Source organism: Rhizobium sp. R635, assembly GCF_002211285.1.
Lineage (GTDB): Bacteria > Pseudomonadota > Alphaproteobacteria > Rhizobiales > Rhizobiaceae > Rhizobium.
In genome coordinates this window covers 112146-169816 of record NZ_LOKX01000004.1, presented here as the reverse complement: position 1 = coordinate 169816, position 57671 = coordinate 112146, and the positions used below count along the sequence as shown (strand labels likewise).

Below are 57671 nucleotides of genomic sequence, written 5' to 3'. Positions count from 1 at the left end.
CGGCCAGAACAGCGAGGGAGCCGTCGTCTTCGAACGCATGTCGCGCGAGAAGCCGCAGCGCTATCTGCCGGCGGCGCTGGATCAGCAGTCGATGCGGCTTGCGGGCGGCACGGCGGCGGCGATCTGTGCCCTGGCGGGCAAGCTCCCGGCTGAGCGCGTCCGTCTCGGCACGATGGTGACGGCAATGGATCTCGCCGAAAACGGCGTGCGGCTCACCCTGAAGACGGGCGACGAGAGCGCGGAAGTGCTGCATGCGGAACTCGTCGTCGCCGCCTTGCCGCCGCGGCTCCTGGAGGCAACACTCACATTTGCGCCTCCACAGGAGCCGGCAACCGCCGCCCGCTGGCGCAATACCCCGACATGGATGGCGCCGCATGCGAAATTCTTCGCCATCTACGACAAACCCTTCTGGCGCACGGATGGCCTCTCCGGCACGGCGCAGAGCATGGTGGGGCCTCTGGTCGAAATCCACGACGCGACGACCGCCTCGGGCAAGGCGGCCCTCTTCGGTTTCCTCGGTGTCGGCGCGGATCAGCGCGCCACTCTTGGCGAGCAGGTCTTGAAGCAGGCATGCCTCGCACAGCTTGCGAGGCTTTTCGGCCCCGAGGCCCTTGAGCCGCGCGCGACCCTGCTGAAAGATTGGGCTGCCGATTCGCTGACAGCGACCGCGGCGGACCGCGCAGGCGGCGGACATCCCGTGCCGGGAAATCCGCGCTGGGTATCCGGCCCGTGGGAATCCCGCCTTCTGCTGGCGGCAAGCGAAACCAGCGAATCCGAACCGGGATATCTCGCCGGCGCCGTCATCGCCGCCAAGCGGGCCGTCGCGGAAATCCGGTCCAAGATGGATAGAGAATGAACGTCATTCAGCAAGTTTCGGCAGACCCTGAGACCGCAAGGCGCAATTCATGGATTCTGACTGTCGCGCAAGCCTTCGGCGGCGCGAACGCGCCCGTCGTCGTTTCGCTCGGCGGACTGGTGGGGCAGCAGCTGTCGCCCGATCCCGATCTCATCACCCTGCCGGTCAGCCTGCTCAACCTCGGGCTGGCGCTCGGCACCCTGCCGGCGGCCTATGTCATGCGCCGCTTCGGGCGGCGGGCGGGTTATCTGCTCGGCACGGTCATCGGTCTGGTCTCCGGCCTGATCGCCGCCATAGGCATCGTTCTCGGCAGTTTCATCGTCTTCTGTCTCGGCACCTGCCTTGCCGGTTTCTATTCGTCCTATGTCCAGAGTTACCGTTTCGCCGCGACCGACCATGCGAGCGGAGCCGAGAGCCAGAGGGCGATCGCCCGCGTCATGATCGGCGGCCTCGCGGCAGCGATCATCGGACCGCAGCTCGTCATCTGGACGCGTGATGCGGTTCCGGGAACGCCCTTCGCCGGAAGCTTCGTGAGCCAGGCGGTCCTCGCCGCGCTGGCCTTCCCGATCCTCTTTCTGCTTCGCGCATCTTCGCCGCCGAGAATCGCCGGCCGGGAAAGCGCTGCCGAACGGCCGCTTTTCCAGATCCTCTCGTCGCCGCGTTATCTCCTGGCCATCGCGACAGGCGTCGTCTCCTACGGCCTGATGACCTTCGTCATGACCGCCTCGCCGATCGCCATGGTGGGGCACGGACATTCGATCGACCAGGCGGCTCTCGGCATCCAATGGCACATCCTTGCCATGTACGGGCCGAGCTTCGTGACCGGGCGGCTGATGGTGCGCTTCGGCAAGGAACGGGTGGCCGCCGTCGGCCTGCTCCTGATCGGCGGCTCGGCAGCGGTTGCGCTTTCCGGCTTCGACATCGCCCATTTCTGGATCTCGCTGGTGCTGCTCGGAATCGGCTGGAACTTCGGCTTCATCGGCGCGACCGCCATGGTGGCCGACTGCCACACGCCGGCCGAGCGCAGCAAGGTTCAGGGGGCGAACGATTTCCTCGTCTTCGGAACCGTCGCCTGCGCCTCCTTCTCATCGGGATCGCTGCTGCACAGTTCCGGCTGGGAAACGATCAACTGGATCGTGCTTCCCGCTGTCGCCCTGGTTCTGGTTCCCCTCGTCTGGCGCGCGGCCCGTCCGGTCCACGCTTCGTAACGGGTTTCAGGCAAGCCGCGCCACTCGGCCACCTCGCGACGGCACCGTTGCACCGCTCTCGCCGCTATTCCTCGAAGCGGCCCTCCCCCTCGCGATCATGCTCATATCGTCTCGCAAGCGGGAACGGCGGCAGCCAGGATTCGCGGCGGACCGTCCAGAGTTCGTAGGTCGGGACCAGTTGGTCGGGCGCGTCAAGAGAGCCCAGATTCACTTCGATTTCGTCGGCGGTGCGGGAGAAAACCGACGAGCCGCAACGGGGGCAGAAAAACCGCCCGGCATAGGCGCGCGTTTCCCCCTCGATCGTCACCGCATCCTCGGGAAATATCGCCGATGCGTGAAAGAGCGCCCCGTGATGCTTGCGGCAGTCGAGGCAATGACAAAGGCCGACCCGGTACGGACGTCCCGACGCCACTATCCGCACTTCGCCGCACAAGCAGCCGCCCGTGAAACGCTCCATCTGCGCCTCCTTCAGAATCAAGCGGTCCGTGCGTCCAAGGCTGGCGCCGACAGCCGGTGGCGAGCCAGAGCCTTACCCGAGGGGCCTCGGAGAAAGTCAACCCATCACTGAACGATCTTGCGCGGGCTTGCCGTATGCTCCCTCGCCACGACGTTCGAACCGTCGATTTCCTGAAGCAGGACATCGTAGCCCCAGAGGTCGGCGAGATGCTGCAGGACCTGTTTCATGTCGGTCTCCTGCAGATAGCAGCCGTTCATGACGATGTGCTGCAAGAGCAGGCGACGGTCGCCGGCGAGGTCGACGTCGACGATATCGATCGCCGGGTCGGTCCAGCCGATATCGTATTCGCGGGAGAGCTGGCGGCGGATGCGGAGATAACCGCGCTCGTTGTGGATCGCCGAAACCAGTATGCCTTCGGTCTGTTCCGGATCGTCGTAGAGATGGAACAGCCTGAGTTGGCGCATCAGGTTCGGGCTCAGGAACTGGCTGATGAAGCTTTCGTCGCGGTAATTGGCCCAGATATCGCGGAGCACGCCCATCGCATCGCCGCGTCCCGCGATATCGGGAAACCATGCGCGGTCCTCTTCCGTCGGGGCAGTCACGATCCGCTCGATGTCCTGCATCATCGCAAAACCGAGCGCATAGGGATTGAAGCCCGAGAAGCGCCGGTCGTCGTAATTCGGCTGGAACACGACATTGGCATGCGATTTCAGGAATTCGAGGAAGTTTCCGTCGCTGATCTGCCCGCGCTGGTGCAGCCGGTTCATGATCTGGTAATGGACATAGGTCGCGGTTCCCTCGTTCATCACCTTGGTCTGCCGCTGCGGATGGAAATATTGGGCGACATGGCGGACGATGCGAAGGATTTCGCGCTGCCATGGCTGCAGCCGCGGCGCGGTTTTCTCCAGGAAGTAGAGGATATTGTCCTGCGGCAGGCCGAGCGCGGCGCGCCGCTTTTCGAGCCCGATGTCACCCGCCTTTTTCGCCTTGCCGACGGGAACCGTGCGCCAGAGGTCATTATACATCTGCTCTTCGTGAAGGCGGCGCTCCTGCAGCCGCTTCTCTTCCTGGCGAAGATCGAGCGTGTTCTTGCCCGCGTACCGGTGCACGCCATGCGACATCAGCGCATGGGCCGCATCGAGCGTGCGCTCGACCGCCACTTCGCCGTAACGCTCCTCGCAGCGGGCGATGTAACCCTTGGCGAAATCGAGATAGTCGAGGATGCCTTCCGCGTCGGTCCAGAGCTTGAAGAGATAGTTGTTCTTGAAGAAGTGGTTATGGCCGAAGGCCGCATGCGCGATGACGAGCGTCTGCATCGTCGCCGTGTTCTCCTCCATCAGGTAGGAGATGCAGGGCGAGCTGTTGATGACGATCTCATAGGCAAGGTCGCGCATCCCCCGGCGATAGAAGGCTTCGTGATGGGCGAAGTGCTTGCCGAAGGACCAATGGCGGTAAAAGAGCGGCATGCCGGTCGAGGAATAGGCGTCCAGCATCTGCTCCGAGGTGATCACCTCGATCTGGTTCGGATAGACGTCGAGGCCGAGTTCGCCGAGCGCGATATCCTCGCAGGCATCGTGGATGCGCTGCAGTGTCGTGAAGTCCCAGTCGGCGCCTTCGAACAGCAGCAGCTCTTTCGCCCTCAGCGTCGTGGTCATGGCGTTACCTTCGATTGTGCGTCACGTTTCTGGAAGAGATCGTGGAAAACCGGGAAGATCTCGCTTCGCCGGCAGACCTTACGCATCGAAAGCGGCAGGAGTTCGGAGCGGATGCCTTCATAAAGCATCCAGAGAGGCGAACGGGATATCGAGGAGTCGCCGCCCTCTTCGCCGACTTCGATATAGGCGAAATACTGGCAGAGCGGCAAAATCTCCTGCAGCAGCTGCCCGGTCAGGCTTCCGTCCGAATGGGCGTTGTCGCCGTCCGAAGCCTGGGCGCCGTAGATGTTCCACTCGGCCGGATCGAAACGCTGCGCGATGATCCCGCGCATCGCCGCAAGGGCGCTCGATACCAGCGTGCCGCCCGTCGCCGGGCCGTAGAAGAAGGTTTCCTCGTCCACCTCCTCGGCCCTGTCGGTATGGCGGATGAAGACGATCTCGACCTTCTTGTAGCGCTTCGACAGGAAGAGGTAGAGCAGCAGGTAGAACCGCTTCGCCAGGTCCTTCATGTGCTCCGACATGGAGCCGGAGACGTCCATGAGGCAGAACATCACGGCCTTCGCCACCGGCTTCGGCTCGTTTTCGAAGCGGCGATACCGCACGTCGAGCGGATCGATATAAGGAATGCGCCGGCTTTTTTCCTCCAGGGTCTTGAGCTTTGCCTCGAGCCCCAGGCGGATCTCCTCGTCCTCGCATTCCGCGATCTGCCGCTGCAGGTCTTCGATCTCTTCGGGACGCGGGCGGCGAAGCGCGATACGGCGCATCATTGCGAGCCTGGTCGTGCGGCCGACGGCAATGTTGGACGGCGATCCCGAGACGGAATAGCCGGCCCGGAACGGCGTTTCCTCCTCGGTTTCGGCCAGCCGCCGCTTGGCGAGGTCGGGCAGTTCCAGATCGTCGAGGAAGACGTCGAGGAATTCCTCGCGCGTCAGCACGAAACGGAAGCCGTCCTCGCCGTCGCCCTCGCCCGCATCCTTCGGCTTCCCGCCCTTGCCGCCCGGCGGCCGTGGAAGGATATCGCCTTCCACGAAGGCCCTGTTGCCGGGCAGGATATGGTCGCTGATGCCGCCGTCGCCCCTGCGTAGGCTCGGTTCGGCCATTCCATCGATCGGCAGGCTGATTTCCCCGCCGTCGAGCACATCTCGAATGTTTCGGTTTTGCAGAGAACGTTTGACCGCCTGCTGCACGGCGCCCTTCATGCGTCGAAGGAACCGCTGCCGATTTTCCAGACTTTTACCGCGCGGATTCAGCCGCCGGTCGACAATGTGCATAATGGCTCCGCATTAACTTGCCTGTTTGACGCGCATGTACCATTCCACAAGGCGTCGAACCTGCCTCTCGGTGTAACCCCGCGCGGCCATGCGCGAGACGAATTCGCTGTGCTTCTTTTCCGTTTCGGAATCCTTCTTCGATCCGAAGGAAATGACCGGCAAGAGATCCTCGACCTGCGAGAACATTCGCTTTTCGATGACTTCCCGGATTTTCTCGTAGCTCGTCCATGACGGATTCTTTCCGCCGTTGGCTGCCCGCGATCTCAAGCAGAACTTGACGATTTCGTTGCGGAAATCCTTCGGATTGGCGATTCCGGCGGGCTTTTCGATTTTCGTCAGTTCCTGGTTGAGGAGCTCACGGTCGAGAAGCTGGCCGGTATCCGGATCCTTGAAGTCCACATCTTCGATCCAGGCATCGGCATAATCCACGTAGCGGTCGAACAGGTTCTGTCCGTAGTCCGCATAGGATTCAAGATAGGCCTTCTGGATCTCATTGCCAATGAACTCTGCGTAACGCGGCGCAAGATCCGCCTTGATGAACTCGAGATAACGCTTCTCGACATCGTCGGAAAACTGCTCCCGGCGGATCGACTGTTCCAGCACATACATCAGATGCACCGGATCGGCGCCGATGTCTGTCGTATCGTGGTTGAAGGTGGAGGCGAGCACCTTGAAGGCGAAGCGGGTCGATATCCCGTCCATGCCCTCGTCGATACCCGCCGCATCCCGATACTCCTGTACGCTGCGGGCGCGCGGATCGGTTTCCTTCAGGCTCTCGCCGTCATAGGTGCGCATCTTCGAGAAGAAGGTCGAATTCTCGTGCTTGCGCAGGCGTGAGAGCACGGAGAAGCGGGCGAGCATTTCGAGCGTCGCGGGCGCGCATGGCGCATCGGCAAGTTCCGATCCCTCGATCAGCTTCTCGTAGATTTTCTGCTCTTCCGTCACGCGCAGGCAATAGGGCACCTTGATCACGCAGATACGGTCGATGAAGGCCTCGTTGTTCTTGTTGGCCTTGAAGGTCTGCCATTCCGCCTCGTTCGAATGCGCGAGCACGATGCCGGAGAAGGGTATGGCGCCGATATTCTCGGTACCGATATAGTTGCCTTCCTGGGTTGAGGTCAGCAGCGGATGCAGCATCTTGATCGGCGCCTTGAACATCTCGACGAATTCGAGGATGCCCTGGTTGGCGCGGTTCAGCCCGCCCGAATAGCTGTAGGCATCGGGATCGTTCTGCGAATAGGTCTCCAGCTTGCGGATATCGACCTTGCCGACCAGCGAAGAGATATCCTGGTTGTTCTCGTCGCCGGGCTCGGTCTTGGCGATGGCGATCTGGCGCAGCCGCGAAGGCTGGACCCTGACGACGCGGAAGCGGGAAATATCGCCGCCGAAATCATCGAGCCGCTTCAGGCACCACGGGCTCATCAGCCCGCTCAGGCGCCGCTGGGGAATGCCGTATTGCTCCTGCAGAAGCGGCCCCATCGTTTCCGGATCGAAGAGGTTGAGCGGGCTTTCGAAAACGGGGCTGATCTCGTCGCCCGCCTTCAGCACGTAGATCGGGTGGACCTCCATCAGGAGTTTCAGCCGCTCCGCCAGCGAAGACTTGCCGCCGCCGACCGGGCCGAGGAGATAGAGGATCTGCTTGCGCTCCTCCAGCCCCTGCGCGGCGTGGCGGAAGAACGAAACGATGCGCTCGATCGTCTCTTCCATGCCGTGGAAGCCGGTGAAAGCAGGATAGATCCGGATGGTCCGGTTCATGAAGATCCGGCCGAGGCGCGCGTCCCTTGAAGTATCGACCATCTGCGGCTCGCCGATCGCGGCGAGCAGGCGTTCGGTCGCATTGGCGTAGGCGATCGGTTCTTTTTTGCAGAGATCGAGATATTCCGCCACCGACATATCGGTTTCGCGGCGCGCTTCGTAACTGCGGGTAAACGCATCGAATACGGATTCGCTTAGCATGGGCCCTCCATCAAGGTTCTGCCACAGGCTTCAGGTGCTCCTATAACCATCGAGATGGCCACGGTGTTCCTGAGAATCAATAGTTTCGTAGCTATATTCCACGCTCACCGGCCGTTTCTGGCAATGCACAAAGATGTGCATGCACCGGATCTTTTTTGAACTCTACGAAACTGTTTATTATTGTAGTTGAGAACGGGCCTGTCGCGGTATCAGCACATTTCGCGACGTGACATGAATGTCAAAAAGGTGTGCAATGTCGCCCGTGATTCGAGCTTTCGAAAAAACGTCGGCGGGCAGCCCCGGTCGGCCGAGCGCGCGCGCTCACGGCCCGCGCGCCCTGGAATCAGCATATCCTCCCCGTCCTGAATCGCGCCTGCGGCCTCTCAGCCGTTGAACGCCTTCTCCAGCGCGGCGATGTCGATCTTGACCATGCCGAGCATCACCTCGGTCACGCGCTTGCCCCGCTCACGGTCGCTGTCGGCGACCATTTCGGCAAGCGTCCGCGGCACGATCTGCCAGGAAAGGCCCCAGCGGTCCTTGAGCCAGCCACAGGCTTCCGGCGTGCCGCCATTGGCGAGAAAGGCATCCCAGATCCGATCGATCTCGGCCTGGCTGTCGAGCAGAACGGCAATCGAGAAGGAGTGGTTGAAGCTGTCGAGCGGGCCGGCTTTCATTGCCAGGAACTCCTGATCGCCGAGCGTGAATTCGATCAGCTCGACGCTGCCGGGAGGCCCGCTCGGCGTTTCCGCCGGCAATATCGTGGTACGCCCGATCCGCGAGTCCGGAATGATCGATACGTAGAATTCGACGGCTTCGCGCGCTTCCTCAGCGAACCAGAGATTGGAAACGACCTTCGGCATGACAGCCTCCTTGTTGACGAGCTTTGATCCGGACCTTGGGTCCGATGCTCCAAGGACGCGCCGCCGGCGCGGACTCCGACAGGCCGCGGCTAGGATTTTTCGTCGTGGAGCATCTACCGCTTGGGATAGCGAATGGCTCAGGAATGAAAGCAGAACATCTTTTCTGGTCTTTCCCTCCCGAATCACTACATTACGCGCCATGAGCAACAGTTTCGACGATATCCCCTTCTTCGACGAAGAGCCGGGCGAGGCGCCGCGCAAGCCGCAGCCTCCCCAGGCGCCGTCGGGAAAGGCGCCTGCGACGGGAAGCATTGCAGCAGGAGGCATCGCTGCCCGCGCCATGGCCGCCCGCGACGGCGGCAAGCGGCCGGATTATCTCGCCGGGCTGAACCCGGAGCAGACCGAAGCCGTCGAAACGCTGGAGGGCCCGGTCCTCGTGCTTGCCGGCGCCGGCACCGGCAAAACGCGCGTGCTGACGACCCGCATCGCCCATATCCTCAACACCGGCCGCGCCTTCCCCTCGCAGATCCTCGCCGTCACTTTCACCAACAAGGCGGCCCGCGAGATGAAGGAGCGCATCGCGCTGCTCGTCGGCGGCGCCGTCGAAGGCATGCCCTGGCTCGGCACCTTCCACTCGATCGGCGTCAAGCTTCTGCGCCGCCATGGCGAGCTCGTCGGCCTCAGCTCCGGCTTCACCATTCTCGACACCGACGACGTCGTGCGCCTGATCAAGCAGCTGATCCAGGCCGAAGGCCTCGACGACAAGCGCTGGCCGGCCAAGCAGTTCGCCGGCATGATCGACACCTGGAAGAACAAGGGCCTCGGCCCCGCCGATATCCCCGAGGGCGATGCCCGCGCCTTTGCCAATGGCCGCGGCCGCGATCTCTACTTCGCCTATCAGGCGCGCCTGACGACACTCAACGCCTGCGATTTCGGTGACCTGCTGATGCATCCGATCGCGATCTTCCGCAAGAACCCCGATCTGCTCAAGGAATATCACGGCCGCTTCCGCTATATCCTCGTCGACGAGTACCAGGACACCAACACCGCCCAATATATGTGGCTGCGGCTTCTGGCCCAGCGCGCCAAGGGCGAGCCGCAGAATGTCTGCTGCGTCGGCGACGACGACCAGTCGATCTATGGCTGGCGCGGCGCGGAGGTCGACAATATTCTGCGCTTCGAGAAAGATTTCCCCGGCGCCAAGGTGATCAAGCTGGAGCGTAACTATCGTTCGACCGAACATATCCTCGGCGCGGCCGCCCATCTGATCGCCCACAATGAAGGCCGCCTGGGCAAGACACTGTTCACCGACCGCGCCGATCCCGACGACGTCAAGGTGCAGGTCCATGCCTCCTGGGATTCGGAGGAGGAAGCCCGCGCCATCGGCGAGGAGATCGAGCAGCTCCAGCGCAACAAGCATCTGCTGAACGACATGGCGATCCTGGTGCGCGCTTCCTTCCAGATGCGCGAATTCGAAGACCGCTTCGTCACCCTCGGCCTCAACTACCGCGTCATCGGCGGCCCGCGCTTCTATGAGCGCCTCGAAATCCGTGACGCCATGGCCTATTTCCGGCTGGTGGCGCAGCCGGCCGACGATCTCGCCTTCGAGCGCATCATCAACACGCCGAAGCGCGGCCTCGGCGATACCACGGTGCGGGCACTCCACGACTACGCGCGCGCCCGCGACATCCCGATGTTGGCGGCAGCCGCCGACATCATCGAGACGGACGAGTTGAAGCCGAAGGCGCGCAAAGCCCTCTTCGACGTGATTCAATCTTTCCGCCGATGGCAGGAACTGCTTGAAAACACACCGCATACCGAACTTGCCGAGCAGATCCTCGAAGAGTCCGGCTATACCGACATGTGGAAGAACGACAAGAGCGCCGAGGCGCCCGGCCGCCTCGAAAACCTGAAGGAACTCATCCGCTCGATGGAAAGCTTCGAGTCGATGCGCGGCTTCCTCGAACATGTCTCGCTCGTCATGGACGCCGAGACCAACGAGAACCTCGACGCCGTCTCGATCATGACGCTGCATTCGGCCAAGGGCCTGGAATTCGACACCGTCTTCCTGCCCGGCTGGGAGGAAGGCCTGTTCCCGCACCAGCGCTCGCTCGATGAAAGCGGCCGCGCCGGCCTGGAGGAGGAACGCCGCCTCGCCTATGTCGGCATCACCCGCGCCAAGCGCCGCTGCCACATCTGGTTCGTTTCCAACCGCCGCATCCACGGCCTCTGGCAATCGACCCTGCCCTCGCGCTTCCTCGACGAATTGCCGGAAACCCATGTCGAGGTCGCCGAGATGGAGCAGAGCTACGGCGGTTACGGCCGCGGCGGCTACGGCCAGTCGCGCTTCGACAAGGCCGAACCCTTCGCCAACTCCTATTCCACCCCCGGCTGGAAACGCGCCCAGGCCAACAAGACCGAAGCCACCCGCGACAACTGGGGCACCCGCTCCGGCCACGCCGTCGAACGCATCGGTTATGGCGAAAGCGGCCCCAAGGGACGCACGATCGATGGCGAGCTGGTGGCGAAATCGACCTCGTCGGAACCGTCGAAGTTCACCCTCGGCGACCGCGTATTCCACATGAAATTCGGCAACGGCAACATCACCGGCATCGAAGGCAACAAGCTGACGATCGAATTCGACCGGGCCGGACAGAAGCGGGTGCTGGACGGCTTCGTCGAACGCGTGTGATCTTCCGGCGAAGCGCGGGAACCTTCACCCGAACATCCGCATGCTGCTGAGCCCGAGAATATCGTTCAGCAGGGCGATCCCCATTCCGAATGCGACGATCGACAGCCCGATCAGGAACAGCCGCCGCGCCCGGTCATATCTGGCGGCCAGCAGCGAGTCGCGCGCGAGCAGATCGGCAAACACCTTCACCTGAATGGCGATGCCGACCGTCAGAAACGCCATCGGCAACAGATCGACACGGCTCCAGTCATTCGGATTGGACACCCAGAGACTAATGAAATTGAGCGAGAAGCCGAGAATGATCCCGGTCGCCGTCAACGACCCGTTGCGGAACGTCGCATCGATCTTTTCGTCTGGCTGAGTCTCGGACATGGCTTCGGTTCCGGCTGGCGCTCAGGCAAGAAAGGCAGAAATCGCGGGCGGGAGCAAGATCGGCCTGGCATCGCATTTCCGAGAAGGCGGGAGAAATCGCGCATGGTGGCCGGCGCAAGACCTCTTACGCCACTCGACGCGACAGCCTCCAGCTCCCCCACTGATTGTATTAGATCCTTCTGTTTCAGCGACTTACTACCGGTAGTGACAGAATTAACACTTGCATGTCGGCCCCCGGAAATTCACTAGTTGATGCATTCAGTGCATTTGGCATTTGCATTGCGACAAAGCGAAGGGATTGGCCTTGATGAAAGCGCTGCTGCTCGTCGATATCCAGAACGGCTTCTGTCCGGGCGGCAATCTGCCGGTGCCCGATGGCGACAAGGTGGTTCCCGTCGCAAACAGGCTGATCGACAGCGGCAAATACGATCTGATCGTTGCATCGCAGGACTGGCATCCGCCGGGCCACGGCAGCTTCGCCTCCGCCCATCCGGGTGCTTCCCCCTTCGAGATGGGCGAACTCTCCGGCAAGCCGCAAATGATGTGGCCTGATCACTGCATCCAGGGCACGCTCGATGCCGAACTGCATCCCCAGTTAAAATCCGAAGAGATCGACCTGATCCAGCAGAAGGGCGAAGATCCGAGGATCGACAGCTATTCGGCCTTCCGCGACAATGACCGGGATGCCTCCACCGGCCTTTCCGATTTCCTCGAGGATCAGGGTATCACCGATCTCGATGTCTGCGGCCTCGCGACCGATTACTGCGTCAAGTTCTCCGCGCTCGACGCACTGGAAATGATGCCCAACGTGCGCGTCCGCTTCATCGAGGATGCCAGTCGCGGCATCACGCCCGAAGGTGTCGCCGCCGCGATCGAGGAGATGCGCGCCCATGGCATCGCCATTATCGACAGCGCCACGGTTTTGACCGGCTGACCCTAACACTTTCAATCCTCGATACTGCTCGAGATAAAGGACCTGCCACCGTGCGCGAACGGCCGGGAACCAGCGCCGCGCCCATTAAGCAGGAATTTATTCATCCGCATCGCCTATGAATATGACACCTGGGCGCAAGGAGTGCGGGGCAATGGACGAGGGGCGCGGCTTGTCGGAGATATCGAATGTTAAGGCTCGCTGGCACGGCCTGCTGATCTCCGTGCTCCGGCCCTCGCCCGATTTCGCTGCCCGGCATTATGATGAGCACAGGTTCAATTGCCTCGTCATGACACTGGTCACAGCCTTAGCCGGCACCTCGCTCTGGACATGGGACTTTACCCTCGATCCCGCCGGCGCGGCCAACACGATTTGGCTACGCCTCGCCACGCTGCCTGTCGCATTGCCTTACATGGCGGCGCTTTGGTTGCGGGTCGACCGGCGTCTTGCCCTTGTCGCCGCATTGTTCATGTTCCTCGGCTGGGAGGCGTGTTTTTTCGTCATCATGGGACGCATCGAAGGCGGGTTTGTCTATGGCCTTGCCGGCTTCATGTATTTCGTCTTCATGCCGCTCCTGGCGACCCGATGCTTCACATTCGCCGGCAATGCAGCACTGGTCGTTGCCATCGTCGCCTTTCCGGAAGTGGTTGCCATGACGGGCGCCGTTCCGCTGTTTGCTGCGGACAAATACGCAGCTTTGCTGGTGCCGGCGGGAAACATGAGCATTATCGCCGCCTTTATCATGGCATGGCTTTATGGCGCCAATGACGCTTTCCGGCAAAAGCTCGAGCTTGAGGCTGCGAGCGACGCGCTGACGGGGCTTTCCAACCGGCGGCGGTTCCGCCAGAGGCTTGAAGAAGTCGCGCGACGGCAGGGCATGGTCGGCCTTCTGACGCTCGATCTCGATCATTTCAAGCAGGTCAACGACACGATCGGTCACTTCGGCGGTGACGAATTGCTCATTCAGGTCGCCCGCCGCCTGCAGGCTTGCGTCCGCGCCGAAGACGAGGTCGCCCGCCTGGGTGGCGACGAGTTCGCGGTCATCCTCGGCGGTGAAATCAATGAACGCGAAGCGCGTCTCGTCGCCGAGAGGATGCTGGAGGCACTCGAGCGGCCGTTCTCGATCAGCGGCGAGAGCTTGACGATTTCAGCCAGCATCGGGGTGTCGATCCGCCCGACCCATGACGGTACCGTGACGCAGATCTACGAAATTGCCGATGCCGCCATGTATGCGGTCAAGGCCAAGGGCCGGCGGGGATACGGCTTTGAAGCGGTCAAGACGGCGGTTTGAGAGCAAGAACTGAGAGGCGCCGCGTCCCCCTACGGGCTCGCGGTCTTGCTCTTCTCGTCGCGCTCCAGAAGATAGATGTCCTCCGCCAGATCCTCCATCTTCTTCAGGAGGGCCGCATGGGCGTCGCGCAGGCCCTGATTGTAATAATGGGCGCCGATTTCTTCCGCGAAAAAGTCGAGCAGGAATTCGGCCGGCAGGGCGCCGATGGGATCGAGTTCCCGATCGAAATAAGCGCGGATGCGCGAAACGATCTCAGCCTTTTCTTCCCTGGAAAATTCGATCTTCTGCATGCTTGCCTCTCCGCCGAATGCGCTCAGGACGTTGATGCTTCAGCGAAATCGATTGGTCAATCAACGAAATTCAATTGCCGCGGCAAGCCGTAGACCATAAGGGAAAGCTGAATTTCCAACAGGGCACCCACATGAATCGCGCCGACTTTGTTGAAGGTTTGCGGGGCGGATCGGCCGTTGCGCTGGCATCGGCGCCCTTTGGCGCGCTCTTCGGGGCGCTGGCGGTCGAAAACGGCATGTCGCTTTCCGAAGCCGCCTTCATGAGCGCCACGGTCTATGCCGGCGCCAGCCAGATGGTCGGCATCGAACTCTTCGGCCACAATGTCCATGCCTGGCTGATCGTGCTGTCGATCCTCGCCGTCAATTTCCGCCACGTGCTCTATTCGGCGGCCTTGGCGCGCTACATCGGCCATTTCACCCCGGTGCAGAAATTCTTCACCTTCTTCCTGCTGGTCGATCCGCAATTTGCCGAAGCGGTGAAACGCTGCGAGTCCGGCCGAAAGCTCACCTTCGCCTGGTATTTCGGCTTCGGCATCATCATCTACATTCCCTGGGTGCTGATCAGCGTCGCCGGCGGCATGCTCGGCGGCTTCATCGGCGATCCCAAGGCGATCGGCCTCGACATCCTGCTGCCGGCCTATTTCCTCGGCATCGTCCTCGGCTTCCGCAAGCGCGACAATTTCCTGCCCGTGGCGCTCGTCAGCGCGGTGGCCTCCGTGCTCGCCTACCGCTATGTCGGCTCGCCCTGGCATGTCAGCCTGGGTGCTGCCGCCGGCATCGTGCTCGCCGCCCTGCTGCCATTGCCACGGCAAGAGTCCGATCTCGAAGCCGACGCCCTTCAATCCGAAGTACACGAGGTCTGAGCCATGGAATTCGATCTTCACATGGCGCTCGTCATCCTTGCCGCCGCAGCAGCAACCTTCGCCACCCGCATCGGCGGCTATATCCTCATCACCCGGATGAAGAGCATTCCCCCGCGCATGGAGGCGGCGCTGAATGCCGTGCCGGCCGCCGTGCTGACGACGCTGGTCGCACCCGCCTTCTTCATCGGCGGCTGGGAATCGAAACTGGCGCTGATCGTCGCCCTCTTCGTCGGCCTGCGCTTTTCCCATACATGGATGCTGGTCGCCGCCTGGATCATCGTGATGACCTGGCGCCACGCCGGCTGGTTCTGAGCACCGGCTGAAGGCCGGCGCCCAAACGCCCTTCTCTAATATTCGAGCGGCAGCGTCGCGTTTTCGAGCCATGCCCTGACGTCGTGATCATGGATCAGCGGCATCAGCGCCTCGCGCGTGCGGCGGTGATAGTCGTTGAACCAGTGCAGCTGGTCATGGGTCAGAAGCTCGGGGATGACGAGGCTGCGGTCGATCGGGCAGAAGGTCAGCGTCTCGAAGCCGAGCATGGCCATGTCGCCGCCGTCGATCTCCTCGGCCCCGCGCACATAGATCAGGTTCTCGATGCGGATGCCGAAGCTGCCCGGCCGGTAATAACCAGGCTCGTTCGACAGGATCATGCCGGGCAGCAGTTCCTGCGTCGAAAGCCTGGAGATGCGCTGCGGCCCCTCATGCACCGAGAGATAGGAGCCGACGCCGTGGCCGGTGCCATGGGCGAAATCGGCCCCTGCCCGCCACAGCGCGATGCGCGCCAGCGGATCGAGGTCGCAGCCGCGCGTGCCCTTCGGGAAGCGCGCCGTGCTGATATCGATCATGCCCTTCAGAACAAGCGTGAAGAAGCGGCGATGCTCCTGCGAAACCGCGCCGATGCCGACGGTGCGGGTGATGTCGGTCGTGCCGTTGATATATTGCGCGCCGGAATCGATCAGGAAGAGTTCGCCGGCCTCGATCATCCGGTTGGTTTCGGTCGTCACGCGGTAATGCATGATCGCCGCATGTTCGCCGGCACCCGAAATCGTATCGAAGGAAATATCCTTCAGCGGGTTCTGCATGCTCTGGCCGACGCGGGCGCGCGCCGCTTCGAGACGCTCGGCCGCAGCGATCTCGCTCACCGTGCCGGGTTTTTCCTGCGACAGCCAATAGAGGAACTCCACCATCGCCGCCCCGTCCTGCAGATGGGCGGCCGCCGAGCCGTTGATCTCGACGTCGTTCTTCACCGCACGCGGCAGCTTGGCGGGATCGGCCCCCTCCACCGCTTCGCCACCCGCCTTGCGGATGATTTCGGCAAGCGCGTAAGAAGCGATATCGGGATCGATCAGCACTCGCCCGCCGTCCCTGGAAACGGCGGCAAGCCTCTCCTCCAGCGCCGAGGGCGGCAGCTGCGTCGCAATCTGCGCGAGATAGGCCTCCGGCTCGATGCCGGTCTTGCGCTTGTCGAGGAAGAGTTCGGCGCGCCCGTCGGCATGGATGATGGCGCGCGCCAGCGGATGCGGCGTGTGCGGCACGTCGGCGCCGCGGATGTTGAAGGCCCAGGCGACCGACGAGGGATCGGCAATCAGCACCGCCGCAAGATTCTTCTTCGAAAGGCCGGCGGCAATCGTCGCGATCTTGTCGCTCGCCAGCACGCCTGCCTGGGCAACGTTCTGGATGGTCACAGTGCCGAGCGGCTCGGCCGGCCGGTCGCTCCACAGCCGGTCGAGCGGGTTGTGCGGCAGGAAGACCAGCGTGCCGCCGATCTCCGCAAGCGCCCTTTCCAGGCGGCGCACCTCCGCGCCCGCATGCAGCCACGGATCGATGCCGAGCCTGAGGCCCTTGGCCCCGTTTGCGGCAAGCCAGACATGCGGCGGCGCATTGACGAGATCGCCGCCCGAAAAGACCGAACCGTCGACCTGCTCGGCAAGCTGCGTCACATAGCGCCCGTCGACGAAGACGACCGCCTGCGTGCGCAGGATCAGCGCGATGCCCGCCGAACCCGTGAAGCCCGTCAGCCACGCCAGGCGCTCCGAGCATGCGGGAACATATTCGCCGTTGAATTCGTCGGCGCGCGGCACAAGGAAGGCGTCGATGCCGAGCGAATCGAAACTGGCGCGCAGCGCCGATACCCGATCCCTGCCGAATTGCGGCGTGGAGGTGACGTCGAAGGACTGGAACATGCTGGAAACCCGAATGGTTGAGACGAATCCGGTTAAGGGGATGGCCGCCATGTTAGCGAAATTTCAATCGATGGGGAGAAAAAGCGACAAAACGAGTCGAAACCGTTGAGCCCGCTCAATATTTTGACAGAACTGTGACGGCAAAAGTTAATTTGGCACGCTTTATGCATTTGCCGCATGGCTCCCATGAGCGAAACCCTCTGCCTCCGCGTTTCAGAATAGCTATATAGCAGCCATCGAACGGTTCGGACGAACCAGCAAACAAAGGATTTTTTGAAATGACCGCCTCTCTCTCGCGCTTCGCATACAGCAGCCCGGTGCAGGCTGGCGAACGCCAGACCGTGCGTCACATCATCGGCGCCCGCCGCCCGCAGAACGACGACAGCCTCAAGCTGCTCGGCACCGGCCAGCGCGCCACGCGGCACAAGGGCGCTCCCAGCTACGCGTTCTGAGTCTGAAGGCCTGTCCGTCTCCTCCTCCCTCCCCGGACCGGCCTATTGGAATGCAGTAGAGCCCGCTCGAGCACTCCTCCTTCGAGCTCGCGGGCATTGACCGGATAGACCGGTCCAAGGCGGTGCCATCGGCGCCGCCTTTTTGTTTTTGTGTTGAAGGCACCTTTCTGATTTTTTGGACGGTGCCAAAAGCAGCTCTGTTCTATGGGGCGCGCAAACCTCTCCTCCCTCATTCCTGTGCTCGTCACAGGAATCCAGTGCGCCCAAGTCTTTGGGCGCGGGAGACTCTCTCCAACGCGTATGGAGTCATTCACCGCGCGGACGCGCGGTGGCTGGATTCCTGTGACAGGCACAGGAATGAGGGAGAGGAGGAGTGGCCCCGCCCTAAGGACAGCATACGTTTCAAGGCGAGTTTGAGCCTCGTAATCAAGGCCGATCCAAATGGATCGTCACCCAACCATTCCGCCAGATCGTCCTGACGTGGCGAAGCCTTGCGCCGCTATAGGCGGCGATCACCTTCCAGCGCTGCGCGGCCAGAATCCCCGAAAGGATCACCGAACCACCCGGCGCAAGATGGGCCGCAAGCTGCGGCGCCATGCGGATCAGCGGCCGGGCGAGGATGTTGGCGATGATGAGATCGAAGGGACCGTGCTCGGAAAAGGCGGTCGAATGAAAGCCGGGCGCAGTCCTCGCGACGATGCCGGACGCAATGCCGTTGCGGCGCACATTCTCGGCCGCGACCTTCGTCGCCACCGGATCGATGTCGGTCGCAAGCACCGGAATGTTCCTGAGCTTGCGCACGGCGATCGCCAGCACGCCGCTGCCGGTGCCGAGATCGAGCGCGTTGCGGACCCGGCGCGAGCGCACCACGGCGTCGATCACTTCAAGGCAGCCGGCCGTCGTGCCGTGATGGCCGGTGCCGAAGGCCTGGCCGGCATCGATCTCGATGGCGATGTCGCCGGAGCGGACCTTGTCGCGGTCATGCGATCCATGCACGAGGAAGCGCCCTGCCCTGACGGGCTTCAGCCCTTCCAGCGATTTCACCACCCAGTCGACATCGGGAATGACTTCGCGCTGAAGGCGGGCATCGGGAAAGGCGATCTCCAGCGCCGCCTCGACGCGGGAGCGCACTTCCGCCTCGTCCTCGGCCATCATATAGACCGAGGCCTCCCAGATATCCTTCTTCTCATCGACCTCGGTGGTGCCGATGGCAAAGTCTTCTTCGCCGAAGACCTCGCTCAGGAGATCGAGGATCCGTTCGGCCTCGCTTTCGGTGGTGGACACGTAAAGGCGGATTTCACTCACGATAGGCGGTCTTTCCCGTTTCCATTGCCCGCCGCCGGCCGGGCCAGCGCCCGATCACCCTTTGCTGGCGAGATTCTCCAGCTTCTTTATCGCCGTGTCGGGGTTTTCGCCATAGGCGATCGTTCCGGAAAAACGCCCGGCCGAATCGAGCAGGAAGACGGAGGCGGTGTGATCCATCGTGTAATCGCCGTTCGGGTCCTTTTCGTCGACCGGCACCTTCTTGGCATAGACACGATAGCCTTTGATGACCTCGGCGATCTTGTCCGGCGGGCCTGAAATGCCGGTAATGCGCTTGGAAACGTTGGAGACGTACTCGTTCATGATCTCGGGCGTGTCGCGCTCGGGATCGACGGTGACGAAATAGGCCTGAAGCTTGGTGCCGTCCGGATCGACCTTCTGCATCCAGCCGTCCAGCTCGAAGAGGGTCGTCGGGCAGACTTCGGGGCAATGGGTGAAGCCGAAGAACAGCGCCGTCGGCTTGCCGCGCAGCGCCTGCTCGGTGATCGGCTGACCGCTCTGGGAGACCAGGGTGAATGGCACGCCGAAGGCTGCCTCCGACACGGCGTCCCGCGATTTCATGGGATAAAGCGTCAAAAAGCCGAGAGCCCCGGCGAGGACCACCACGGCGACCCAGATGACGATGCGGAATGTCTTCATTGGCATGAACCTCGATCCGGGCGGATATGCGCCGCCCACCCCTTGCGCGTTTCGCGTGATTATAGTCTCGGCCGGATGCACGCAATTCAAGAATATGTTTTCTGACCCGTGATTTATTGTCTCACCGGATCAGGCCGAAAATCGCCGCGCCGCTTTTGACATGAATCAAAAAACCTCATATTTTGAATGTTTTATCTCAAGCCGAACAGGTAATGGCGAGACACATATCGTTAGGAAAGACTTAAGCCGTCATATCTATATTTAACAGTGCGTGCGGCCCTATCGTGCCGTTCTGACATGATGTCTGCCGAGTGGCGAAAACCCCGGACGTCCGCATGAGGGTAGGAAAGCACAAACCCGAGCGGTTTGTGGAGGGGTCTTTTTATGACGAATTCAGCAGTGCGCAAGAGCCTGTCGGTCAGCCAGCGGCTCTGGACGCTCGGCGCAGCCGCCTTTCTCGGCTTCGGAACGATGCTCGGCGTCGGCTGGTATGAAAACGCGCGCGTCGACGCCGGCCTGCGTCGCGCCAGCGAGATCCAGGCGAGCGTCGACCGCATCGACGACATGCGGCTTGCGAACCTCACCCTGGTGCTGGCCGCGATGGACACCATCGTCGACAAGGACGACAAGGCGGTACAGCCGGAACGCATCAAGCTGATGGCCGATTCGCTTGCCACACTTTCCAACGGCTCGAAAGACATACATCTGCTTGCCGGCGAGATGAACAATGCCGAGTTGCTGAAGAGTTACGATAGCGACGTCGCCGCAATGGGCAAGGCGATCCAGGTCGATCTCGTCGCGCTGGTTCAGCAGGGCGCGTCCGACCCTGAATTCGACAAGATCGACGATACGATCGACGGTGCCGGCGAAGAGCTGACCAATACGCTCGACAAGCTTGCGGCAAACGGCGCGGCCTTCGCCCATCAGCATGTCCAGGCCGCCAATGCCATAGCGCAAGGCGCCCTCTACCTACAGATCGGGCTCGGCATCCTCGCCATCCTCACCATGGCCGTCCTGCAATATGTCCATGGCGGATCGATCCGCCGCGGCATCGCGGCCGTCAGCGAAAGCATGCAGCGCATCATGAGCGGCGATCTTGCCAGCAACGTTGCGGAAAAAACCCGAGGCGACGAGATCGGCGAAATGGCCCGCGCCGCCGACGCCTTCCGCCTTGCCGCAATCGAGAAGCGTGACCTCGAGGCGCAGAGCCAGAGCGACAGGCAACGCAGCGACGCGGAGCACCATGCCCGCGAAGCCGCCAAGCTCGCCGACGCCGAGGCGCTCAACGCCGCCGTCACCGCCCTCGGCGCCGGCCTCACCCGTCTGTCGGGCGGCGACGTGACCGTGACGATCGACCAGCCTTTCCGCGAAGAACTCGACCGCCTGCGCCTGGACTTCAACCAGACGACCGCGACGCTGCGCAAGGCGATGAGCGACATTGCCGTCAACAGCAGCTCGATCGAAGCCAACAGCCGCCAGATGCGCGCCGCCGCCGACGATCTCGCCAAGCGCACGGAACAGCAGGCCGCCTCCCTGGAAGAGACCTCCGCCGCCCTCGACCAGATCACCGCCACCGTGCGCAACGCCACCAGCCGCGCCGAGGAAGTCGGCCACATGGTCTCGCACACCCGGCAGAATACCGCCAAGTCCGACATCGTCGTCGGCGATGCGATGGCCGCAATGCAGCGAATCGAAGGCGCTTCCCGCGAGATCGGCAAGATCATCAACGTCATCGACGAGATCGCCTTCCAGACGAACCTGCTCGCGCTCAACGCCGGCGTCGAGGCCGCGCGTGCCGGCGAAGCCGGCAAGGGTTTTGCCGTCGTCGCCCAGGAAGTGCGTGAACTTGCCGGCCGCGCCGCGGGCGCTGCCAAGGATATCAAGGCCTTGATCGGAAAATCCGGCGATGAGGTGAAGACCGGCGGCGAGCTGGTGACGGCTGCCGGTGAAGCCCTTCGCCAGATCGGCGAAGATGTTCTGCGCATCGACGAACACGTTAAATCAATCGTAACCTCTGCGCGCGAACAATCGGTTGGATTGAACGAAATCAATACTTCGATCAGCCAGATGGATCAGGTCACGCAGAAGAACGCGGCCATGGTGGAAGAGACGAATGCCGCAAGCCATACGCTCGCCATCGACGCGGAAAACCTGACGCAGCTGGTCAAGCAGTTCAAAATCGGCGAGGGCATGAGCGCCCGGCAAACGCCGCGAGAGGCAACCGCCGCCTCGCATTCGAGACCTTCTCCCGCACGCAGCCTGATCGGCAAAGTCGCGGGCGCATTCAACGGCGGTTCTGCCGCCAAAGCCATCGCCGCTCCCGCCGGGGACAACTGGGAAGAATTCTGATCATGAACAACAACAATGCCATCAAGCAGTCGGGCTCTTATCTCGAAATCGTTTCGTTCCACCTGGGCGATCAGGAATTCTGCATCGACATCATGGCCATCCGCGAAATCCGCGGCTGGGCGCCGGTGACGCCGATGCCGCACACTCCGCCCTACGTTCTCGGCCTCATCAACCTGCGCGGCGCGGTCATTCCCGTCATCGACATGGCCTGCCGTCTCGGCATGAAAATGACCGAACCCTCCGAGCGCTCGGCGATCATCGTCACCGACATCGCCGGCAAGCTGGTCGGTCTGCTGGTCGAGCAGGTTTCCGACATGATGACCATCAAGAGCGAAGACCTGCAGCCGCCGCCGGAAATCATCCCGGAAGCCCAGCGCGCCTTCTGCCGCGGCATCGTCGCACTGGAGAAGACCATGGTCTGCTTCCTCAACCTCGACACGGTCATCGCCGACGAGCTGTCGCAGGCTGCTTGATATTCTCTACACTGATGTTGAAAGGCCCGGCTCGTCCGGGCCTTTTTTGTTTGATGTCGAGAGCATGGTTTCCGACTTTACGTAAAAACCCCTCCCCACCCCCTCCCCACAAGGGGGAGGGACTAACCTGAGGCACCGTCTCGTCCCTACCGAAAGGTCAAAGATTTGGAGTGCGGGTGCGGCAGTTTAAGCCCCTCCCCCTTGTGGGGAGGGGTTTGGGGCGGGGTCTTTTATGATGAGAACCCCACCCTTACGGCTTCCCATTCTTCCAAGTCACATTCTGCCCATAGAGCGGAATGGTCGAAATCGACATCTTCGCCGAGCCATCCGTCAGTTCCCTGGAATGGGCAAGATAGATCAGCGTGTCGTTGGTCTTGTCGTAGATGCGGTTGACGACCAGCGTCTTCCAGATGAGCGACATGCCCTGGCGGAACACTTCGCTGCCGTCCTTGGAGAGGTCGATATTGCCGATCTCGATCGGCCCGGTCTGCCGGCAGGCGATGGAATTGTTGGAGGGATCTTCGAACCAGTTGCCGTTCTTGAACCGGTCGATCAGGCTGCGGTCGAAATAGGTGACGTGGCAGGTGACGCCCTTGACTTCGGGATCGGAGACCGCCTCGACGATGATGTCGTTGCCGATCCAGTCGACCCCGACCTTGCCGACGACTTCGGCCGAGGCGGTGCCTGCGGAGATGGCGGCGAAAGAAAAGGCGGCGAGAAAAAACGTGCTGAGCTTGGACATGGCGGCTCCCTGGATAATCCGCATTCTAGATAGGCATGCCCCCATGCTTTGCAAGAAATCGCGAGGGCGTCGCGGCGCTCAAGCCTTCCGGCAGGTGCAGGGCTCGTAACCCCGCGCCATCAGCCGCCCCGGCGTCATGCCGATCAGCGCCGGGATCGCCTCCACCGCCTTTGCCTTGACTGCCTTCGCCATCTCGATGGCCGCAGCCGCGCAGACCGCCGCATCCTCGGCGGCGTTGTGGTGCATGAAACGCAGGCCGAGATGCTCGGCGATCAGGTTCAGCCGGTGCGAGAGGAAATGCGGCCATATCCGCTGCGCCATTTTCAGGCTGCAGAGATAGGTGAGCTCGGGATAGGATTGCCGGTAGAGATCGAGGCTCGACCGCCAGACGCTGAAATCGAAGGCGGCGTTATGCGCGATCATCGTCGCGCCCCTGAAATCGTCGTGGAATTCGTCCATCACTTCGGGAAACTCGGGTGCATCCTCGACATGCTCCGGCCGGATGCCGTGGATCGCGATATTCATCCCGGAAAAGCGCATCTGCTTCGGTCGGATCAAGCGTTCCTCGACCCGCGTCACCTGCCCGTCCTCGATCCAGGCAAGGCCGACGGAACAGGCGCTGCCGCGCTGCTCGTTGGCTGTCTCGAAATCGATGGCGATGGTCTTCAACGGCAAAATCCGAATCGTCTGCCCTACCGGAATAATCTGAGCTGCAGGCGAAGGCAAATTCCGACCTGTTGACATCTGCACGCAAATGGGGAAACTTCCACGCATGATCAACTCTGTGACATCGACCATGCATCATATCGCCACGACCCTTCCAGGGCACGCGGGAGCGATGGTGCGTCACTAGCCGTTCGATCATCCCGAGAACCCTGCCGAGGCGAGCAGGGTTTTCGAAAAAGCCGGCTCTCCTCCCCTGAAACCCAAGGAGGCCACCCCATGTCTGAAAACGAAGAGAATGAACCCCGCGACCGAGCGCGCCTGCCGAATGGCGTCGTCGTGCGCGCCGTGCGTCTTTCCGACGCCGAGGAGATCACCGATCTCATCAACCTGCCGGGCTATCGCGCCGGCACCCTGCGGCCGCCGTACCAGCGGGTCGAGGAAGTCCGCAAGAACATGGAAAATCCCTCGCCGGGCGCGCTCAACCTCGTCGTCACCGTGGATGGCAAGATCGTCGGCAATTGCGGCCTCAACCGCCTCGGCGGCCGCCGGCAGCACGTCGCCAGCATCGGCATGGGCGTGCATGACGATTTCACCGGCCGCGGTTTCGGCCGTATCTTGCTTGGCGCCATGGTCGACGCCGCCGACGACTGGCTCGACGTCAAGCGGCTGGAACTGACCGTCTACACCGACAATGAGGCCGCGATCGCCCTCTACGAAAAATTCGGTTTCGAGAAGGAAGGGCTTCTGCGCGCATTCGGCTATCGGGCCGGAGAGTATGTCGACGCCTATACGATGGCGCGGCTGAGGGCTTAAGCGACGGCCAGGCGATAAGGCTTGACGAGGCATTCGGCGGGAACGCCCCATGCCTCGTTGAGCTTGAAAATCATATCGACCGTCAAAGCACGCTTGCGGTGCAGGATTTCCGAGGCGCGGGAGCGCGAACCCAGGACCTCGCCGAGGTCAGTTTGACTGCGGCCGGTCATCGCCATGAAGGCATGCAGGAAATCGACCGGCTCCAGTTCGATTGTGGGGAAATGCCGGTTTTCATAGGCTTCGATAAGATCGGAGAGCACGTCGAACCTGTCCGCATCAGCCGAGCCTTGCAGCGGCGGATTGTCGAAATACGGAGCGACTTCTCCAAGCGCCCATTCCAAATCGCCAGCGCTTTTGATCGGCCTTATGTCCATTACACCGTCTCCGGATCAATCACCCGCCAATCAACGCCAGCCACTCGTCCTCGTCCATCGTCTGGACGCCGAGTTCGCGGGCCTTGTCGAGCTTGGAGCCGGCACCAGGGCCGGCGACGACGATGTCTGTTTTCTTCGACACCGATCCCGCCACCTTGGCCCCGAGGCTTTCCGCCCTCGCCTTCGCCTCGTCGCGAGTGAATTTTTCGAGTGAGCCGGTGAAGACCACGGTCTTGCCGGCGACGGGGCTGCCTGATGTAACCGGCTGTTCGGCCTCCGCGGGCGTCACCTCGTCGAGCAGGCGGCCGATCACCTCGATATTGCGCGGCTCCTTGTAGAACTCGACCATGGCACGCGCCACGACCTCGCCGATGCCCTCGATGGCGTTGAGATCGTTCCAGGCGTCACCGGAAAGCGGTGCGGCCTCCTCCATCGCGGCCGCAAAGGCCCCATAGGTGCCGTAGGAGCGCGCCAAGAGCTTCGCCGTGGTCTCGCCGACATGGCGGATGCCGAGCGCATAGATGAAGCGGTGGAGCGCGATGCTGCGCCGCTCGTTGATCGCCGCATAGAGCTTGCCGACGCTGACCTTGCCGAAGCCGTCGATATTCTCCAGCTTGGTGAGCGATGGCTGCTGGCGCTTCTCCAGCGTGAAAATCTCCGGCGCCGTGCGGATCTGCAGCGACGGGTCCTCGTTTTCGAAGAAGAAGTCGATCTGCTTCGAGCCGAGCCCCTCGATATCGAAGGCGTTGCGCGAAACAAAGTGCTTCAGGTGCTCCGTCGCCTGCGCACGGCAGATGAAGCCGCCGGTGCAGCGGCGCACCGAATCCATCTTGCCGGTCTTCTCGTTGACCTCGCGCACGGCATGCGAACCGCAGACCGGGCATGTCTTCGGAAATTCATAGGGCTTCGCCTCGGCGAGGCGCTTTTCCATCACCACGTCGAGGATCTGCGGAATGACGTCGCCGGCGCGCTGGACGATGACGGTATCGCCCTCGCGGATATCATGCTCCTCCGGCCGGATGCGTTCGCCGCTATTGCCGATGCCCTTGATGTAATCCTCATTGTGCAGCGTCGCATTGGTGACGACGACGCCGCCGACCGTGATCGGTTTCAGGCGCGCCACCGGCGTCAGCGCCCCGGTGCGGCCGACCTGGATCTCGATCTTCTCGACCTCGGTGAAGGCCTGTTCGGCCGGGAATTTATGCGCCGTCGCCCAGCGGGGGCTACGCGAGCGGAAGCCGAGGCGCTGCTGCAGTTCCAGACTGTCGACCTTGTAGACGACGCCGTCGATATCGTAATCGAGATCCGGGCGTTTCAGGCCGATCTCGTCGTAATGGGCCAGGATGTCGGCAACCGAGTTCAGTCGCTTCATCAGCGGATTGACCGGGAAGCCCCAGTCCTTGAAGGTCTGCACCATGGCAAATTGCGTATCGGCCGGCATCTCGGACATCTCGCCCCAGGCATAGGCGAAGAATTTCAGCTTGCGGCTTGCCGTGACCTTCGCGTCGAGCTGGCGCAGCGATCCGGCCGCCGTGTTGCGCGGATTGACATAGGTCTGCTTGCCCTCCGCCTCCATCTGCCGGTTCAGCGCCAGGAAATCGCTCTTGGCCATATAGACCTCGCCGCGGATCTCGACGACCGCGGGAACGCCCTTCGGCAGTTGGCCCGGAATTTCGGCGATGGTGCGGATATTGGCCGTGACGTTCTCCCCCGTCGTGCCGTCGCCGCGCGTGGCAGCCGTCGTCAGCCTACCGTTCTCGTAGCGGATCGACATCGAAAGGCCGTCGATTTTCGGCTCTGCGGTAAAGGCGATCGATTGGTCCGGCAGCCGGCCGAGGAAGCGATAGACGCCGGCGACGAAATCCTGCACGTCCTCCTGCGAAAACGTGTTGTCGAGCGACAGCATCGGCCGCGCATGAACGACGGGCGAGAAGGTGACGGAAGGCGCAGCACCCACCCGCCGCGAAGGGCTGTCCTCACGGATCAGTTCCGGAAACCGCGCCTCGATCGCATCGTTGCGGCGCTTCAATGCATCATAGTCTGCATCCGAAATCTCCGGCTGGTCCTTGCCGTGATAGAGCGCATCGTGATGCGCGATCTCCTTCGCCAGCCGCTCGAGCTCGGCGGCAGCCTCTTCGATCGTCAACGTGTCGACGGCGGAACCTTCGGTGGACATGGAACATCACTCCAGAGAATCTGGCCAGAAACTGCATTGTTTTTAGAGCAAAATCGACGGATGAAAAGAGAGGCTGCGCGATCGACTTACGGGAGATCAGAGTGATTTCGCCACGGTCGCCAGCGAGAGGAAAAGCTGCAACGGTTTCGTTTCGAAAGCGATGAATCCGAAATGCCGATAGAAGGCGGCGGCCTGCTCGTCTTTCGCGTCCACGGCCAAAGCAAAAACGCCCAATTCCGAACGCAGGGCACGATTTGCGGCGTCCCATAGCAGCGCCGCGCCAAGTCGCCTGCCCTGAAAATCCTTGTCGATCGCCAGCCGTCCGATCCGTGCAACGGGAATGGCTGGATAAGGCGGAAGCCGACGGGCCTTGTCTTCCGGAATATCCTTCAGCGCCACGTCTCCGGCTGAAAGCGTATAATATCCGGCGATACGGGAGGAACCCTCCGGAGAGGCGACATAACAAAGGGCGGCGCGGCGTTTGATATCTTGCCCCGCCTGCTCTTTCAAATAGCGATCCAGAACGAATACGCCGCAAGCAAAGCTCTTTCGATCATGCCCGGAATTCAACGCTTCGATTGTGAACTGCACCGTCACTGCGCTTTCAGGATCAGCGCGTCATGGGCAGCCTTGGCGCGCTTGAGGGCCTCCGCAGGCTCCGGCGGATCGAGCAGCATGTCGACAAAACGTGCCTGATCCTCGATCGACAGACGGATAAGCTGGTTTTCCTCAATCGTCCGCCGCGCCGCGTCCTGTGCCGCAGAGACGACGAAATCGCTGAGGCTGCGGCCCTCCATCTCGGCCGCTCGCTTGACGATCGCCAACGCCTCGGGACTGATGCGAGCTTCCAATCGGGTCGTGCGGCTGTTTTGCTGCGGCATCAGTTTTCTCCTTGCTCAGGATTGTACGGCGAAACACCGGACAAATGCAAGGAGGTTGCGAGGGGGAGAACAAAGGAAAGGGCATGCCGTGTGGCACCCCCCTCTGGCCTGCCGGCCATCTCCCCCACAGGTGGGGAGATTGGCTGGGCGCACTGGCTTCCCCAAACAACGACCGCAGAGTTATTCGATACAGCAGAGAGGGACGGATGATCCAACCTCTTGCCGATCTCCACCCTTGTGGGGGAGATGCCCGGCAGGGCAGAGGGGGTAGCCCCACGGAATGTTTGTCACCGTTGCATGTATAGAATGCCGGATCTCAGCATCGGACGAGCTCGCCTACCTCTCCTCCTCATTCCTGTGCCCGTCACAGGAATCCAGCCACCGCGCGTCTGCGCGGTGAATAGCTCATGGGAGATCAAAAGTTTCCCGCGTCCAAGGACTTGGACGCACTGGATTCCTGTGACAAGCACAGGAATGAGGGAAATCGGGGTCGGCCGCAGCAATCACCCATTACCCGCCAGCAGCCGCTTCGCCGCTGCCCTCGCCTCCTCCGTCACCGAGGCGCCGGCGAGCATGCGGGCGATCTCCTCGGTGCGGTCCTTGTGCGCCATCGTCGCCACGCGCGTGGCGATCTTTTCGGAACCTTCGGCCGCCGGCCCCTTGGAGATCAGCAGGTGCGTCGCCGCCCTTGCCGCCACCTGCGGCGCATGCGTGACCGAGAGAACCTGCACCCGGTCGGACAGTCGCTTCAGCCGCTGGCCGATCGCATCGGCCACCGCGCCGCCGACGCCGGTGTCGATTTCGTCGAAGACGAGCGTCGGGGCTGAGCCGCGATCGGCGAGCGCCACTTTCAGCGCCAGCAGGAAACGCGAGAGTTCGCCGCCGGAGGCGACTTTCATGATCGAACCCGGCCGCGTGCCGGGATTGGTCTGGACGTGAAACTCGACGACGTCGATGCCTTCGGCGAGCGCCTCTCCGGCATCCGTGGTGATTTCCACCATGAACCGGGCGCGTTCGAGCTTCAGCGCCGGCAGTTCGGCCATGACGGCCGCAGCCAGCGCCGTACCAGCGTGATGGCGCTTCTCCGACAGCGAGCGCGCCGCCGCATCGTAATTCTCCCGGGCCTGCCCGACCTCGGCTTCGAGCCGGGAAAGCTTCTCCTCGCCCGCATCGAGATCGGCAAGATCGGCGATCATGCGCACGGCAAGCGCCGGCAGCTCGGTGACGGGAACGGAATATTTGCGCGAGGCGGCCCTGAGCGCAAAAAGCCGCTCCTCCACCCGCTCCAGTTCCCTCGGGTCGTATTCGGTCTTGCGCAGCGCCGCTTCGACTTCCATCTGCGCGTTGGAAAGCTGGTCGAGGGCTGCATCGAGCAGCGCCACGGTCTCTTCGAGCAGCCCCGGCGCCTCGTGGCTCTTGCGCTCCAGCCGGCGCACCAGCGAGGCGATGTGCGGCACCGGCGAGGCATTGCCGTTCAGGAATTCGGACGCCTCGGCGATATCGCCGGCGATCCGTTCGGCCTTCATCATCTTCTGCCGGCGGTCGGCGAGCTCGTCCTCCTCGCCGTCCTGCGGCGAGAGCTTTTCCAGCTCCTCGACGGAGGCGCGGAGATAATCGGCTTCGCGCGCAGCGCTTTCCACCTTCTCCCGGTGCTTCTTCAGCGTCCGCTCGCTGTCGCGCCACAGGCGGTAAAGCCGGGCGACCTCGGCAACCTCGTCGGTAAGGCCGGCGAAGGCATCGAGCAAGGTTCGGTGGGCGTTGGTATCGACAAGGGCGCGGTCGTCGTGCTGGCCGTGGATTTCGACCAGCATCTGGCCGGCCTGGCGCATCAGCTGCACGCTGACGGGCTGATCGTTGACATAGGCCTTGGTGCGTCCGTCCGCTGATTGCTGGCGGCGGAAGATCAGGTCGCCCTCGTCGTCGATGCCGTTTTCACGCAGCAGCGCACGGGCGCCGTGGTCCATGCCGACGTCGAACACCGCCGTCACCTGGCCCTTGTCCTCGCCATGGCGCACCAAGCCGCCATCGCCGCGCCCACCGAGCGCCAGCGAGAGGCTGTCGAGCAGGATGGATTTGCCCGCCCCGGTCTCGCCCGTCAGCACGGAAAGACCGGTCTCGAAGGCAAGATCCAGCCGCTCGATCAGGACGATATCGCGGATCGAAAGCTGGATCAGCATTGGTTTTATGAACCGAGCAGGAGTTTCTTGCCTGCCGCAGCGATCCACGAGCCCTTATTCTCACGCGGCTCGGCGCCGCCGGTCTGCAGCAGCTTGTAGGAATCGGCGTACCACTGGCTGTCGGGATAATTGTGGCCGAGAACGGCGGCCGCCGTCTGCGCCTCGTCGACGATGCCCATGGCGTAATAGGCCTCGACCAGACGCGCAAGCGCCTCTTCGATCTGGTTGGTGTTCGGATATTTCTCGACGACGATGCGGAAACGCGAGATCGCGGCCAGATATTCCTTCCGCTCCATATAGTAGCGGCCGATCTGCATTTCCTTGCCGGCCAGCTGGTCGCGCGCGAAGCGCATCTTGGCCTGCGCGTCATCGACATATTCGGAGTTCGGATAATTGTCGACGACGGCCTGCATCGCTTCGATCGTCTTGGCGGAGGCGCGCTGGTCCTGCGTCACGTCGACGATCTGCTTGGAATAGGTGAGACCGATGAGATACTGCACATAGGCGGCATCCTGGGATTTCGGATATTGCGCCATGTAGCGGTTGCCGGAGGCGAGCGCATCGTCGAGGCGGCCCTGGCGATATTTGACGAAGGTGCTCATGACGAGCGCCTTGCGCGCCCATTCGGAGAACGGGTTCTCGCGGTCGATCGCATCGAACTTGCGCGCCGCTTCCGCCATGTTGCCGGCCTTCATGTTGGCGAGGCCCTGATTGTAGAGCACGTCTGGCGGATCGGTCTCGAGGCCGAGCTTGGTGATATCGATATCGGGGTCCGACTGGCAGCCCGAGATAGCGGCGCCTGCGCTGAGCACCAGAAGCGATGCGAACAAAGCACGCGCTGTCTTCATCATACCTTCAGATCCTGCATAAGCCATTCAAAAGAACCCCACTGCCGCCGCTCGCTCCACGGCAGCCACGCCTCGCTGGCGTTTCTAGCCACAAATGTGCATCAAGAGCAACGCAATGATAAGGCATTAACGCATTTTTGTGGCGGCAGTCGCCGGAATGACCGGCTTTTCATCTTCTTTCCAACCTGTTGCAGCTACGCATCTGCAAGAAAAGCCCATCACGCCAGACCGGCATAAAAAAACCGCCTCCTGGGAGAGAGGCGGCCTGGTCTCAATCATATGCTGGAGGTCATGCCGACCAGGGAGCGAATTCCGAAGCGCTGACCGCGATCATCTCGCGGGCGGCGACGCGTTGACGCTGCGTCGAAGTCTCCACCACCTCGTAGGCGGAGGGATCGGCGAGCAGTGCCTTCAGAGCATTGGCGTTCATCTTGTGGCCGCCGCGATAGGAACGATAGCAGCCGATGAACTGGACACCGGCAAGCGCCAGATCGCCGACGGCATCGAGCGTCTTGTGGCGGACGAATTCGTCCTTGGCGTAACGCAGCCCCTCGACGTTGATGACGGTGTTGTCGTCCGAGATGACGACGGAGTTTTCGAGCGAGGAGCCGAGCGCGTGGCCCGATGCCCAGAGACGCTCGACATCACGCATGAAGCCGAAGGTGCGGGCGCGGGAGAGTTCGGCCTTGAAGACGGAGGCCCTCATGTCGCCGGCCCATTTCTGACGGCCGATCAGCGGGCATTCGAAATCGATCTCGACCTCGAATCGCGTGCCGTCATAGGGGCGGAATTCGCTCCAGGAGCCGCCATGCTCGATCCGCACCGGCTTGGTGATGCGGATATAGCGGCGCTTGACGCCGAGAGAGACGAGGCCGGCCTGCTCGATCGCTTCGACGAAGGGCAGCGAGCTGCCGTCCATGATCGGCATTTCGGCGCCATGCACTTCGATCATCACATTGTCGAGACCGAGCGCATAGATGGCGGCCATGACATGTTCGACCGTCGCGACAGAATGGGCGGGAGAGAAGCCGAGCACGGTGCAGAGGTCGGTATTGCCGACCTGCGAGGAGACGGCCTTGAGTTCGGTGACGTCACCATTGGCGTGCAGGCGCTGGAAAACGACGCCGGTATCCGATTCGGCCGGGTTCAGGGTGATCGAAACATCAGCGCCCGAATGGACGCCGATGCCCGAGAGCGTCACGGGACGCGATACCGTCGTTTGAAAACCCAGCAAGCCAATTGCCATAAAAATTCTGCCTTTATTTTTCCGCTCCAGCGGTTGGTGCCACGGCGCGGTTATCATTCATTCTGCAGAAGGAGCTTTGTCCAGAGGACTCCTAGGGCAGTTTCCTTGCACCATACTTACGTGCGCCGGCGCTCCAATCCAAATCACTGTTTCTTTCGTTTTGTTACGAAGTCACACGATTGAATTCGCTCGGAAATTCCGCGCTGAAAAACGCAAATGCCCGGGACCTGAATCCCGGGCATAAACGGTGTCGAATCGAAGCCTCAGTTCGACTGGCGGCGCAGGAATGCCGGGATTTCCAGCTGGTCGTCTTCCTGCATCATGCGAGCCTGCGGAACCGCGCGGCCCTGGTCGTCGAGATTGCCGCGACGCGGTGCGTAGAGGCTTGCTTCCGGCGACAGCGGACGACGCTGCTGCGAAGCGGCCGACGGTGCAGCCGTCATGTCGGCGGCAACGGCGTCGTCATCGCGGCGGCCGAGCGAATTGGTGATTCGCTTGAGCAGGCCCATCGGACCGCGCTCTTCCTGCTGATGCGCCGAAGCCGGCTGCGTGCGATGGTCGAGTTCGGCCTGAACGACAGGCGGGAAATCCTCGACCTTCGGCATGCGCATCGGTTCGGGCGCCTGGCGGATGATCGGCTCCTGCCGGACTGCCTGGGGCTGAACCGGCTGCTGCTGCACCGGCTGGCTCATGACGGGAGCCGGAGCCGGCTGGACCGGTGCCGGACGCATGACCGGAGCTTCCTGTGCAGGCGCGAAGATCTTGCTCTGCGGACGGAAGACTTCCTGCTGTACGGCGGGCTGCTGGACGGGAGCGCTGGCACGCGGGGCCGGAATTTCGAGCTCGCGTTCCATCTCGGCTTCGCGGATGGTCTGCGCGATCGGATCGATGGCCTTCGGCGCCTGCATCACGGGGGCAGGCTGAACTGCGGCCGCTGCCGGAGCAACAGCCGCCGAGGGACGGATAGCGGGCTTTGCAACCGGCTGGAAGCTGCGCTCGGCGGCTTCGCTGATCGCCCGGTCGATGCCGGTCGCGACGACCGAAACGCGGATGATGCCTTCGAGCGATTCGTCGAACGTGGCGCCGAGGATGATGTTGGCGTCCGGATCGACTTCTTCGCGGATGCGGGTCGCAGCTTCGTCGACTTCGAAGAGGGTGAGGTCGCGACCGCCGGTGATGGAGATCAGCAGGCCTTGAGCGCCCTTCATCGAGGTTTCGTCGAGCAGCGGGTTGGCGATTGCCGCTTCGGCTGCCTGCAGTGCGCGGCCGGAGCCGGAGGCTTCGCCGGTGCCCATCATCGCGCGGCCCATCTCACGCATCACCGAGCGGACGTCGGCGAAGTCGAGGTTGATGAGGCCTTCCTTCACCATCAGGTCGGTGATGCAGGCGACGCCCGAATAGAGAACCTGGTCGGCCATGGCGAAAGCGTCGGCGAAGGTCGTCTTGTCGTTGGCAATGCGGAAGAGGTTCTGGTTCGGAATGACGATCAGCGTGTCGACAGACTTCTGCAGTTCCTGGATGCCCATCTCGGCCAGACGCATGCGGCGTCCGCCTTCGAAATGGAACGGCTTGGTGACGACGCCGACCGTCAGGATGCCCTTGTTGCGGGCGGCCTGCGCCACGACAGGAGCAGCACCCGTGCCGGTGCCGCCGCCCATGCCGGCGGTGACGAAGCACATATGCGTGCCGTTCAGGTGATCGATGATCTCGTCGATGCACTCTTCGGCGGCCGCGCGGCCGACTTCCGGCTGCGAGCCGGCACCGAGGCCTTCGGTGACGTTGGCGCCGAGCTGGATGATGCGCTCGGCCTTCGTCATCGTCAGCGCCTGCGCATCCGTGTTGGCGACGACGAAGTCGACGCCCTGGAGGCCTGCGGTGATCATGTTGTTGACGGCGTTGCCGCCGCCGCCGCCGACGCCGAACACGGTGATGCGCGGCTTCAGCTCTGTGATGTCAGGCTTTTGCAGCTTGATGGTCATGGTACCTGTTCCTTCTCTCTCTGGCCGCATCGCCACGCCGGCCAATTACGCAAATTTCAGAAGCTTTCCTTCAGCCACTGGCCCATGCGGGCTATGCGGCTGTTATTTCCCCCAAGCGACATGAGCAGACCGCTCTGTGACGCATGTGTCTCCATGTCCGCGACCTGCGGATAGATCATCAGGCCGACGGCCGTCGAAAAAGCCGGGCCCTTGGCCGCCGTCGGCAGTCCCGAGACGCCCATCGGGCGGCCGATGCGGACGTTGCGGGCAAGAATGCGCCGCGCCACCTCGGCAAGACCGGTCAACTGGCTCGCGCCCCCCGTCAGCACGACGCGTTTGCCGACGATCGGGCTGAAGCCGGAGCGCTGGATGCGGTCGCGGATCAGTTCCATCGTCTCTTCGATACGCGCCGAGACGATGCGCGAAACCAGCGCCCGCGGCACTTGCGACGGCTGGTCGCGATCGTCCTCGCCAATCGGCGGGATCGAGATCAGCTCGCGCTCGTCGGAGGAATTCAGAAGGGCGGAGGCATGCACAACCTTCAGCCGCTCCGCATCCTCGATGCGGGTGGAAAGGCCGCGCGCCAGATCGGTGGTGACATGATGGCCGCCGAGACCGACGGCATCGGTATGAACGAGCTTGCCTTCGGCGAAAACCGAGATCGTCGTCGTGCCGCCGCCCATGTCGATCGCAGCGCAGCCGAGCTCGACCTCGTCGTCGACGAGAGCGGCAAGGCCCGATGCATAGGGCGTCGCGACGATGCCTTCGACCGACAGATGCGCGCGGTTGACGCTGAGTTCGAGGTTCTTCAGCGCCGAGCGCTCCGCGGTCACGACATGCATGTCGACGCCGAGCGCGTCGCCGTACATGGCAAGCGGATCGCGGATGCCGCGCTCGCCGTCGAGCGAGAAGCCGGTCGCCAGCGAATGCAGCACCGATCGGTCCTGGCGCAGCGACTGCTGGCAGGCGGCCGACAACACCTTCTTCAGGTCGTTGAGTTCGACTTCCTGGCCGCCGAGATCGATCGTCGCGGTATAGATGTCGCTGCCGAGGCGGCCGGCCGTCAGGTTGACGATCAGGCTTTCGACGGTCAGCCCCGCCATGCGCTCCGCCGCATCGACGGCAAGACGGATGACGCCTTCCAGCGCGTCGAGATCGGCGATGACGCCGGTCTTGATGCCGCGCGAGCGCTGATGGCCGATACCGATGATCTCGATATTGTGCGTGCGGCCCGGCAGGATCTGGCTTTCCTCGCGCGGCGTCAGCCGGCCGATCATGCAGACGACCTTGGTCGAGCCGATGTCGAGCACCGAAACGACATGCGACCGCTTCGACGAAAGCGGCTTCAGGCGCGGCAATCCGAAATGGGATGAACCGAACAAGCTCATATATTCTGCCCCGACTTCTTCAATTCCTTCGTACGCTCCGTCACTGCCGCCTGCCTGCGGACCGCCGCTTCCGGCGTCAGCTGGATCGCGGTCCTGTCGGGCAGCCTCAGATCGACGGCAGCGATGTCGCGCTCCAGGAGCTGATGCTGTTTGTCGAACTTCGAAAGCGTCGCCAGCGCCTGATCGATGCCGTCTTCCGGCAGCTTGACGATGACGCCGTTATCCATGTGCAGGTCCCAGCGACGGCCCGATATCCAGACATAGGCCTTCACGCGGGCCTTCACGTCGGGCCACTTCGAGAAGGCGTCGTCGAGCGAAGCCGCTGCGGTTTCGGCGTCGCGGCCGACGACCAGCGGCAGCGCCGAAAACTTGTTGTCGCGCAGCGGCGCAATGACGCTGCCGTTCTTCTCGATCAACGAAAGCTCCTGCCCGTGCTGCCAGATCGCATAGGCCTGGCGCTCCTTGAGCTTCACCTCGATCGTCTTCGGATAGATCTTGCGGACCTCGACACTCTCCACCCAGGGAAGATGCGCGATCTTCCGGCGGGCGGCATCGACATCGAGCGCGACCAGCGAGGTCGTGCCGTCGAGGCCGATCAGTTGCAGGATCTCGATTTCGGAGGTTTCCGAATTGCCGGAGACCTTCACGTCTTCAATCGCAAAACCCGCAGCCGTCGTCGTCGCCTGCGCGACGGCTTCCGTATGACCGCCGAGCGACATGCCGTAGAGGCCGGTCGCAGCCAGGAAGGCGAGCGCCGACACCGTGCCCGTATGGGCGGGAATGTAGATGCGGCCGCTGCCGAGGCTGATCAGGAAGCGCGTGACGCGGCGCAGCGGGCGCGGCAGGACGAACCGCTCTTCGGCTTCCATGACCGGAAGCACGGCATGATGGCTGGGACGCCCTATCCTCTTGACCGTCAACGCAAACAAGACGCGTCCTCCACCATCCACCGGAGAAACTCACCAAAGGAATAGCCGGCATGACCGGCCATTTCGGGCACGAGCGAGGTTGGAGTCATGCCGGGCTGGGTATTGACCTCCAGCCAGATGATTTCGCCGTCTTCGGAGAAACGATCGTCGTAACGAAAGTCGGACCGACTGACGCCGCGGCAACCGATTGCCTGATGCGCCCTTAGGGCCAATGTTTGTATTTTTTGGTAAATATTCGGTGAAATTTTCGCCGGGATGACGTGTTTTGAACCGCCTGCGGCATACTTGGAATCGTAATCATAAAAATTGTGTCCCTGCGGCACCACCTCCGTGACGCCGAGCGCGACATCGCCCATGACGCCGCAGGTCAGCTCGCGGCCGTAAACATAGCGCTCGACCAGCACCTCCTCGCCGTAGCGCCATTCGGGGGAACTGACGACCTGGGGCGGATGCGTCTGATCTTCCGTGACGATGACGACGCCGAAGCTCGATCCCTCGCGCACCGGCTTCACAACGTAAGGAGGCTTCATCGGATGGGTCGACGGAAAGGCAAAACGGTTGATCACCTGCGATTCGGCGACTGGAATGCCGGCTGCCGCGGCCACACGCTTCGCCTTGCTCTTGTCCATCGCCAGAGCCGAGGCAAGCACGCCCGAATGCGTATAAGGGATCTCCAGATATTCAAGGATGCCTTGAATGGTGCCGTCCTCGCCGAACGGCCCATGAAGCGCGTTGAAGACGACATCGGGCTTCAACGCGGCAAGCTTCTCGGAAACATCGCGGGCAACGTCAATCACCGTCACCTTGAAGCCTTCGGCTTCGAGGGCTTCTGCGCAAGCCTTTCCCGAGGAAAGGCTGACGGGCCTTTCCGAGGAAAATCCGCCCATCAGGACAGCGACATGCTTGCGACTCATCAACACCCCCAAAAATAACTTCCACTTTTAAAACCGACGCTTGCGCGAAGCTGTCTGCGCCGTTTCAGGCCTTTGTCCGGCCTTGCATGCATTAGAGCATCATTATGGTTAATGAAGTGTTTACTTTCGTTAACTCTTTCCCCGAAACTTGGCGCCCCTTTACCTTTTGCTCATCGTGCGGCCATCCCCTCGCCATCCGAAAACGAACCCGAGCGGAAACGAAAAACACCATGGATTCAACGGCATATCCAACCGCGCTCACCCGCGATGGAATCAGCCAGGGGAATCGGATGCCATCTCTCCGCCGGATACCGGCAACAGTGAGGCGGAAGCCGGCATCTCGATTTGATTAATGCGAGGGAGCCGCATCACCCGGCCGTCGCCGCTTTTCTGTTGATGCCGATATCGCTTCCGGTTAGCGAAGGCCCATGGGTGAGCAAGGAGAAGATCATGCGTTGCCTCGTCACCGGCGCCGCCGGCTTCGTCGGTAGCCCGCTTGTCGAACGGCTGCAGGCAGAGAAGACTTGCGACCTCGTGGTGACTACGAGATCGCGGACCTCTGCCTTCCCGCCTGATGTCGGGCATCTTCCGATTGATATAACCGAGGGGACCGACTGGGCCACGGCGCTTGAAGGCGTCGACGTCATCGTCCACCTCGCCGCCCGCGTTCACATCATGAACGACCGCGCGGCCGATCCGCTAGCGGAATTCCGCCGGACCAACACCGCCGCGACACTCAATCTCGCCGAACAGGCCGCCCGATCAGGCGTGAAGAGATTCGTCTTCATCAGCACCATCAAGGTCAACGGGGAAGAGAACGACCGGCCGTTCCGCCATGACGACACGCCGAAGCCGATCGATCCCTATGGCATTTCGAAGCTGGAATGCGAAATCGGCCTGCGCGAAATCGCGGCGCGCACCGGCATGGAAGTCGTCGTCATCCGCCCGCCGCTGGTCTATGGCCCCGGCGCACGCGGCAACTTCGCCCTGCTCGTCAGTCTCGTCCGCAGAAAACTGCCGCTCCCCTTCGCTTCGCTGACGAACCGCCGCACATTGGTCGCGGTGCAAAATCTCGTCGATCTGATCATCACCTGCATGCGCCATCCCGCCGCCGCGGGCGAGACTTTCCTTGCCGGGGACGGCGAGGATCTCTCGACACCGGAGCTCATCAGGGGAGTTGCCGCAGGGCTCGGCGTCAAGCCGATGCTGGTCCCCTTTCCGCCTGCGCTGCTGCACATGGCGGCGAAGGCATTTGGGAAGGAAGCCGTCTACCAGCGCCTTTGCGGCTCGCTGCAGGTCGACATATCCCGGGCGCGCGAGCTTCTCGGCTGGTCGCCCGTCGTCACCCCGCGCGAAGGCCTGAAACTGGCGGTGAAATAGCTACTATTCGCTCGTCACGCCCTGGAATGGGCGCACTTCGCGGCCGGGCATGAAGACGCCGAGGCGCTTGATTTCCCATTCGAGCTTGATGCCCTGTTTCTCGAAGACCTCGCGGCGCACCTGCTCGCCGAGATATTCGAGATCGTAGCCGGTCGCCTGCCCCATGTTGATCATGAAGTTGCAGTGAAGCGACGACATTTGCGCGCCGCCGATCACCAGGCCGCGGCAGTCTGACTCGTCGATCAGCTTCCAGGCCGAATGACCCTCCGGGTTCTTGAAGGTCGAGCCGCCGGTCTTTTCGCGAATCGGCTGCACCGTCTCGCGATGATTGCGCACCGCATCCATTTCGGCGCGGATCTGGGCGCGATCCTCGGGATAACCCTCGAACAGCACGGAGGTGAAGATCAGGTCGGCGGGTGCTGCGGAATGCCGGTAGGAATAGCCCATCTCGGCATTGGAAAGCACATGCTTGTTGCCCTTGCGGTCGACAGCGTTCACCTCGATCACCCGCTCGCGCGTCTCCACGCCGTTGGCTCCGGCATTCATGCGCGCCGCGCCGCCGATACCGCCGGGGATGCCGTAATAGAAATGGAAGCCGCCGATGCCGTTATCCATCGCCATCGCCGCCACATGCTTGTCCGGGCAGATGGCGCCGGCGAGAATGCGGTTTTCGCCGGCAAGCTCGACGAAGCCGAAGCCCTTGGCCGAGAGGCGCAGCACGACGCCCGGAATGCCGCCGTCGCGCACCAGGATGTTCGAGCCGACGCCGACCACCGTCAGCGGCACTTCTTCCGGCAGGATCTTCAGGAAGGCGATGAGATCGTCGACGTCATGCGGCTGGAACATCAGCTCGGCCAAACCGCCGGCCCGGAACCAGGTGACGCGGTCCATGGGGGCATCCGGCGTGATGCGGCCGCGGATATCCTTTACACCGTCTCCCAAAGACGCGAGAAGCTTTTCCCCATTCACCTGTTTCATGCGGACTTTCCCGATAGGCCTTCCAGTTGCTTGGGCAGCGCCGCTGCCCAGGATGTGATGCTCCCAGCCCCCAACAGAACCACGAAATCGCCAGGCTTTGCAACCTCCGCAACCATCTGCGGCAGAAGTTCCGCCGAAGCGAGGAAGCGCGCGTCGCGATGACCGCCGGATTTGATGCGCGAGACGAGCGACTGGGAATCCATGCCTTCGATCGGATCTTCGCCCGCGGCATAGACCGGCGCCAGGAAAATACTGTCGGCATCGTTGAAGCAGGCGGCGAATTCCTCGAACAGGCTCGCCAGGCGGCTGTAGCGATGCGGCTGGTGGACCGCGATGATGCGCCCCTTGCAGGCTTCGCGCGCAGCCTTCAGCACCGCCTTGATCTCGACGGGGTGGTGGCCGTAATCGTCGAAGATCTGCACGCCGTTCCATTCGCCGGTCAGCGTGAAGCGGCGCTTGACGCCGCCGAAGGAAGCAAGCCCCTTGGCGATATCGGCATTCGATATGCCGAGCCGGTTGGCAACCGCGATCGCAGCCGTCGCATTCGAAATATTGTGGCGCCCGGGCATCGGCATGACCAGCCCCTTGAGCTCGATCACCTGGCCGGTGCGGCGGCGGCGGATTTCGACGTCGAAGATCGAGCGCGTGCCGTCGATGCGCACATTCTTGAAGCGCACGTCGGCCTGCGGGTTCTCGCCATAGGTAATGATCTTGCGGTCCTCGATGCGGCCCACCAGCGCCTGCACCTCGGGATGATCGAGGCACATGACGCCGAAGCCGTAGAACGGCACATTCTCGACGAACTGCCGGAAGGCGGCGCGCACGGCATCGAAATTGCCGTAATGGTCGAGATGCTCGGGGTCGATATTGGTGATGACGGCGACATCGGCCGGAAGTTTCAGGAAGGTGCCGTCCGATTCGTCGGCCTCGACAACCATCCACTCGCCCTCGCCCATGCGGGCATTGGTGCCGTAGGCATTGATGATGCCGCCGTTGATGACGGTCGGATCGAGGCCGCCGGCTTCGAGCAGGGTCGCGACCAGCGAGGTCGTCGTCGTCTTGCCATGCGTGCCGCCGATGGCGATCGCATTGCGGAAACGCATCAGCTCGGCGAGCATTTCGGCGCGGCGCACCACCGGCAGCAGCTTTTCGCGCGCGGCGATGAGTTCCGGATTGCTCTTCTTGATCGCGGTGGAAACGACGACGACTTCGGCGTCACCCAGGTTCTCGGCCCGATGGCCGACGGAGACCTCGATGCCCTTGTCGCGCAGGCGCTGGACGTTGGCGCTGTCGGACTGGTCCGATCCCTGCACCTTATGGCCGAGATTGTGCAGCACCTCGGCGATACCGCTCATGCCGATACCGCCGATGCCGATGAAATGGACGAGACCGATCGCCTTCGGCAGTTTCATGCGCGTGTCCTCTTGAATTCCGCTATTGTCCGTCCGGCGGCAATAGCCTCAACCATGTCGGCAAGCAAGTTCGCCGCATCAGGTTTTCCGGCGAGTTTCGCCGCAGCCGCCATGCCGGCAAGCTTTTCCGGGTCGTTCATCACATGGCCCAGAATGGAGGCGATGCGTTCGGGCGAAAGCTCCGACTGTGCGATCACCTTCGCTCCGCCGGTCGCGGCGAGCGCCGCGGCATTGGCCGCCTGATCGTGGTCGAGCGCATGCGGATAAGGCACCAGCACGGCCGGGCGCCCGATCACGGAGATTTCCGAAACCGTGGACGCGCCGGAGCGGCAGATCACCAGATGCGCTTTCGCCAGCCGCTCCGCCATGTCGGTGAAGAAGGGCGCGATATCGGCTCCCATCTCCAGCCTGGCGACGCAGCCGCTGACCATCTCCATATCTTCCGGGCGCACCTGCTGGGTGATGCGCAGACGCACTCGAAGCGCGTCGTCGAGCAGGCTGATCGCTGTCGGCAGCGCCTTGGAGAAATATTGCGCACCCTGGCTGCCGCCGAAGACGACGAGATTGAAGGCCTCGCCGGGCTGCGAGGGCGTATAGGGCACCTCCGCCGCGGCAATGATCGCCGGGCGAACGGGATTGCCCGTCGTCACCGTCTTGTCGGGAAAGGCAGCGCCGCCCTCCGGCAGGAAGCCGCCGGCAATGCCCTGCACGCGGGTCGCGAGCGCCTTGTTGGCGCGGCCCATCACGGCATTCTGCTCATGGATCATGGCGGGCACGCCGAGCCGGGTGGCGGCCAGCAGCGGCGGCACGGTGGGATAACCGCCGAAACCGACGACGACGACGGGCTTCAGCCGCTGGATCAGCCTCTTTGCCGCCCGCATGCCGCTCCAGAGCGTCCATAGCGAACGGGCGACGGCAACCGGGTTCTTCGAGCCGATCGTCGCCGACGGCACGACATGGATTTCCTCGGCCGGGAACTTGCCGGCATAACGCTCGGCCCGGCTGTCGGTCACCAGATGCACCGAATAGCCGCGCTCCTTCAGCTTGAAGGCCAGCGCCTCCGCCGGGAACACATGGCCGCCGGTTCCCCCGGCGGCAAGCAGAACGATGCCTTTGCTCATAGTCTCTTACTCCGCCGGCATGCCGTGCGGAACGCGGAAGAGGCTCCGGTCCTGCGCACGTTTTTCCGGACGATGGCGCGTCAGCGCCAGGATGAAGCCGGCGGTGACGCAGATCGCCACCATGGACGAGCCGCCGTAGGAAATCAGCGGCAGCGTCATGCCCTTTGCCGGCAGCAGCTCCAGATTGACGCCGATATTGATGATCGACTGGATGCCCATCTGCAGCACCAGGCCGGCGACGGCGAAGCGGTTGAAATCGTTCCGCTCGCGATAGGCATGCGACAGGCCGCGCAGCACCAGCACGGTAAACAGCGCGACGAGCGCCATGCAGAAGACGATGCCGAACTCCTCGGCCGCGACCGAGAAGATGAAGTCGGTATGAGCATCCGGAATGATGCGCTTGACGATGCCTTCGCCAGGTCCCTGGCCGAACCAGCTGCCGCGGATGATCGCCTCGCGCGCCGTGTCGATCTGGAACGTGTCGCCCTCGCCGGTCATGAACTTGTCTATTCTGAGCGCAACGTGCGGGAAGACGTAATAAGCGCTGAGCAGGCCGCCGGCCCCGCCGATGCCGAGCAGCATGATCCAGATCCACGGCATGCCGGCCATGAAGAACATGCCGCCCCAGACGGCCGTCGTCAGGATGGTCTGGCCGAGATCGGGCTGCGCAACGAGAAGGGCCGCAACGATGCCGAAGAGGATGATGGCGAACAGATTGCCGGGAATTTCGGGCTGGCGCGCATGCTCGGCAAACAGCCAGGCGCAGACGACGACGAAGGCGGGCTTCATGAATTCCGACGGCTGAATGGAAAGGCCGGCGATCCAGATCCAGCGCCTGCCGCCCTTGACCTCCTGCCCGACGAAGAGAACCAGCACCATCATCGCCAGCGAGATGATGAGGAGCAGGATTGCGGTGCGCCGCACCTGGCGCGGCGTCAGGAATGACAGCCCGAGCATCACGCCGATCGAGGGGATCATGAAGGCCGCATGGCGCTTGACGAAGTGGAAAGGTTCGAGCCCGATGCGCTCGGCAACTGCGGGAGATGCCGCAAACGACAGCATGAAGCCGATGCCCATCAGGAAGATGAACATCGCCAGGAAGAAGCGGTCGATGGTCCAGAACCAATCGGCCAGAGGCCCACGTTCCGCGCGGCTTACCATGTCATTTCTCTCCTGCTACAGGACCGATCAGCATCGTCATTCCGTCAAGCGCCGCCACGTGGCCGACGAAGGCATCGCCCCTGACTTCGAAGTTCTTATACTGGTCGAAGCTTGCGCAAGCCGGGGATAACATCACCGCCGAAGAACCGCTCTCGTCACGCTCCGCATCGGCCGCCGCATGCGCGACCGCCCGCTCCAGCGTGCCGGAGATCTCGTAAGGCACGGCCTCGCCGAGGGTGGCTGCGAATTCCGCCGCCGCCTCGCCGATCAGATAGGCCTTGGCGATGCGCGGGAAATAGGGGGCGAGCGTCGTGATGCCGCCTGATTTCGGCAGGCCGCCGGCGATCCAGTAGATGCGATCATAGCTCGAAAGCGCAGGCGCTGCCGCATCGGCGTTCGTCGCCTTGGAATCGTTGACGAAGACGACGCGGCCGCGTCTGCCCACAGGCTGCATGCGATGCTTGAGGCCGGGAAAAGAGGCAAGGCCCGCGCGGATGTCGTCGGCGGAAACCCCGACCGCAAGGCAGGCGGCGACCGCTGCCGCCGCGTTCTGCGCATTGTGGCTGCCGCGCAGCGTCTGAATGCCGTCCAGATCGGCAAAGGGCAGCATGGCCCCACCGGCGGCCTGAACGAGCCTGGTGCCCTCGGCATAAATGCCTGATGCCACCACGTTGCGGCGCGAAATGCGCACCACCTTGACGCCTGCCCGCTCGACGCGGTCGGCGATCAGCGCCGAATGGCTGTCGTCGATGCCGACGATCGCGGTATCGCTGCCGGCGACCAGCCGCTCCTTGACGTCGGCATAATGCTGCATGGTGCCGTGACGGTCGAGATGATCGGGCGTCAGGTTGAGCAGGATGCCGGCCGAAGGGTTCAGCGTCGGCGCGAGATCGATCTGGTAGGACGAGCATTCGACGACGAAATAACGCCCCGCTTTCGGCGGATCGAGCGTCAGCACGGCCGTGCCGATATTGCCGCCGAGCTGCGTGTCGTAGCCCGCCGATTTCAGGATATGGGCGATCAGCGCCGTCGTCGTCGACTTGCCGTTGGTGCCGGTGATGGCGATGAAGGGGCAGTCCGGCGCATGGGCGCGGCGCTCGCGCACGAAGAGCTCGACGTCGCCGACGATGTCGACGCCCGCCGCACGCGCGAGATCGACGGTCCAGTGCGGTTTCGGATGGGTGAGCGGCACGCCGGGCGACAACACGAACAGCGCCTGCTGGCTCCAGTCGATGCTGTGCAGGTCTTCCGTCCGGATACCATCAGCCGAAGCCTTGGCGACGCTGTCGGGATTGTCGTCCCAGGCGGTCACATCGGCGCCGCCCGCAATCAGCGCGCGGGCGGTGGCAAAACCGGAGCCGCCGAGCCCGAAGAGCGCGACCTTCTTGTCCTTGAGCGTCGTGACCGGGATCATCGCCGCCTCACCGCAGCTTCAGCGTCGAGAGGCCGAGCATGGCAAGACCGACCGCAATGATCCAGAAACGGATGACCACCTGGCTCTCGGTCCAGCCCTTCTTTTCGAAGTGATGATGGATCGGCGCCATCAGGAAGACGCGCCGGCCGGTCATTTTAAAGAAGCCGACCTGGATGATGACCGAGAGCGTCTCCATGACGAACAGGCCGCCGATGATCGCCATGACGATCTCGTGCTTGGTGGCGACGGCGACGGTGCCGATCGTGCCGCCGAGCGCCAGAGACCCGGTATCGCCCATGAAGATGGCGGCCGGCGGCGCATTGAACCAGAGGAAGCCGAGGCCGGCTCCGATGACGGCGCCGAGCACGACGGCAAGCTCGCCGGTACCGGGCACGAAATTGATCTGCAGGTAGTTCGCAAACACCACGTTGCCGGCGAGATAGGCGATGACGCCGAAGGAAGCTGCGGCGATCATGACAGGCACGATGGCAAGCCCGTCGAGCCCGTCCGTCAGGTTGACGGCATTGCCGGCGCCGACGATGACGAAGCCGCCGAAGACGACGAACATGATGCCGAGATTGATCAGGAAGTCCTTGAAGAAGGGAAAGGCGATCGAGGAACCGAAGGTCGAGCCGGCCGTCCCTGAAGCAAGGGCGGTGCGCATCATGAAGTAGACGGCGATGCCGGCTATGATGAACTCGATGCCGAGGCGCGCCTTGCCGGAGAAGCCCTTGTGGCTCTGCTTGGTCACTTTGAGATAGTCATCATAGAAGCCGATCGCGCCGAAGCCCAGCGTCACTAGCAGCGTGGCGACGACATAGACGTTGGAAAGATCGGCCCAGAGCAGCGACGCCCCGACGATGCCGGCAAGGATCATCAGCCCGCCCATGGTCGGCGTGCCGGCCTTCTTGAAATGCGTCTGCGGCCCGTCGGCGCGGATCGGCTGGCCCTTGCCCTGGCGGATGCGCAGCGAATTGATGATCGTCGGCCCGAACAGGAACACGATCAATGCGGAGGTAAAGAGAGCGGCGCCCGTGCGGAAGGTAATATATCTGAACAGGTTCAGAAATTTGAAATATTCCGACAGTTCGACAAGCCAGATCAGCATTCAGGGCCCCTTGTTACCCGGTCAAAGTTCGCGTTGCGTGTCGGCAAATGCCGGGAACTTGTCAAGAAGCGCGGCGACGATCTTGCCGAAACCGATGCCCAGAGACGATTTCACCATCAACACGTCGCCCGGGACGACCGAGTTCAACACATAGTCCGTCAATTCGCCGGTCTTCTCGCAGTATTCGACATGGACGCTTTCCGGCAGTGATTCCCTGAGCGCGGCCATATCCGGGCCCGCAAGCCAGACATGTTCGATGCCGGCGGCAAGAAGCGGGCCGGCAAGATCGGAATGGACCTTCTCGGCATATTCGCCCATCTCGAGCATGTCGCCGAGCACGGCGATACGGCGTCCGCGGCCGGTCGGCTCGGCGGCCGCCAGCAGCGCGATCGCCGCGCGCATCGAGGCCGGATTGGCATTGTAGCTCTCGTCGATCAGCGTGAAGCTGCCGCTGCCGATAGAAAGCCGGTGGCGCTTGCCCCTGCCCTTTTCCGGCTTCAGCGTCGCAAGCGCCTCGATCGCCTTCTCCATGTCGGCGCCGACGATCCTGACGACGCCGAGCGCCGCCAGCGCATTCTCGGCGATGTGGCGGCCGGGCGCGCCGAGCGCCACCTCCAGCGTCTCGCCGCCGATCGTCAGCCACAACGTCGAATTCTCGTCCGATCCGTTGAATTCCGCGAGCCGGTATTCGGCTTTCGCATGCTGGCCGAAGGAATGGATATGCTCGATGCCGAGCGATTGCGCCGTCCGTTCGAGGAAATTGAACTGGTCGTTGTCGCGGTTGAGCACGACATGGCCGCCGGGCTCAAGCCCCTCGAAGATCTCGGCCTTGGCGGCGGCGATCTCCTTGATGCTCTTGAAATTGCCGAGATGAGCCGGCGCGATCGTCGTGATGACGGCGACATCGGGGCGGATCATCGCCACCAGCGGCCGGATCTCGCCCGGATGGTTCATGCCGACTTCGAAGACGCCGTAATCGGTATCATCCGGCATGCGTGCCAGCGTCAGCGGCACGCCCCAATGATTGTTGAAGGAGGCGACGGAGGCGTGCACCTTGCCCGAGGGCGACAGCACGTGCCGCAGCATTTCCTTGGTGGTGGTCTTGCCGACCGAACCGGTGACGGCGACGATCTTTGCCCGCGAGCGCTCGCGCGACGCCTGTCCCAGGCGGCCGAGGGCGGCGAGCACGTCTTCCACGACGATCATCGGCACCGTCAGGCGGCCCATGGCCGGAAGCCTCGCCTCGCTGACGACGAGCAGCGAAGCCCCGTTCGCCATCGCCATCGAAGCATAATCATGACCGTCGACGCGGTCGCCCTTGATCGCGAAGAAGGCTTCGCCTGACGTAATCGAGCGGCTGTCGATGGAAATGCCGGTGATGCCTTCGGGCAGCGCGCCGAAGGGGCGCCCCGCCATCGCTGCGATCATGTCTTCGGTCGTCCAGAGCCAGCTCAAGATTTCAGTTCCTCCAAGGCCTTGCGCACCTCCGCATGATCGGAGAACGGCAGCGTGACGCTCCCGATCGTCTGCCCTTCCTCATGCCCCTTGCCGGCGACGATCAGCGTATCGCCCGATTTCAGCATGCCCACAGCCTCGCGGATCGCCGCGGCGCGGTCGCCGATCTCGGAGGCGCAGCTTGCCGCCGCCATGATCTCGGCCCGGATCGAAGCCGGCTCCTCCGAGCGCGGATTGTCGTCGGTGACGATGACGACATCGGCAAGGCGGCAGGCAATTTCGCCCATGATCGGCCGCTTGCCGCGGTCGCGGTCGCCGCCGCAGCCGAAGACGACGACGACGCGGCCCGTCGTGAACGGTCGGACCGAACTCAGCACGTTTTCCAGCGCATCCGGCTTATGAGCGTAGTCGACATAGGCAAGCGCGCCGTCCTTGGTGTGGCCGACCAGTTCGAGACGGCCGGAGGCGCCGACGAGCTTCTCGAGCGCGGCCATCGCGGCCTTCGGCTCGATGCCGGTCGACATGGCAAGTCCTGCCGCGACAAGCGCGTTGGCGACCTGGAAATCGCCGGCCAGCGGAATATCCACCTCGAAGATCTCGTCACCGATATGGATCTCGGCCGTCTGCTTGTGGCGAAAATGCTCGACGCGCTTCAGCGTGAGATAGTCGCCCTTGCGCCCGACGGTGCGGACGTCGTGACCGGCATCGGCCGCAGCCTTGATCGCCTGCGCCGACCAGGGATCGTCGGCAAAAATGATGGCCGGCGAGCCCTTCGGCAGCAGCGTATCGAAGAGCCGCATCTTCGCGGCCATATAGTCCTCGACCGTGGGATGATAATCCATGTGGTCGCGGCCGAGATTGGTGAAGGCGGCCGCCGCAAGCTTCACGCCGTCGAGCCGGCATTGGTCGAGACCGTGGCTGGAAGCCTCCATCGAGGCATGGGTAACGCCTTCATCGGCAAGCTCGGCCAGCAGCTTGTGCAACGACACCGGATCGGGCGTCGTCAGCGAGCCATATTCGTTGCGTGTCGGCGAAACCACGCCCGTCGTGCCGATCATCGCGGCCGCATGGCCCGCATGCGCCCAGATCTGCCTGACGAAGGAGGCAACCGAAGTTTTGCCCGCCGTACCTGTGACCGCGACCATGGTTTCGGGCTGCCTGCCGTAAAGGCGCGAGGCGGCGATGGAAAGGAAGCGGCGCGGCTCCTTGACCGCAAGCACGGGAATGGAGGCCTCGACGGCTTGGGAAGCGATGGCGACGGCCGCCCCCCGGGCGGCGGCATCGGCGATGAAGCCCGCGCCATCAGCCTTGGTGCCGGCGACCGCGACGAAGGCATTGCCCGGCTCCACCTTGCGGCTGTCCGAAGACAGGCCTGAAATATCAAGCAAGCCTGCCGGGCCTTCGAGCTGTGCTTCAAGTTCCGGAAACTGATCTCCGGCCAGGTCTCGCAATTTCATCGAATGCACTTTTCTCTCTTGAAGCCGGTTCACCCCTCGCGAATCGGCGCCGATATTCATTCACGCTCAATAAGACACCAGCAAGGCCGATCCGCCCTCCCCAAATTTCGGCTCGATGCCGAGAATGGGCGCCGCGCGGCGAATGATCTCGCGGGCGATCGGGCCGGCGGTGCCGGCGGAGATCGTTCCGCCATACTGCTTTTCACCGGTTTTCGGCTCGTCGCAGAAGGTGATGACGGCATATCTGGGATTGTCGATCGGGAAGGCTGCGATGAAGGAATTGAAGTTCAGCGTCGAGGAATAACGCCCGTTCACCACCTTGTCGGCCGTACCCGTCTTGCTGCCGACGCCGAAGCCCGGCACGCGGGCGACGCGGCCCGACCCCTTGTAACCGTTGAAATCGAGGAGGTAGCGGACCTCGTCGCTGGTCGACTTCTTGAGGACCTGTACGGCGATCTGATCGGCCTGTTCGCGGGTGCGCGGCAGGAATGTCGGCTCGATCAGCTTGCCGCCGTTGACGAGGGCCGCAGCCGCCACGCCGGTCTGCAGCGCGGTCGTCGAAACACCATGGCCGAAGGAAATCGTGATCGAATTGATCTTCTTCCAGACGCGCGGCTGGCTCGGCATCTTCACTTCGGGCAGCTCGGTCTGCATTTTCGTCAACAGGCCGAGCTTGGTCAGGTAATCCTTCTGCGCGTCGATGCCGACGAGATCGATGACGCGCGCCGTGCCGATGTTCGAGGAATACTGGAAGATTTCCGGAACGGTCAGCCAGCGGCGCTGCCCGTGAAAGTCATGGATGGTGAAGCCGCCGATATAGATCGGCTTGCTGGCGTCGAACGTATCGGACATCTTCACCTTGCCGCTGTCGAGCGCCATCGCCAGCGAAAAGGTTTTGAACGTCGACCCCATTTCGAAGGTGCCGTTGGTCATCCGGTTGAGCCAGCCTTCCTTGGCGCCCTCCTGCGGATCGTTCGGATCGAAGTCGGGCGCCGACGCCATGCCCAGCACCTCCCCCGTATGCACGTCGATAACGGCCGCACCCGCGCCCTTGGACTGGAAGTTGTTGACGGCGTTGATGACCGCATCGCGGACGATGTTCTGCACACGCAGGTCGATCGACAGCCGCACCGGCTCCAGCGGCTGATCGCTGGTCATGCCGACCGAGGCGAGATCGGCGAGCCCCTGGTCGTCGATATATTTCTCCATGCCGGCGACACCGCGGTTGTCGATGTTGACGTAGCCGAGAATATGCGCGGCGGTCGCCCCGCCAGGATAGAAGCGGCGCTTCTCCGGCCGGAAGCCGATGCCGGGAATGCCGAGCGCCAGGATCTGGCTCTGCTGCTTCGGCGTCAGCTGCCGGCGCAGCCAGGCGAAATGCGAGGTCTTGACCGAGAGCTTCTTATAGGTGTCCCTGACGTCGAGCTCAGGCAGGACGGTCGAAAGCTTCTCGACGGCCTCGTCGACGTCGACGATCTTGTTCGGCTCGGCAAACAGCGAGACGGTGCGGATGTCGGTCGCCAGCACCTCGCCGTTGCGGTCGAGGATATCGGGGCGTGAAGCCATCAGCCGGTCGGGCGGCAGGATGCTGGAGACGACCTCCTGATCCTTCATCGCATATTCGACGAGGCGGCCGCCGATAACGGCGTAGACGCCCATGAAACCCATGATCAGCAGACCGACACGGCTTTTCGCCTGTCCGGATTTCTTCTTGCGCGACCCTTCGATCGCCAGGCCGGCGGAAGGGCCGCCGAAACGGTTATAAACGCCGGCGGAAAAATGCGCCTGGCTCTTCAGAACCATGATGCGGGAAAGAAACGACATTATTCCACCGACCCCGTTTCGATCTCGTCCGCTTCACTATCCTCCACGAGGCCGTGCTGCGCCGTCGCGCCGCCCGGCTTCGCTGCGCCGCGGGGAGCGGGCGTCGGAACCGGCTGCGCCTTGGCGCTGGCCACGGTCGCGCCCTTGGCGCCGGCCTTGGCCTCCGTCGTATCCGGCACGGGAACCTCCGACTTCAACATCGGCAACTCCTTGGCATGCACGAGCGCCGTCGATTCCGTCGGCTGCAACTGCAATTCCTCATTATAGGCGTTGACCAGCCGCTCCAGCCGGTTCGGCTGCGATTGCAGCGCCCAATCGGCCTTGAGAAGGTCGATCGTATCCTTCTCGAGCTTGATCTCGGCTTCGAGGCGATGAACTTCCTCGAGCTTCAATTCGGCGCGATGCTTGATCGTGTAGGTGACGGCGGCCGTTGCCGTCATGACGCCGATGAGCACGAGATCGAACGTTTTCAGCATATCAACCTCCAAGCTTTCCGAGAGTGGCAAGATTGGGAAACCCGAAGAGCGACATATCCGCCGCCTCGGCGGCGGCATCCGTGCGCAGACCGGCGCGCAGCTTGGCGGAGCGGGCGCGCGGATTGGCCTCGGCCTCCGCTTCGCTTGCCGAAACCATCGGCTTGCCGATGGCCGTGAACGTCGCTGCCCGCTCATGCGCAACCGGCAGGTGACGCGAACCCGACGCCTTGCCGGCGCGATCGGAGAAGAATTTCTTGACGATGCGGTCTTCGAGCGAATGAAAGGTGACGACGACGAGCCGCCCGCCGGGCTTCAGCGCTCGCTCCGACGCAAACAGCGCCTGCGCCAGCTCCCCGAGCTCGTCATTGACGAAGATGCGGAGCGCCTGGAAGACGCGTGTCGCCGGATGGATCTTGTCCTTCATCTTGCGCGGGGTGACGAGCTCGATGAGGCCGGCGAGATCGCGTGTCGTTTCGAACGGCTTTTCCTCGCGGCGCTTCTCAATCGCATGCGCGATGCGCGGCGACTGGCTCTCCTCGCCGAGGAAATGAAAGATGCGGATGAGATCGGCGACCTTGGCGCGGTTGACGACATCGGCGGCCGAAACACCTGTCCCCGACATGCGCATGTCGAGCGGTCCGTTCTTCTGGAAGGAGAAGCCGCGCTCGGCCTCGTCGATCTGCATGGAGGAAACGCCGATATCGAGCACGACACCATCGAGCCCGCCTTGCGGCGCATGATCGGCAAGATTCGAGAATTGCGAATGAACGAGCTTGAGGCGGCCGCCATGGGCGGCGACCATCGCCTGGCCCGCCGCGATCGCTGTCGGATCACGATCGAGCGCGATCACGTCGGCGCCGGCCGCAAGGATGGCCGAGCTGTAGCCGCCCGCGCCGAACGTACCGTCGAGAATGAGCTTGCCGGGCGCAGGCGAGAGCGCTGCGAGGACCTCATCGAGAAGAACGGGAATGTGACGAACCGGTCCGCCACCGGCATCAGTTGAACCTCCGCCAGGATTCGCCACCATTCCGTTCCCTCGTCCTTTCAGGAACGCTTGCCCGCCAGCTTGCGCTCCCCTCGTGCCTGCGTCTGCGCCGCCAGAAATGCCTGCGGCTGCCACAGCTGAAAATGATCCGCCCGACCGACGAAGGTCACTTCGTCCGAGATGCCGGTGAAGTCGCGGATGAAATCCGTGACCATCAGCCGCCCCTCGGCATCGAGCTTCATGAAGACCCCGCCTCCGTGAATCAGAAGCGACATCGCGTTCGCATCCGGCGAAAACGGATCTTCCGCAGCAATCTGCCGCTCGAATCTTTCGAGAAGATCCGGGCCGCCGACGCTGATCGCCGGAAACACAAAGTCCTGGAAACAGTAGAGCTCCTGAACGTTGCGCTGCGCCAGCACGGAACGAAATGCCGAAGGCACGGAAACCCTGCCCTTGGCATCGATCCTGTTGGTCGCGTTCGAAAGGAAGCGGCTCATGACTCGAAACATCCGTTCCCGCAGGGAGCCGGACAAAAAGACGCCCGAAAGTCCCAATATCAGGCACAGCTTCGCAAGCCGGATGAGCTAAACCCCACCCGACGCTTCCGGAGAGGAAGACGCCTTTGCTTTGCGATGAATGGGCAAATGATTGCCCTTGTGCAGTGCGCATTTGGGATAGCATGGGACCATATGGGCGTCAATGGGATACGCCCACTTTGCAACGGACGCATGATCAAACATTTATAAGCTGTTAAGTTTAACAAAGGGTTAGCGGCGCCATTTTAGAGGAAGCACGCACTGGTGGCGTCGCACAAAAATCCACCCTGGAGATGCATGAATATACGCTTGAAAACAGCCGGTTTCAGCGACTTAGACTGAAAATCCAGGCCCTGCCGCGGCACGGAAGTTAATCGCCAGTTGGCCTGTAAGCCGGGTTCTGTATGGCTCCGGCGTGAACCGGAACGTGGCAGCCATTCCTCTGGGACAGCGCTCGCACGCTGCCTCACGCAACCCACCCGGATGACTGGCCTGGAAACCGGCCGGAGGGCCTTTCGGCCCGCCACGTCATCCCTATTCGGTCTTGCTCCCGGTGGGGTTTACCGTGCCATATCCGTTGCCGGAAATGCGGTGGGCTCTTACCCCACCCTTTCACCCTTACCTGTCATGACAGGCGGTTTGCTTTCTGTGGCACTTTCCCTGAGGTCGCCCTCGCCGGACGTTATCCGGCACCGTGTTTCCGTGGAGCCCGGACTTTCCTCACCTTACCGCCTTTCGGCATTGGTAAAGCGCGGCTGCCCGGCCAACTGGCAGGGCTCCCATAACTGACGGAGATCGCAATTGCCATCGAAATAAGCGATATCGCTTAACGAAATTGCGGTGTGAAATCCGTGGAGTAGCCTTGTTCGCTGATTCTGCCTGACAAAAGCAGCTCCGCGCCCAGCCTGCCGATTTCGTCCGAACTCTTGGCCGAGGTGCCGGCGCAGCCAGTCAGCACCGCGATCGCGGGCGAAGAGGTATAGCCGATCATCGGATAGCTGCTTTCCGTGAACGAGACGACGCAGGCGGCCGTCGAAATCGAAAGCGGCGTCATATCGGGCACGAGCTCGGCGACGATGCGCTGCAGATGCGAGCGCACGCTCTCGCGCCCCTCGGTCCTGAACCAGCCCCGCATCTCCGCGTCGCTGCGCAGAACCAGATCATCGGGATCGCCGCCGATCTTCAGGTAGAATTTGCCATCGGGATAACGGATCGGCGGCAGCAGATAGATATGGATGCCGGGCACGTCGAGAATGAGCGACGGCATCGCCGCAAGGCGGGCGGCATCTGCCTCGCTCACTTCAAACAGCGTGACGGTCCGGCCATAAACCGTCATGGCAACCGGCTGCGGCAACAGATTCTCGGAAATAGAAAATCCGCCCGCCGCCAGCAGCACCTTTTCACCGCGATAGGTGAGACCCCCGGCAGTCCTGACGGTCGCCAGCCCGCCCTCCTCGCGGATCGAGACCACATGATCCCGGATGACCGCGGCGCCTGCCCTTTCCGCAAGCACAGATTGCGCCTTGACCAGCTTGCGCGGACTGATATGCCCGGCGCCCCTCGCCTCGAACACACCGGCACTTGCGTCGGGAAAGGCAAAGAAAGGAAAGGCGGCCTTCAATCCGGCCTCGTCGAGAAGGCTGGTCTCGACGCCGAGCGAAACGGCGGCCCGCCCCGTCCTTTCGAGATAATCGCTTCCATCAGGCGCAACGACGACGCAGCCGGCCTCGCGATAGAAATCGATGCCGCTCTCGCTCGCGATCTCGCCGTAGCGGCCGATCGAGCGATTGGCGAGCAGCGCCCAGTTGCGGTCGGGATCGATGGTACGGGTAATGCGCCCCTCGTCGTAATGGCTGGCGAAGACGCCCTCATGCGCCTTGCGGTCATCGGGTTCGTCCGGGCCGATCACCGCGACGCCATCCGCCTGCCGCGCCAGATGCCGCGCGGCGGCGGCTCCCATCAGCCCGCGGCCGACGACGATATATTTGAAATCGACTGCCATGATATCCCTCTCAAGCGAAGATCGGCATTAGCTCATGCCCGAAATCCTCGTCCCCGAGCCGCCCCTCCTTAAGAAGCACGGCGCCGAGACGCCCGAGTTCGTCGGAGGATTTGGCCGCGACGAAATTGCCGCCGGTCAGCACGGCGATGCGCGGCGACTGGGTGAATCCCACATAGGGATAGCCGGTCGGGGTGAAATTCGCCGCGCACGGAGCCGACGTGACCGGGCAGCCGGCAAGCTCCGGCATCAGTTGCAGGGCAATGCGTGAGAGATGATCGCGCTCGGCCGCGCTGCCGTCGGAACGGAACCACGCGCCGGCATCCTCCAGCCGGCTGAAGGAAAGCGCTTCGGTATCGCCGCCGAGCTTCAGATAGGTCTTGCCATCGGGATAACGCACCGGCGGCAGGATATAGATGTGATCTTCCTCCCGGTCGCCGAGCACGATGGTCGACGGCATGTCGCCGAAAACAGTCATCTCTCGCTCGCCGATTTCGTAGAAGACAACGGTCCGCGCCATGACTCTCAAATCGACGGGACGCGGCAGCAGGGCATGGAAATTGCTGAAAGCGCCGGCCGCAACCAGCACGCGCTCGGCGCTGTAGCTTCTGTCGCCGGCCGTCACCTCGACATGGGAGCCCGCGTCGTGCACCGATGTCGCAGTCGCTTCGATCAGCGAGACGCCAGCCTGTTCGGCGAGCTTGGCTTGCGCGCGCACCAGAGCCCGCGGATTGATGTGCCCGGCGCGCTTGCGCTCGAAATACCCGCTGAAATCAGGGCCGACACTCAGATAAGGAAAACGCCGGCCGAGGTCCGCAGGCGCGACGATCTCGATATCGCTGTCGAGCGTCGCGCTGACGGTCAGCGCCTTTATAAGAAAGTCCTGCTCATCCCTAGGCGGTGGGCCGGCGAAGAGGCAGCCGACTTCCGAAAAGAAGGAAATGCCGCTCTTCGCCTCGATCTCGCGGTAGCGCGAGAGCGCCCGCGCGGCGAAGGTTCCCCAGGCGAGGTTGCCGTCGAAGGTGCGTGTAATACGTGCTTCGTCGTAGTGGCTGGCAAAGACGCCGTGATGGGCCTTGCGCTCCTCGGGCTCCCGCGGGCCGATCAGCGCGATATCGTCGGCCATGGAGGAGAGATGCCGCGCGGCCGCCGCCCCCATCATGCCGCGCCCGATGACGATGAACCTGAAATCGACTGCCATATCTCACCTCATCTCGAGGTGGGATATCACGGCGCGCGTCCCGATTCATATCGCAAAAACAGCGGTGGAGGATTTTCCTCCCGTCCGCTCGGCGGCTCAGTCGAGCATCGCCAGGACCTTGCCGCAATAGGTCTTCGACACCGGGTTCATGCGCGTTGCGCCATGGCCGGCGTTATACTTGAGGATGGTATTGCAGGTCTCTCCACCACCGAGATCATGGGCAGCAGCCAGATATTTCATGCCGTACTTGATGTTGGTTTCCGGATCGAACAGGCCCTTGGCGCTGCCGGAATAACCCATCATGCGGGCCGTTGCAGGCTTTATCTGCATCAGGCCGATTTCACCGTGGCTGCCGCGTGCATTCGGATTGAAATTGCTTTCGACGCGGATGACCGCGGTCGCAAGCGCAACCGGTACAGCATATTGGTTCGCATATTTGCTGATCAGCGCGGAATAGGAATTGCCGGAGACATTGGCGACGGGATAACCGCTCTGGCGCTCGACCGTCTTCAGCGGGCGTTCCGCCGTCTTGAGCGGACGCTTCGCCGGCTTGACCGAACGTTCCGCTTTCTTCAAAGGACGCTCTGCCTTCTTCGAAGGACGCTCGACTTTCTTCACCGGCGCATCGGCCCGCACACCCCAATCATTCGCAAACGCAAAGCTATTCCCCGCCAGCACCATACCAACGCATGTTGCAGCAACAACAATCAGTTTTCTCATGTAGTCTTGAACACTCCGACCCAAAGAATTTCCGGACGGCGCGCCTCGCTGTCATAATGAATACCAGACCAGGGAACGATTTGGATTCACGGTAATTCTTATCGTTTCACATATCGCCCGTGGTTTAACTCGAAAACAACCCGAGCACCGCTTGGCGGACGTTCTTAGATCATCGCAATGAGGAGATAATAGGGAAATGATGTGGCAGGCCGAATTTCGCGCTGCAATGCGAAATTCGGCGTATCAGCAATTGCCGAGAATCAGGAATAACGCGGCAGCGTCGACAGCAGCCGGTGCAGCGTGTCGATCGTCGAAAAATCGGCGATCCCGTCCACCCGCTCGGGGCGGAAATGGCGCTGGAAAGCTTCCACGTCCCCGGCCGTCTTTTCGGAGAATTCCCCCGTAATTTCAGTGCCGTAACCATAAAGCGACAGCATCGACTGCAGCGCCTCCACCGGCTGGCCGGCGTCGCCGCGCTGAAAGAAGCGCCCGCCAGTGATCGTTGCCGGCTCGACCCAATGGCCCACACCCGCCCGGTGAAGCTCGGCCCAGGGGAATTTTTCGCCCGGATCGACCTTGCGAATCGGCGCGACATCGGAATGCCCGAGCACTCGTTCCGGCGCGATCGACCAACGTTTGACACAGTCGCGACACAATTCGATCACCGCTGCGATCTGCTCTTTCGGATAGTCGGGAAGGCCGCCGGGATGGCCGGCATTGGCGATTTCGATGCCGATCGACAGCGAATTGATATCGCTCTCGCCCTGCCAGCTGCTTTTGCCCGCATGCCAGGCGCGGCGCGCCTCCGGTACGAGCTGGACCACCTCGCCATTCTCATGCACGAAATAATGGCTGGAAACCTGGCTCTCGTCCCGACAGAGCCAATCGAGCGCGCCGTCCGCCGTCGGCATGCCGGTATAGTGCAGCAGGATCATGTCGGGACGGCGCCCGTCCGCCCGCTCGCCGTGATTGGGCGAGGGCCGCACGCAAGCACCTCGGTAATCGGCCTCGAAAGAGGTCATGCGGCGCGGCGTTCCTTCTCGATCGCCGCATAGGCCGCGTTCAGCGCCGCCATGCGTTCGTTGGCGATCACATGGAACTCCTTCGGCACCCCGCGCGAGACCAGCCGGTCGGGGTGATGTTCGCTGACGAGGCCGCGGTAACGGCGGCGGATCGTCGGGAAATCGTCG

Annotated in this window: 52 protein-coding genes and 1 other RNA gene (2 of these 53 cut by a window edge); 12 read left to right on the top strand and 41 right to left on the bottom strand. The window is 62.6% G+C overall.

Going from position 1 to position 57671, the window contains the following annotated elements:
• Both ATY78_RS05730 and ATY78_RS05725 read left to right on the top strand, forming a co-directional pair.
• Positions 1–856, top strand: partial view of an FAD-dependent oxidoreductase gene (locus tag ATY78_RS05730; protein ID WP_088681372.1) — the 3' portion only. It extends 248 nt beyond the left edge of the window; the window shows 856 of its 1104 coding nt (coding positions 249–1104); the start codon falls outside the window, past its left edge; its stop codon occupies positions 854–856.
• Positions 853–2064, top strand: a complete 1212-nt coding sequence (locus tag ATY78_RS05725) for an MFS transporter (protein WP_088681371.1) — start codon at positions 853–855, stop codon at positions 2062–2064. The genes ATY78_RS05730 and ATY78_RS05725 overlap by 4 nt, the downstream gene beginning before the upstream one ends.
• A gap of 64 nt (positions 2065–2128) precedes the next feature.
• On the opposite strand, the gene ATY78_RS05720 is transcribed toward ATY78_RS05725, so the two are convergent.
• The 5 genes from ATY78_RS05720 to ATY78_RS05700 all read right to left on the bottom strand — a co-directional run bounded on the left by ATY78_RS05720 (position 2129) and on the right by ATY78_RS05700 (position 8263).
• Positions 2129–2521 (bottom strand): GFA family protein, encoded by a 393-nt coding sequence (locus tag ATY78_RS05720; protein WP_088681370.1) that lies wholly within the window; start codon positions 2519–2521, stop codon positions 2129–2131.
• Positions 2522–2625: 104 nt separating this feature from the next.
• Positions 2626–4176, bottom strand: coding sequence for a SpoVR family protein (locus ATY78_RS05715; protein WP_088681369.1), 1551 nt, complete (start codon positions 4174–4176; stop codon positions 2626–2628).
• Entirely contained in the window at positions 4173–5447 is a 1275-nt protein-coding gene (locus ATY78_RS05710) for a YeaH/YhbH family protein (RefSeq protein ID WP_088681368.1), read from the bottom strand. Before ATY78_RS05710 ends, ATY78_RS05715 begins: the two co-directional genes overlap by 4 nt.
• A 12-nt stretch (positions 5448–5459) precedes the next feature.
• Entirely contained in the window at positions 5460–7403 is a 1944-nt protein-coding gene (locus ATY78_RS05705) for a PrkA family serine protein kinase (protein WP_088681367.1), read from the bottom strand.
• Between the two features lie 383 nt (positions 7404–7786).
• A complete protein-coding gene (locus tag ATY78_RS05700; protein ID WP_088681366.1) occupies positions 7787–8263 on the bottom strand; it encodes a VOC family protein in 477 nt (158 codons plus the stop codon).
• Between the two features lie 199 nt (positions 8264–8462).
• On the opposite strand from ATY78_RS05700, the gene ATY78_RS05695 reads away from it, so the two are divergent.
• Positions 8463–10955 carry a UvrD-helicase domain-containing protein gene (locus ATY78_RS05695; protein WP_088681365.1) on the top strand — a complete coding sequence of 831 codons (2493 nt, stop codon included), beginning with the start codon at positions 8463–8465 and terminating at the stop codon, positions 10953–10955.
• 24 nt (positions 10956–10979) lie between these two features.
• Here ATY78_RS05695 and ATY78_RS05690 read toward each other — a convergent pair whose 3' ends face one another.
• Positions 10980–11327, bottom strand: a complete 348-nt coding sequence (locus tag ATY78_RS05690; protein ID WP_088681364.1) for a hypothetical protein — start codon at positions 11325–11327, stop codon at positions 10980–10982.
• Positions 11328–11634: 307 nt separating this feature from the next.
• On the opposite strand from ATY78_RS05690, the gene pncA reads away from it, so the two are divergent.
• Together pncA and ATY78_RS05680 are read left to right on the top strand one after the other, a co-directional pair.
• Positions 11635–12261 (top strand): bifunctional nicotinamidase/pyrazinamidase, encoded by a 627-nt coding sequence (gene pncA / locus ATY78_RS05685; protein WP_088681412.1) that lies wholly within the window; start codon positions 11635–11637, stop codon positions 12259–12261.
• 151 nt (positions 12262–12412) lie between these two features.
• Positions 12413–13549: a GGDEF domain-containing protein gene (locus tag ATY78_RS05680; protein WP_190237399.1), complete on the top strand. Its 1137-nt coding sequence runs from the start codon at positions 12413–12415 to the stop codon at positions 13547–13549.
• A 29-nt stretch (positions 13550–13578) separates the two neighbouring features.
• Here the strand turns inward: ATY78_RS05680 and ATY78_RS05675 are convergent, their stop codons facing one another.
• A complete protein-coding gene (locus ATY78_RS05675; RefSeq protein WP_088681362.1) occupies positions 13579–13839 on the bottom strand; it encodes a DUF2164 domain-containing protein in 261 nt (86 codons plus the stop codon).
• A 131-nt stretch (positions 13840–13970) separates the two neighbouring features.
• Between ATY78_RS05675 and ATY78_RS05670 the strand changes: the two genes are divergently transcribed.
• Together ATY78_RS05670 and ATY78_RS05665 are read left to right on the top strand one after the other, a co-directional pair.
• The gene (locus ATY78_RS05670) at positions 13971–14702 is read left to right on the top strand and encodes an AzlC family ABC transporter permease (RefSeq protein ID WP_088681361.1); all 732 of its coding nucleotides are present in this window, start codon (positions 13971–13973) and stop codon (positions 14700–14702) included.
• Between the two features lie 3 nt (positions 14703–14705).
• A complete protein-coding gene (locus ATY78_RS05665; protein ID WP_088681360.1) occupies positions 14706–15014 on the top strand; it encodes an AzlD family protein in 309 nt (102 codons plus the stop codon).
• Between the two features lie 35 nt (positions 15015–15049).
• Here ATY78_RS05665 and ATY78_RS05660 read toward each other — a convergent pair whose 3' ends face one another.
• Positions 15050–16885: an aminopeptidase P family protein gene (locus ATY78_RS05660; RefSeq protein ID WP_088681411.1), complete on the bottom strand. Its 1836-nt coding sequence runs from the start codon at positions 16883–16885 to the stop codon at positions 15050–15052.
• Between the two features lie 278 nt (positions 16886–17163).
• Here ATY78_RS05660 and ATY78_RS28465 point away from each other — a divergent pair, with 278 nt between their 5' ends.
• On the top strand, positions 17164–17337 hold the full coding sequence (locus ATY78_RS28465) for a hypothetical protein (protein ID WP_190237398.1): 174 nt from the start codon (positions 17164–17166) through the stop codon (positions 17335–17337).
• Between the two features lie 426 nt (positions 17338–17763).
• Here ATY78_RS28465 and ATY78_RS05655 read toward each other — a convergent pair whose 3' ends face one another.
• On the bottom strand, positions 17764–18642 hold the full coding sequence (locus ATY78_RS05655) for a 50S ribosomal protein L11 methyltransferase (protein ID WP_088681359.1): 879 nt from the start codon (positions 18640–18642) through the stop codon (positions 17764–17766).
• 54 nt (positions 18643–18696) lie between these two features.
• Complete coding sequence (locus ATY78_RS05650) at positions 18697–19299, bottom strand: SCO family protein (protein ID WP_088681358.1); 603 nt, start codon at positions 19297–19299, stop codon at positions 18697–18699.
• A gap of 384 nt (positions 19300–19683) precedes the next feature.
• Between ATY78_RS05650 and ATY78_RS05645 the strand changes: the two genes are divergently transcribed.
• Positions 19684–21648: a HAMP domain-containing methyl-accepting chemotaxis protein gene (locus ATY78_RS05645; protein ID WP_088681357.1), complete on the top strand. Its 1965-nt coding sequence runs from the start codon at positions 19684–19686 to the stop codon at positions 21646–21648.
• A gap of 2 nt (positions 21649–21650) precedes the next feature.
• Positions 21651–22121 carry a chemotaxis protein CheW gene (locus ATY78_RS05640; RefSeq protein ID WP_088681356.1) on the top strand — a complete coding sequence of 157 codons (471 nt, stop codon included), beginning with the start codon at positions 21651–21653 and terminating at the stop codon, positions 22119–22121.
• A 250-nt stretch (positions 22122–22371) separates the two neighbouring features.
• On the opposite strand, the gene ATY78_RS05635 is transcribed toward ATY78_RS05640, so the two are convergent.
• Both ATY78_RS05635 and ATY78_RS05630 read right to left on the bottom strand, forming a co-directional pair.
• Positions 22372–22863, bottom strand: coding sequence for a CreA family protein (locus tag ATY78_RS05635; RefSeq protein ID WP_088681355.1), 492 nt, complete (start codon positions 22861–22863; stop codon positions 22372–22374).
• Positions 22864–22941: 78 nt separating this feature from the next.
• Entirely contained in the window at positions 22942–23532 is a 591-nt protein-coding gene (locus tag ATY78_RS05630; RefSeq protein WP_088681354.1) for a 3'-5' exonuclease, read from the bottom strand.
• 273 nt (positions 23533–23805) lie between these two features.
• On the opposite strand from ATY78_RS05630, the gene ATY78_RS05625 reads away from it, so the two are divergent.
• Positions 23806–24342, top strand: coding sequence for a GNAT family N-acetyltransferase (locus tag ATY78_RS05625; protein WP_088681353.1), 537 nt, complete (start codon positions 23806–23808; stop codon positions 24340–24342).
• Here ATY78_RS05625 and ATY78_RS05620 read toward each other — a convergent pair.
• From ATY78_RS05620 to ATY78_RS05565, 11 genes are all read right to left on the bottom strand, one after another.
• Positions 24339–24716 carry an XRE family transcriptional regulator gene (locus tag ATY78_RS05620; RefSeq protein WP_088681352.1) on the bottom strand — a complete coding sequence of 126 codons (378 nt, stop codon included), beginning with the start codon at positions 24714–24716 and terminating at the stop codon, positions 24339–24341. The genes ATY78_RS05625 and ATY78_RS05620 overlap by 4 nt on opposite strands.
• Before the next feature lie 19 nt (positions 24717–24735).
• Positions 24736–26892, bottom strand: coding sequence for an NAD-dependent DNA ligase LigA (gene ligA / locus ATY78_RS05615; protein ID WP_088681351.1), 2157 nt, complete (start codon positions 26890–26892; stop codon positions 24736–24738).
• 96 nt (positions 26893–26988) lie between these two features.
• The gene (locus ATY78_RS05610) at positions 26989–27489 is read right to left on the bottom strand and encodes a GNAT family N-acetyltransferase (protein ID WP_088681350.1); all 501 of its coding nucleotides are present in this window, start codon (positions 27487–27489) and stop codon (positions 26989–26991) included.
• Complete coding sequence (locus ATY78_RS05605; protein ID WP_088681349.1) at positions 27486–27773, bottom strand: DUF1778 domain-containing protein; 288 nt, start codon at positions 27771–27773, stop codon at positions 27486–27488. Before ATY78_RS05605 ends, ATY78_RS05610 begins: the two co-directional genes overlap by 4 nt.
• A gap of 503 nt (positions 27774–28276) precedes the next feature.
• Entirely contained in the window at positions 28277–29950 is a 1674-nt protein-coding gene (recN, locus tag ATY78_RS05595) for a DNA repair protein RecN (protein WP_088681347.1), read from the bottom strand.
• A gap of 5 nt (positions 29951–29955) precedes the next feature.
• Positions 29956–30825 (bottom strand): outer membrane protein assembly factor BamD, encoded by an 870-nt coding sequence (locus tag ATY78_RS05590; RefSeq protein WP_190237397.1) that lies wholly within the window; start codon positions 30823–30825, stop codon positions 29956–29958.
• A 262-nt stretch (positions 30826–31087) separates the two neighbouring features.
• Positions 31088–32044: a UDP-3-O-acyl-N-acetylglucosamine deacetylase gene (gene lpxC, locus ATY78_RS05585; RefSeq protein WP_088681345.1), complete on the bottom strand. Its 957-nt coding sequence runs from the start codon at positions 32042–32044 to the stop codon at positions 31088–31090.
• Between the two features lie 263 nt (positions 32045–32307).
• Positions 32308–34023, bottom strand: coding sequence for a cell division protein FtsZ (ftsZ, locus tag ATY78_RS05580; RefSeq protein WP_088681344.1), 1716 nt, complete (start codon positions 34021–34023; stop codon positions 32308–32310).
• A 56-nt stretch (positions 34024–34079) separates the two neighbouring features.
• Entirely contained in the window at positions 34080–35411 is a 1332-nt protein-coding gene (gene ftsA, locus ATY78_RS05575; RefSeq protein WP_064803798.1) for a cell division protein FtsA, read from the bottom strand.
• On the bottom strand, positions 35408–36340 hold the full coding sequence (locus ATY78_RS05570; protein WP_088681343.1) for a cell division protein FtsQ/DivIB: 933 nt from the start codon (positions 36338–36340) through the stop codon (positions 35408–35410). The genes ftsA and ATY78_RS05570 overlap by 4 nt, the downstream gene beginning before the upstream one ends.
• Entirely contained in the window at positions 36328–37254 is a 927-nt protein-coding gene (locus tag ATY78_RS05565; protein ID WP_088681342.1) for a D-alanine--D-alanine ligase, read from the bottom strand. The genes ATY78_RS05570 and ATY78_RS05565 overlap by 13 nt, the downstream gene beginning before the upstream one ends.
• A gap of 450 nt (positions 37255–37704) precedes the next feature.
• On the opposite strand from ATY78_RS05565, the gene ATY78_RS05560 reads away from it, so the two are divergent.
• The gene (locus ATY78_RS05560; RefSeq protein WP_088681341.1) at positions 37705–38634 is read left to right on the top strand and encodes an SDR family oxidoreductase; all 930 of its coding nucleotides are present in this window, start codon (positions 37705–37707) and stop codon (positions 38632–38634) included.
• A gap of 3 nt (positions 38635–38637) precedes the next feature.
• Here ATY78_RS05560 and murB read toward each other — a convergent pair whose 3' ends face one another.
• The 18 genes from murB to ATY78_RS05470 form a co-directional block, all read right to left on the bottom strand.
• Positions 38638–39612 carry a UDP-N-acetylmuramate dehydrogenase gene (gene murB, locus ATY78_RS05555; RefSeq protein ID WP_088681340.1) on the bottom strand — a complete coding sequence of 325 codons (975 nt, stop codon included), beginning with the start codon at positions 39610–39612 and terminating at the stop codon, positions 38638–38640.
• On the bottom strand, positions 39609–41024 hold the full coding sequence (gene murC / locus ATY78_RS05550) for a UDP-N-acetylmuramate--L-alanine ligase (protein ID WP_088681339.1): 1416 nt from the start codon (positions 41022–41024) through the stop codon (positions 39609–39611). The genes murB and murC overlap by 4 nt, the downstream gene beginning before the upstream one ends.
• Positions 41021–42145 (bottom strand): undecaprenyldiphospho-muramoylpentapeptide beta-N-acetylglucosaminyltransferase, encoded by a 1125-nt coding sequence (gene murG / locus ATY78_RS05545; RefSeq protein WP_088681338.1) that lies wholly within the window; start codon positions 42143–42145, stop codon positions 41021–41023. The genes murC and murG overlap by 4 nt, the downstream gene beginning before the upstream one ends.
• A 6-nt stretch (positions 42146–42151) precedes the next feature.
• Positions 42152–43306, bottom strand: coding sequence for a putative lipid II flippase FtsW (gene ftsW, locus ATY78_RS05540; RefSeq protein WP_088681337.1), 1155 nt, complete (start codon positions 43304–43306; stop codon positions 42152–42154).
• A 1-nt stretch (position 43307) separates the two neighbouring features.
• On the bottom strand, positions 43308–44720 hold the full coding sequence (murD, locus tag ATY78_RS05535) for a UDP-N-acetylmuramoyl-L-alanine--D-glutamate ligase (protein WP_088681336.1): 1413 nt from the start codon (positions 44718–44720) through the stop codon (positions 43308–43310).
• Between the two features lie 7 nt (positions 44721–44727).
• Complete coding sequence (gene mraY / locus ATY78_RS05530; protein ID WP_088681335.1) at positions 44728–45828, bottom strand: phospho-N-acetylmuramoyl-pentapeptide-transferase; 1101 nt, start codon at positions 45826–45828, stop codon at positions 44728–44730.
• A 21-nt stretch (positions 45829–45849) separates the two neighbouring features.
• The gene (locus tag ATY78_RS05525) at positions 45850–47283 is read right to left on the bottom strand and encodes a UDP-N-acetylmuramoylalanyl-D-glutamyl-2,6-diaminopimelate--D-alanyl-D-alanine ligase (protein ID WP_088681334.1); all 1434 of its coding nucleotides are present in this window, start codon (positions 47281–47283) and stop codon (positions 45850–45852) included.
• Positions 47280–48800, bottom strand: coding sequence for a UDP-N-acetylmuramoyl-L-alanyl-D-glutamate--2,6-diaminopimelate ligase (locus ATY78_RS05520; RefSeq protein ID WP_088681333.1), 1521 nt, complete (start codon positions 48798–48800; stop codon positions 47280–47282). Before ATY78_RS05520 ends, ATY78_RS05525 begins: the two co-directional genes overlap by 4 nt.
• A 6-nt stretch (positions 48801–48806) precedes the next feature.
• Positions 48807–50564, bottom strand: coding sequence for a penicillin-binding protein 2 (locus ATY78_RS05515; protein ID WP_088681332.1), 1758 nt, complete (start codon positions 50562–50564; stop codon positions 48807–48809).
• Positions 50564–51040: a hypothetical protein gene (locus ATY78_RS05510; RefSeq protein WP_088681331.1), complete on the bottom strand. Its 477-nt coding sequence runs from the start codon at positions 51038–51040 to the stop codon at positions 50564–50566. The genes ATY78_RS05515 and ATY78_RS05510 overlap by 1 nt, the downstream gene beginning before the upstream one ends.
• 1 nt (position 51041) lies before the next feature.
• Positions 51042–52067, bottom strand: a complete 1026-nt coding sequence (gene rsmH, locus ATY78_RS05505; protein WP_088681330.1) for a 16S rRNA (cytosine(1402)-N(4))-methyltransferase RsmH — start codon at positions 52065–52067, stop codon at positions 51042–51044.
• Between the two features lie 17 nt (positions 52068–52084).
• Positions 52085–52522, bottom strand: coding sequence for a division/cell wall cluster transcriptional repressor MraZ (gene mraZ / locus ATY78_RS05500; protein ID WP_245313492.1), 438 nt, complete (start codon positions 52520–52522; stop codon positions 52085–52087).
• A gap of 412 nt (positions 52523–52934) precedes the next feature.
• Positions 52935–53332, bottom strand: an RNA gene (gene rnpB, locus ATY78_RS05495) — RNase P RNA component class A.
• Between the two features lie 55 nt (positions 53333–53387).
• A complete protein-coding gene (locus ATY78_RS05490; protein ID WP_088681328.1) occupies positions 53388–54563 on the bottom strand; it encodes an FAD-dependent oxidoreductase in 1176 nt (391 codons plus the stop codon).
• A 10-nt stretch (positions 54564–54573) separates the two neighbouring features.
• A complete protein-coding gene (locus ATY78_RS05485; protein ID WP_088681327.1) occupies positions 54574–55761 on the bottom strand; it encodes an FAD-binding oxidoreductase in 1188 nt (395 codons plus the stop codon).
• 96 nt (positions 55762–55857) lie between these two features.
• The gene (locus ATY78_RS05480; protein ID WP_088681326.1) at positions 55858–56481 is read right to left on the bottom strand and encodes a lytic transglycosylase domain-containing protein; all 624 of its coding nucleotides are present in this window, start codon (positions 56479–56481) and stop codon (positions 55858–55860) included.
• Positions 56482–56741: 260 nt separating this feature from the next.
• Entirely contained in the window at positions 56742–57503 is a 762-nt protein-coding gene (locus ATY78_RS05475) for an N-acetylmuramoyl-L-alanine amidase (RefSeq protein ID WP_088681325.1), read from the bottom strand.
• Positions 57500–57671 carry the 3' portion of a DnaJ family molecular chaperone gene (locus ATY78_RS05470; protein ID WP_088681324.1) on the bottom strand. The gene runs 536 nt beyond the window's last position, so 172 of the gene's 708 nt are visible here — the last part of the coding sequence; its start codon lies off the right edge, out of view; its stop codon occupies positions 57500–57502. The genes ATY78_RS05475 and ATY78_RS05470 overlap by 4 nt, the downstream gene beginning before the upstream one ends.

Bases quoted from the DNA above. Each gene is read 5' to 3' on its own strand.
- ATY78_RS05695 (WP_088681365.1), top strand. From the start codon at position 8,463: ATGAGCAACAGTTTCGACGATATCCCCTTCTTCGACGAAGAGCCGGGC.
- ATY78_RS05690 (WP_088681364.1), bottom strand. From the start codon at position 11,327: ATGTCCGAGACTCAGCCAGACGAAAAGATCGATGCGACGTTCCGCAAC.
- ATY78_RS05725 (WP_088681371.1), top strand. From the start codon at position 853: ATGAACGTCATTCAGCAAGTTTCGGCAGACCCTGAGACCGCAAGGCGC.
- ATY78_RS05480 (WP_088681326.1), bottom strand. From the start codon at position 56,481: ATGAGAAAACTGATTGTTGTTGCTGCAACATGCGTTGGTATGGTGCTG.
- rsmH (WP_088681330.1), bottom strand. From the start codon at position 52,067: ATGGTGGCGAATCCTGGCGGAGGTTCAACTGATGCCGGTGGCGGACCG.
- recN (WP_088681347.1), bottom strand. From the start codon at position 29,950: ATGCTGATCCAGCTTTCGATCCGCGATATCGTCCTGATCGAGCGGCTG.
- mraZ (WP_245313492.1), bottom strand. From the start codon at position 52,522: ATGAGCCGCTTCCTTTCGAACGCGACCAACAGGATCGATGCCAAGGGC.
- ATY78_RS05680 (WP_190237399.1), top strand. From the start codon at position 12,413: ATGGACGAGGGGCGCGGCTTGTCGGAGATATCGAATGTTAAGGCTCGC.
- ATY78_RS05515 (WP_088681332.1), bottom strand. From the start codon at position 50,564: ATGTCGTTTCTTTCCCGCATCATGGTTCTGAAGAGCCAGGCGCATTTT.
- ATY78_RS05605 (WP_088681349.1), bottom strand. From the start codon at position 27,773: ATGCCGCAGCAAAACAGCCGCACGACCCGATTGGAAGCTCGCATCAGT.
- ATY78_RS05665 (WP_088681360.1), top strand. From the start codon at position 14,706: ATGGAATTCGATCTTCACATGGCGCTCGTCATCCTTGCCGCCGCAGCA.
- ATY78_RS05645 (WP_088681357.1), top strand. From the start codon at position 19,684: ATGACGAATTCAGCAGTGCGCAAGAGCCTGTCGGTCAGCCAGCGGCTC.
- ATY78_RS05635 (WP_088681355.1), bottom strand. From the start codon at position 22,863: ATGTCCAAGCTCAGCACGTTTTTTCTCGCCGCCTTTTCTTTCGCCGCC.
- ATY78_RS05510 (WP_088681331.1), bottom strand. From the start codon at position 51,040: ATGCTGAAAACGTTCGATCTCGTGCTCATCGGCGTCATGACGGCAACG.
- ATY78_RS05715 (WP_088681369.1), bottom strand. From the start codon at position 4,176: ATGACCACGACGCTGAGGGCGAAAGAGCTGCTGCTGTTCGAAGGCGCC.
- ftsW (WP_088681337.1), bottom strand. From the start codon at position 43,306: ATGGTAAGCCGCGCGGAACGTGGGCCTCTGGCCGATTGGTTCTGGACC.
- ATY78_RS05625 (WP_088681353.1), top strand. From the start codon at position 23,806: ATGTCTGAAAACGAAGAGAATGAACCCCGCGACCGAGCGCGCCTGCCG.
- ligA (WP_088681351.1), bottom strand. From the start codon at position 26,892: ATGTCCACCGAAGGTTCCGCCGTCGACACGTTGACGATCGAAGAGGCT.
- ATY78_RS05660 (WP_088681411.1), bottom strand. From the start codon at position 16,885: ATGTTCCAGTCCTTCGACGTCACCTCCACGCCGCAATTCGGCAGGGAT.
- mraY (WP_088681335.1), bottom strand. From the start codon at position 45,828: ATGCTGATCTGGCTTGTCGAACTGTCGGAATATTTCAAATTTCTGAAC.
- ATY78_RS05640 (WP_088681356.1), top strand. From the start codon at position 21,651: ATGAACAACAACAATGCCATCAAGCAGTCGGGCTCTTATCTCGAAATC.
- murG (WP_088681338.1), bottom strand. From the start codon at position 42,145: ATGAGCAAAGGCATCGTTCTGCTTGCCGCCGGGGGAACCGGCGGCCAT.
- ATY78_RS05650 (WP_088681358.1), bottom strand. From the start codon at position 19,299: ATGAAGACATTCCGCATCGTCATCTGGGTCGCCGTGGTGGTCCTCGCC.
- ftsA (WP_064803798.1), bottom strand. From the start codon at position 35,411: ATGAGCTTGTTCGGTTCATCCCATTTCGGATTGCCGCGCCTGAAGCCG.
- pncA (WP_088681412.1), top strand. From the start codon at position 11,635: ATGAAAGCGCTGCTGCTCGTCGATATCCAGAACGGCTTCTGTCCGGGC.
- ATY78_RS05560 (WP_088681341.1), top strand. From the start codon at position 37,705: ATGCGTTGCCTCGTCACCGGCGCCGCCGGCTTCGTCGGTAGCCCGCTT.
- ftsZ (WP_088681344.1), bottom strand. From the start codon at position 34,023: ATGACCATCAAGCTGCAAAAGCCTGACATCACAGAGCTGAAGCCGCGC.
- murC (WP_088681339.1), bottom strand. From the start codon at position 41,024: ATGAAACTGCCGAAGGCGATCGGTCTCGTCCATTTCATCGGCATCGGC.
- ATY78_RS05705 (WP_088681367.1), bottom strand. From the start codon at position 7,403: ATGCTAAGCGAATCCGTATTCGATGCGTTTACCCGCAGTTACGAAGCG.
- ATY78_RS05490 (WP_088681328.1), bottom strand. From the start codon at position 54,563: ATGGCAGTCGATTTCAAATATATCGTCGTCGGCCGCGGGCTGATGGGA.
- ATY78_RS05475 (WP_088681325.1), bottom strand. From the start codon at position 57,503: ATGACCTCTTTCGAGGCCGATTACCGAGGTGCTTGCGTGCGGCCCTCG.
- ATY78_RS05675 (WP_088681362.1), bottom strand. From the start codon at position 13,839: ATGCAGAAGATCGAATTTTCCAGGGAAGAAAAGGCTGAGATCGTTTCG.
- lpxC (WP_088681345.1), bottom strand. From the start codon at position 32,044: ATGGCAATTGGCTTGCTGGGTTTTCAAACGACGGTATCGCGTCCCGTG.
- ATY78_RS28465 (WP_190237398.1), top strand. From the start codon at position 17,164: ATGACCGCCTCTCTCTCGCGCTTCGCATACAGCAGCCCGGTGCAGGCT.
- ATY78_RS05590 (WP_190237397.1), bottom strand. From the start codon at position 30,825: ATGGCTTATGCAGGATCTGAAGGTATGATGAAGACAGCGCGTGCTTTG.
- ATY78_RS05700 (WP_088681366.1), bottom strand. From the start codon at position 8,263: ATGCCGAAGGTCGTTTCCAATCTCTGGTTCGCTGAGGAAGCGCGCGAA.
- ATY78_RS05520 (WP_088681333.1), bottom strand. From the start codon at position 48,800: ATGAATATCGGCGCCGATTCGCGAGGGGTGAACCGGCTTCAAGAGAGA.
- murD (WP_088681336.1), bottom strand. From the start codon at position 44,720: ATGATCCCGGTCACGACGCTCAAGGACAAGAAGGTCGCGCTCTTCGGG.
- ATY78_RS05710 (WP_088681368.1), bottom strand. From the start codon at position 5,447: ATGCACATTGTCGACCGGCGGCTGAATCCGCGCGGTAAAAGTCTGGAA.
- ATY78_RS05720 (WP_088681370.1), bottom strand. From the start codon at position 2,521: ATGGAGCGTTTCACGGGCGGCTGCTTGTGCGGCGAAGTGCGGATAGTG.
- murB (WP_088681340.1), bottom strand. From the start codon at position 39,612: ATGAAACAGGTGAATGGGGAAAAGCTTCTCGCGTCTTTGGGAGACGGT.
- ATY78_RS05620 (WP_088681352.1), bottom strand. From the start codon at position 24,716: ATGGACATAAGGCCGATCAAAAGCGCTGGCGATTTGGAATGGGCGCTT.
- ATY78_RS05485 (WP_088681327.1), bottom strand. From the start codon at position 55,761: ATGGCAGTCGATTTCAGGTTCATCGTCATCGGGCGCGGCATGATGGGG.
- ATY78_RS05670 (WP_088681361.1), top strand. From the start codon at position 13,971: ATGAATCGCGCCGACTTTGTTGAAGGTTTGCGGGGCGGATCGGCCGTT.
- ATY78_RS05565 (WP_088681342.1), bottom strand. From the start codon at position 37,254: ATGAGTCGCAAGCATGTCGCTGTCCTGATGGGCGGATTTTCCTCGGAA.